Source organism: Parashewanella sp. 2210YD4-3 (assembly GCF_056591735.1).
The window spans coordinates 57,672-104,362 of the sequence record NZ_JBWQOG010000014.1; the positions used below are offsets into that span (position 1 = coordinate 57,672).

At 42.8% G+C, this 46,691-nt stretch carries 59 protein-coding genes (1 of these 59 only partly in view); 45 read left to right on the top strand and 14 right to left on the bottom strand.

Annotated features, from left to right (window positions below):
* Positions 1 to 989 carry the 5' portion of a M14 family metallopeptidase gene (locus AC1EU0_RS17460; protein ID WP_480303849.1) on the bottom strand. It extends 829 nt beyond the left edge of the window, so only the first 989 of its 1,818 coding nucleotides appear in the window; its start codon is at positions 987 to 989; the stop codon falls past the left edge of the window.
* A gap of 110 nt (positions 990 to 1,099) precedes the next feature.
* Here AC1EU0_RS17460 and AC1EU0_RS17465 point away from each other — a divergent pair, with 110 nt between their 5' ends.
* Genes AC1EU0_RS17465 through AC1EU0_RS17475 form a run of 3 tightly spaced genes read left to right on the top strand, consistent with a single transcriptional unit; the run spans position 1,100 to position 2,760 of the window.
* Positions 1,100 to 1,690 carry a tRNA-uridine aminocarboxypropyltransferase gene (locus tag AC1EU0_RS17465; protein WP_480303851.1) on the top strand — a complete coding sequence of 197 codons (591 nt, stop codon included), beginning with the start codon at positions 1,100 to 1,102 and terminating at the stop codon, positions 1,688 to 1,690.
* A 12-nt stretch (positions 1,691 to 1,702) separates the two neighbouring features.
* Positions 1,703 to 2,095: a hypothetical protein gene (locus tag AC1EU0_RS17470; RefSeq protein ID WP_480303852.1), complete on the top strand. Its 393-nt coding sequence runs from the start codon at positions 1,703 to 1,705 to the stop codon at positions 2,093 to 2,095.
* Between the two features lie 29 nt (positions 2,096 to 2,124).
* Positions 2,125 to 2,760 (top strand): class I SAM-dependent methyltransferase, encoded by a 636-nt coding sequence (locus AC1EU0_RS17475; protein ID WP_480303854.1) that lies wholly within the window; start codon positions 2,125 to 2,127, stop codon positions 2,758 to 2,760.
* 246 nt (positions 2,761 to 3,006) lie between these two features.
* On the opposite strand, the gene AC1EU0_RS17480 is transcribed toward AC1EU0_RS17475, so the two are convergent.
* A complete protein-coding gene (locus AC1EU0_RS17480; protein ID WP_480303856.1) occupies positions 3,007 to 4,947 on the bottom strand; it encodes a hypothetical protein in 1,941 nt (646 codons plus the stop codon).
* Positions 4,948 to 5,166: 219 nt separating this feature from the next.
* On the opposite strand from AC1EU0_RS17480, the gene AC1EU0_RS17485 reads away from it, so the two are divergent.
* From AC1EU0_RS17485 to AC1EU0_RS17500, 4 genes are all read left to right on the top strand, one after another.
* Positions 5,167 to 6,474 carry an amidohydrolase gene (locus tag AC1EU0_RS17485; protein WP_480303857.1) on the top strand — a complete coding sequence of 436 codons (1,308 nt, stop codon included), beginning with the start codon at positions 5,167 to 5,169 and terminating at the stop codon, positions 6,472 to 6,474.
* An 11-nt stretch (positions 6,475 to 6,485) separates the two neighbouring features.
* Positions 6,486 to 7,817, top strand: coding sequence for a M16 family metallopeptidase (locus tag AC1EU0_RS17490; RefSeq protein ID WP_480303858.1), 1,332 nt, complete (start codon positions 6,486 to 6,488; stop codon positions 7,815 to 7,817).
* Positions 7,814 to 9,265 carry a M16 family metallopeptidase gene (locus tag AC1EU0_RS17495; protein WP_480303860.1) on the top strand — a complete coding sequence of 484 codons (1,452 nt, stop codon included), beginning with the start codon at positions 7,814 to 7,816 and terminating at the stop codon, positions 9,263 to 9,265. Before AC1EU0_RS17490 ends, AC1EU0_RS17495 begins: the two co-directional genes overlap by 4 nt.
* 241 nt (positions 9,266 to 9,506) lie before the next feature.
* Entirely contained in the window at positions 9,507 to 9,965 is a 459-nt protein-coding gene (locus AC1EU0_RS17500; protein WP_480303861.1) for a hypothetical protein, read from the top strand.
* Between the two features lie 9 nt (positions 9,966 to 9,974).
* Here the strand turns inward: AC1EU0_RS17500 and trmL are convergent, their stop codons facing one another.
* The gene (gene trmL / locus AC1EU0_RS17505; protein WP_480303862.1) at positions 9,975 to 10,439 is read right to left on the bottom strand and encodes a tRNA (uridine(34)/cytosine(34)/5-carboxymethylaminomethyluridine(34)-2'-O)-methyltransferase TrmL; all 465 of its coding nucleotides are present in this window, start codon (positions 10,437 to 10,439) and stop codon (positions 9,975 to 9,977) included.
* Between the two features lie 238 nt (positions 10,440 to 10,677).
* Here trmL and AC1EU0_RS17510 point away from each other — a divergent pair, with 238 nt between their 5' ends.
* Complete coding sequence (locus AC1EU0_RS17510) at positions 10,678 to 11,745, top strand: hypothetical protein (RefSeq protein ID WP_480303864.1); 1,068 nt, start codon at positions 10,678 to 10,680, stop codon at positions 11,743 to 11,745.
* Positions 11,746 to 11,784: 39 nt separating this feature from the next.
* Here AC1EU0_RS17510 and AC1EU0_RS17515 read toward each other — a convergent pair whose 3' ends face one another.
* A complete protein-coding gene (locus tag AC1EU0_RS17515) occupies positions 11,785 to 12,777 on the bottom strand; it encodes an alpha/beta fold hydrolase (RefSeq protein WP_480303866.1) in 993 nt (330 codons plus the stop codon).
* A gap of 7 nt (positions 12,778 to 12,784) precedes the next feature.
* On the bottom strand, positions 12,785 to 14,611 hold the full coding sequence (locus AC1EU0_RS17520) for a DUF885 domain-containing protein (protein ID WP_480303868.1): 1,827 nt from the start codon (positions 14,609 to 14,611) through the stop codon (positions 12,785 to 12,787).
* Between the two features lie 259 nt (positions 14,612 to 14,870).
* On the opposite strand from AC1EU0_RS17520, the gene add reads away from it, so the two are divergent.
* The 4 genes from add (at position 14,871) to AC1EU0_RS17540 (ending at position 18,846) form a co-directional block, all read left to right on the top strand.
* Positions 14,871 to 15,866, top strand: a complete 996-nt coding sequence (gene add / locus AC1EU0_RS17525) for an adenosine deaminase (protein WP_480303869.1) — start codon at positions 14,871 to 14,873, stop codon at positions 15,864 to 15,866.
* Between the two features lie 69 nt (positions 15,867 to 15,935).
* Positions 15,936 to 16,442: a hypothetical protein gene (locus tag AC1EU0_RS17530; RefSeq protein WP_480303871.1), complete on the top strand. Its 507-nt coding sequence runs from the start codon at positions 15,936 to 15,938 to the stop codon at positions 16,440 to 16,442.
* A 102-nt stretch (positions 16,443 to 16,544) separates the two neighbouring features.
* Positions 16,545 to 17,057: a hypothetical protein gene (locus AC1EU0_RS17535; RefSeq protein WP_480303872.1), complete on the top strand. Its 513-nt coding sequence runs from the start codon at positions 16,545 to 16,547 to the stop codon at positions 17,055 to 17,057.
* Positions 17,058 to 17,277: 220 nt separating this feature from the next.
* Complete coding sequence (locus tag AC1EU0_RS17540) at positions 17,278 to 18,846, top strand: methyl-accepting chemotaxis protein (RefSeq protein ID WP_480303873.1); 1,569 nt, start codon at positions 17,278 to 17,280, stop codon at positions 18,844 to 18,846.
* Between the two features lie 42 nt (positions 18,847 to 18,888).
* On the opposite strand, the gene AC1EU0_RS17545 is transcribed toward AC1EU0_RS17540, so the two are convergent.
* Both AC1EU0_RS17545 and AC1EU0_RS17550 read right to left on the bottom strand, forming a co-directional pair.
* The gene (locus tag AC1EU0_RS17545; RefSeq protein ID WP_480303875.1) at positions 18,889 to 19,314 is read right to left on the bottom strand and encodes a hypothetical protein; all 426 of its coding nucleotides are present in this window, start codon (positions 19,312 to 19,314) and stop codon (positions 18,889 to 18,891) included.
* Between the two features lie 44 nt (positions 19,315 to 19,358).
* The gene (locus AC1EU0_RS17550) at positions 19,359 to 20,585 is read right to left on the bottom strand and encodes a hypothetical protein (RefSeq protein WP_480303877.1); all 1,227 of its coding nucleotides are present in this window, start codon (positions 20,583 to 20,585) and stop codon (positions 19,359 to 19,361) included.
* Positions 20,586 to 20,981: 396 nt separating this feature from the next.
* On the opposite strand from AC1EU0_RS17550, the gene rpsJ reads away from it, so the two are divergent.
* The 28 genes from rpsJ (at position 20,982) to rplQ (ending at position 34,600) form a co-directional block, all read left to right on the top strand.
* On the top strand, positions 20,982 to 21,293 hold the full coding sequence (rpsJ, locus tag AC1EU0_RS17555; protein WP_011070616.1) for a 30S ribosomal protein S10: 312 nt from the start codon (positions 20,982 to 20,984) through the stop codon (positions 21,291 to 21,293).
* A gap of 27 nt (positions 21,294 to 21,320) precedes the next feature.
* Positions 21,321 to 21,959: a 50S ribosomal protein L3 gene (gene rplC, locus AC1EU0_RS17560; RefSeq protein ID WP_480303879.1), complete on the top strand. Its 639-nt coding sequence runs from the start codon at positions 21,321 to 21,323 to the stop codon at positions 21,957 to 21,959.
* Positions 21,960 to 21,976: 17 nt separating this feature from the next.
* Positions 21,977 to 22,582, top strand: coding sequence for a 50S ribosomal protein L4 (gene rplD, locus AC1EU0_RS17565; RefSeq protein WP_480303880.1), 606 nt, complete (start codon positions 21,977 to 21,979; stop codon positions 22,580 to 22,582).
* Positions 22,579 to 22,881 carry a 50S ribosomal protein L23 gene (gene rplW, locus AC1EU0_RS17570; protein WP_480303882.1) on the top strand — a complete coding sequence of 101 codons (303 nt, stop codon included), beginning with the start codon at positions 22,579 to 22,581 and terminating at the stop codon, positions 22,879 to 22,881. Before rplD ends, rplW begins: the two co-directional genes overlap by 4 nt.
* 17 nt (positions 22,882 to 22,898) lie before the next feature.
* Positions 22,899 to 23,723, top strand: a complete 825-nt coding sequence (rplB, locus tag AC1EU0_RS17575) for a 50S ribosomal protein L2 (RefSeq protein ID WP_121837979.1) — start codon at positions 22,899 to 22,901, stop codon at positions 23,721 to 23,723.
* 14 nt (positions 23,724 to 23,737) lie between these two features.
* Positions 23,738 to 24,016, top strand: coding sequence for a 30S ribosomal protein S19 (rpsS, locus tag AC1EU0_RS17580; RefSeq protein ID WP_480303883.1), 279 nt, complete (start codon positions 23,738 to 23,740; stop codon positions 24,014 to 24,016).
* A gap of 15 nt (positions 24,017 to 24,031) precedes the next feature.
* A complete protein-coding gene (gene rplV, locus AC1EU0_RS17585; RefSeq protein ID WP_121837978.1) occupies positions 24,032 to 24,364 on the top strand; it encodes a 50S ribosomal protein L22 in 333 nt (110 codons plus the stop codon).
* A gap of 9 nt (positions 24,365 to 24,373) precedes the next feature.
* Positions 24,374 to 25,060 carry a 30S ribosomal protein S3 gene (gene rpsC / locus AC1EU0_RS17590; RefSeq protein WP_480303885.1) on the top strand — a complete coding sequence of 229 codons (687 nt, stop codon included), beginning with the start codon at positions 24,374 to 24,376 and terminating at the stop codon, positions 25,058 to 25,060.
* A gap of 11 nt (positions 25,061 to 25,071) precedes the next feature.
* Entirely contained in the window at positions 25,072 to 25,482 is a 411-nt protein-coding gene (gene rplP, locus AC1EU0_RS17595) for a 50S ribosomal protein L16 (RefSeq protein WP_480303887.1), read from the top strand.
* Positions 25,482 to 25,673, top strand: a complete 192-nt coding sequence (gene rpmC, locus AC1EU0_RS17600; protein WP_480303889.1) for a 50S ribosomal protein L29 — start codon at positions 25,482 to 25,484, stop codon at positions 25,671 to 25,673. Before rplP ends, rpmC begins: the two co-directional genes overlap by 1 nt.
* A complete protein-coding gene (gene rpsQ, locus AC1EU0_RS17605) occupies positions 25,673 to 25,921 on the top strand; it encodes a 30S ribosomal protein S17 (RefSeq protein ID WP_480303890.1) in 249 nt (82 codons plus the stop codon). Before rpmC ends, rpsQ begins: the two co-directional genes overlap by 1 nt.
* 178 nt (positions 25,922 to 26,099) lie before the next feature.
* On the top strand, positions 26,100 to 26,468 hold the full coding sequence (rplN, locus tag AC1EU0_RS17610; RefSeq protein ID WP_121853345.1) for a 50S ribosomal protein L14: 369 nt from the start codon (positions 26,100 to 26,102) through the stop codon (positions 26,466 to 26,468).
* Positions 26,469 to 26,479: 11 nt separating this feature from the next.
* Positions 26,480 to 26,791, top strand: a complete 312-nt coding sequence (gene rplX / locus AC1EU0_RS17615; protein ID WP_480303892.1) for a 50S ribosomal protein L24 — start codon at positions 26,480 to 26,482, stop codon at positions 26,789 to 26,791.
* Positions 26,792 to 26,806: 15 nt separating this feature from the next.
* Positions 26,807 to 27,346 carry a 50S ribosomal protein L5 gene (rplE, locus tag AC1EU0_RS17620; RefSeq protein WP_480303894.1) on the top strand — a complete coding sequence of 180 codons (540 nt, stop codon included), beginning with the start codon at positions 26,807 to 26,809 and terminating at the stop codon, positions 27,344 to 27,346.
* Between the two features lie 10 nt (positions 27,347 to 27,356).
* Positions 27,357 to 27,662 (top strand): 30S ribosomal protein S14, encoded by a 306-nt coding sequence (gene rpsN, locus AC1EU0_RS17625; RefSeq protein ID WP_480303896.1) that lies wholly within the window; start codon positions 27,357 to 27,359, stop codon positions 27,660 to 27,662.
* Positions 27,663 to 27,686: 24 nt separating this feature from the next.
* A complete protein-coding gene (gene rpsH, locus AC1EU0_RS17630) occupies positions 27,687 to 28,079 on the top strand; it encodes a 30S ribosomal protein S8 (RefSeq protein WP_480303898.1) in 393 nt (130 codons plus the stop codon).
* A gap of 10 nt (positions 28,080 to 28,089) precedes the next feature.
* The gene (gene rplF, locus AC1EU0_RS17635; protein ID WP_480303899.1) at positions 28,090 to 28,623 is read left to right on the top strand and encodes a 50S ribosomal protein L6; all 534 of its coding nucleotides are present in this window, start codon (positions 28,090 to 28,092) and stop codon (positions 28,621 to 28,623) included.
* Positions 28,624 to 28,634: 11 nt separating this feature from the next.
* The gene (gene rplR / locus AC1EU0_RS17640; protein ID WP_480303900.1) at positions 28,635 to 28,985 is read left to right on the top strand and encodes a 50S ribosomal protein L18; all 351 of its coding nucleotides are present in this window, start codon (positions 28,635 to 28,637) and stop codon (positions 28,983 to 28,985) included.
* A gap of 16 nt (positions 28,986 to 29,001) precedes the next feature.
* Positions 29,002 to 29,505: a 30S ribosomal protein S5 gene (rpsE, locus tag AC1EU0_RS17645; RefSeq protein WP_121837966.1), complete on the top strand. Its 504-nt coding sequence runs from the start codon at positions 29,002 to 29,004 to the stop codon at positions 29,503 to 29,505.
* A gap of 6 nt (positions 29,506 to 29,511) precedes the next feature.
* Complete coding sequence (gene rpmD, locus AC1EU0_RS17650; RefSeq protein WP_121837965.1) at positions 29,512 to 29,694, top strand: 50S ribosomal protein L30; 183 nt, start codon at positions 29,512 to 29,514, stop codon at positions 29,692 to 29,694.
* A gap of 1 nt (position 29,695) precedes the next feature.
* Complete coding sequence (gene rplO / locus AC1EU0_RS17655; RefSeq protein WP_480303903.1) at positions 29,696 to 30,130, top strand: 50S ribosomal protein L15; 435 nt, start codon at positions 29,696 to 29,698, stop codon at positions 30,128 to 30,130.
* Positions 30,131 to 30,136: 6 nt separating this feature from the next.
* On the top strand, positions 30,137 to 31,480 hold the full coding sequence (secY, locus tag AC1EU0_RS17660) for a preprotein translocase subunit SecY (RefSeq protein ID WP_480303905.1): 1,344 nt from the start codon (positions 30,137 to 30,139) through the stop codon (positions 31,478 to 31,480).
* An 18-nt stretch (positions 31,481 to 31,498) separates the two neighbouring features.
* Positions 31,499 to 31,612 carry a 50S ribosomal protein L36 gene (rpmJ, locus tag AC1EU0_RS17665; RefSeq protein WP_006083579.1) on the top strand — a complete coding sequence of 38 codons (114 nt, stop codon included), beginning with the start codon at positions 31,499 to 31,501 and terminating at the stop codon, positions 31,610 to 31,612.
* A gap of 126 nt (positions 31,613 to 31,738) precedes the next feature.
* Positions 31,739 to 32,095 carry a 30S ribosomal protein S13 gene (gene rpsM / locus AC1EU0_RS17670; RefSeq protein ID WP_480303906.1) on the top strand — a complete coding sequence of 119 codons (357 nt, stop codon included), beginning with the start codon at positions 31,739 to 31,741 and terminating at the stop codon, positions 32,093 to 32,095.
* Positions 32,096 to 32,112: 17 nt separating this feature from the next.
* Positions 32,113 to 32,505, top strand: coding sequence for a 30S ribosomal protein S11 (gene rpsK / locus AC1EU0_RS17675; protein WP_121837961.1), 393 nt, complete (start codon positions 32,113 to 32,115; stop codon positions 32,503 to 32,505).
* A gap of 26 nt (positions 32,506 to 32,531) precedes the next feature.
* Entirely contained in the window at positions 32,532 to 33,152 is a 621-nt protein-coding gene (gene rpsD / locus AC1EU0_RS17680; RefSeq protein WP_480303908.1) for a 30S ribosomal protein S4, read from the top strand.
* Between the two features lie 24 nt (positions 33,153 to 33,176).
* Positions 33,177 to 34,166: a DNA-directed RNA polymerase subunit alpha gene (locus tag AC1EU0_RS17685; protein WP_480303910.1), complete on the top strand. Its 990-nt coding sequence runs from the start codon at positions 33,177 to 33,179 to the stop codon at positions 34,164 to 34,166.
* A gap of 41 nt (positions 34,167 to 34,207) precedes the next feature.
* Positions 34,208 to 34,600 carry a 50S ribosomal protein L17 gene (rplQ, locus tag AC1EU0_RS17690; RefSeq protein WP_121837958.1) on the top strand — a complete coding sequence of 131 codons (393 nt, stop codon included), beginning with the start codon at positions 34,208 to 34,210 and terminating at the stop codon, positions 34,598 to 34,600.
* A gap of 238 nt (positions 34,601 to 34,838) precedes the next feature.
* On the opposite strand, the gene AC1EU0_RS17695 is transcribed toward rplQ, so the two are convergent.
* On the bottom strand, positions 34,839 to 37,247 hold the full coding sequence (locus AC1EU0_RS17695) for a penicillin acylase family protein (protein ID WP_480303912.1): 2,409 nt from the start codon (positions 37,245 to 37,247) through the stop codon (positions 34,839 to 34,841).
* A gap of 344 nt (positions 37,248 to 37,591) precedes the next feature.
* Between AC1EU0_RS17695 and AC1EU0_RS17700 the strand changes: the two genes are divergently transcribed.
* Positions 37,592 to 38,536 carry a hypothetical protein gene (locus AC1EU0_RS17700; protein ID WP_480303913.1) on the top strand — a complete coding sequence of 315 codons (945 nt, stop codon included), beginning with the start codon at positions 37,592 to 37,594 and terminating at the stop codon, positions 38,534 to 38,536.
* 59 nt (positions 38,537 to 38,595) lie between these two features.
* On the opposite strand, the gene ccmE is transcribed toward AC1EU0_RS17700, so the two are convergent.
* Genes ccmE through ccmA form a run of 5 tightly spaced genes read right to left on the bottom strand, consistent with a single transcriptional unit; the run spans position 38,596 to position 41,360 of the window.
* The gene (gene ccmE / locus AC1EU0_RS17705) at positions 38,596 to 39,072 is read right to left on the bottom strand and encodes a cytochrome c maturation protein CcmE (protein WP_480303915.1); all 477 of its coding nucleotides are present in this window, start codon (positions 39,070 to 39,072) and stop codon (positions 38,596 to 38,598) included.
* Positions 39,056 to 39,268, bottom strand: a complete 213-nt coding sequence (gene ccmD / locus AC1EU0_RS17710; protein ID WP_480303916.1) for a heme exporter protein CcmD — start codon at positions 39,266 to 39,268, stop codon at positions 39,056 to 39,058. The genes ccmE and ccmD overlap by 17 nt, the downstream gene beginning before the upstream one ends.
* The gene (locus AC1EU0_RS17715; RefSeq protein WP_480303917.1) at positions 39,268 to 40,014 is read right to left on the bottom strand and encodes a heme ABC transporter permease; all 747 of its coding nucleotides are present in this window, start codon (positions 40,012 to 40,014) and stop codon (positions 39,268 to 39,270) included. Before AC1EU0_RS17715 ends, ccmD begins: the two co-directional genes overlap by 1 nt.
* Complete coding sequence (gene ccmB / locus AC1EU0_RS17720; RefSeq protein ID WP_480303919.1) at positions 40,015 to 40,707, bottom strand: heme exporter protein CcmB; 693 nt, start codon at positions 40,705 to 40,707, stop codon at positions 40,015 to 40,017.
* Between the two features lie 2 nt (positions 40,708 to 40,709).
* Positions 40,710 to 41,360, bottom strand: a complete 651-nt coding sequence (ccmA, locus tag AC1EU0_RS17725; protein ID WP_480303920.1) for a cytochrome c biogenesis heme-transporting ATPase CcmA — start codon at positions 41,358 to 41,360, stop codon at positions 40,710 to 40,712.
* 403 nt (positions 41,361 to 41,763) lie between these two features.
* Here ccmA and AC1EU0_RS17730 point away from each other — a divergent pair, with 403 nt between their 5' ends.
* Positions 41,764 to 42,066: a c-type cytochrome gene (locus tag AC1EU0_RS17730; RefSeq protein WP_480303921.1), complete on the top strand. Its 303-nt coding sequence runs from the start codon at positions 41,764 to 41,766 to the stop codon at positions 42,064 to 42,066.
* A gap of 63 nt (positions 42,067 to 42,129) precedes the next feature.
* On the opposite strand, the gene ccmI is transcribed toward AC1EU0_RS17730, so the two are convergent.
* Positions 42,130 to 43,347: a c-type cytochrome biogenesis protein CcmI gene (gene ccmI / locus AC1EU0_RS17735; protein ID WP_480303923.1), complete on the bottom strand. Its 1,218-nt coding sequence runs from the start codon at positions 43,345 to 43,347 to the stop codon at positions 42,130 to 42,132.
* Between the two features lie 217 nt (positions 43,348 to 43,564).
* Here ccmI and AC1EU0_RS17740 point away from each other — a divergent pair, with 217 nt between their 5' ends.
* From AC1EU0_RS17740 to nrfF, 3 genes are read left to right on the top strand one after another with little or no spacing between them, the layout of a single operon-like run.
* Positions 43,565 to 45,553: a heme lyase CcmF/NrfE family subunit gene (locus tag AC1EU0_RS17740; protein WP_480303925.1), complete on the top strand. Its 1,989-nt coding sequence runs from the start codon at positions 43,565 to 43,567 to the stop codon at positions 45,551 to 45,553.
* 15 nt (positions 45,554 to 45,568) lie between these two features.
* The gene (locus tag AC1EU0_RS17745; RefSeq protein ID WP_480303927.1) at positions 45,569 to 46,123 is read left to right on the top strand and encodes a DsbE family thiol:disulfide interchange protein; all 555 of its coding nucleotides are present in this window, start codon (positions 45,569 to 45,571) and stop codon (positions 46,121 to 46,123) included.
* Positions 46,123 to 46,602, top strand: a complete 480-nt coding sequence (gene nrfF / locus AC1EU0_RS17750; RefSeq protein WP_480303929.1) for a heme lyase NrfEFG subunit NrfF — start codon at positions 46,123 to 46,125, stop codon at positions 46,600 to 46,602. The genes AC1EU0_RS17745 and nrfF overlap by 1 nt, the downstream gene beginning before the upstream one ends.
* Positions 46,603 to 46,691: the final 89 nt, after the last annotated feature.

The window sequence follows — 46,691 nt, forward strand, 5'->3', positions numbered from 1 at the left end:
TTAAACGGCTTTAAACTATGATTTTCCACTAAAATCGTGGGTAAATGGCGAGCATGGCCATATCCATCAGAATAGCGTTGTGATGCTATCCAGTGATATAACCCTTTTGAAAGGTCGGTTTTATCCATGGCAAACACCAAAGGCCCTGGAATATGCCCTGCTTGGCTAAGAGCATCGTCAACGGCAGGGCGATAGATGCTATCTAACCATTGATAGCTGGCCTGACTCAATCCTCGGGGTATGTTATAGCCATAAGTGATGTCGTACTGGTAATCAATACCGTCAGTGACGTGAATATCGATGTATAAATCAGGTTGCCAGTGATTGATTGCATTCAGCATATGCTGCATTTCTACAGTGTCGGCTTTGGCGTAATCTCGATTAAGATTTAAATTGGTAGCATTGGTGCGCCAGCCCATAGTGACAGGCCCGCGTTGATTGACGCGGTTATGGGTATCGGAACGCTCATGGCCATCAACATTAAAAATCGGCACAAACAACAGGTTAACTCTGTCTAACAAAGCGGCTTTATCGCCTTTAACCATGTCTCTTAACAGCATCATACCAGCATCTTTACCGTCGATTTCACCGGCATGAATTCCGGCTTGTACCAGTACCTTAGGTTTCCCTTGTTCTGCGAGAGCTTGCGCTGTAGTTAACCCCTCTTTAGAGGCTACAATCATCCAAATATCGCGACCTTGAGGGCTTTTACCTAAGCTGACTTTATGAAGCATATTGGTTTCAGCTACGAGTTTATCAAGCCACTTGAACGTATCGGCATAACTTGGGCTTTCCATGCCATTTGTGCGTTCAAATGGCGTACTCCATGTTTGTGAAGCCTCTTGCATGAGCGCAGTGCTTTGGCCTTGCCATTCTGGGACAGGCGGTAAAATGCTATCGTTAACAAATTGGGTTTCAGCTTGAGCCGAATAAGTTACTGTTGCAGATAATATGGCGGTGAAAAACCAGTTAACATGTCGAGTTGGCATCGAAAGCTTCCTTAATTCCTTGCAAATGACGCTATCTTTTCTGAATTTGCCACAAACAACAACCGAACTTGGTATAATTTTTTCAAATTTCCGTTTTTTGTGAGAATGTTGTGCCGCGTCCCGTATGTCCGCAATGTCAGTTCCTAGTCAAGCAGTGTCTGTGTGATCAGTTGACGCTGATGAACAATGATATTGAACTGGTGATCATGCAACACCCAAGTGAAGTTGGACATGCAAAAAATAGCGTAAGGTTATTGCCACACCTTTTGACTAAGGTTCGGGTTGTGGTTGGAGAAACTGAGCAAGACTTTACTGATCTGAGAGCTGAGCTCATGGCGGAGCAACGCCCTGTCTTCTTACTATATCCATCAGACAACAGCATTGAGGCCGAGAACATTGAGCACAAGTCGCAAGGAGTGTTAATTGTCCTTGATGGAACGTGGCGTAAGGCTTTAAAAATATTGAAATTAAATCCGTGGTTGTTATCATTTCAAGCGCTGCATTTTTCGTCATCGACTCCAAGCCGATATCGAATACGCAAAGCTCATCGTGCTGACAGTTTATCGAGTTTAGAAGCCGCCGCTTATGGGCTACAGGCGTTACAGCCAACAATGGACATTACGCCAATATTAACGGCATTTGATGCCATGATCGAACAACAACTTGCCCACATGCCTAAGCATGTACAAGCGCGTTATTAAAAGGATTTTGTTATGACTAAGGAATGGTCAATAATTGCTTGCGGTTTACTCATCAGTATTTCGTTTTCCTCGTTTTGTCACGAAAGCGAGAAAAAACGCCTAAAGTGGTCACCTAAGGTTAAAGAACAGGCCCAAGCGTCGACAAAGTTAACTTCTCATAAAGACTCGCAAGTGACACAACAACTCGAAAAAGCCAAAAGTGCCAATCAAAAAAATGCTCAGCGTGCAGAGCGCTATAAGCATGAACAAAAGCCGGATTGGAGAAGTAGACTGCATAAAGAAGCGAATCAAGAGTTTAAACAAGCTAAGCAACGAACTGAAAAACAGTTACAACGAGCTAAAGCGGCTGCGAAAAAGTCTAAAAAAATGTCATCATCGGCATCAAAAAGTGGAGTGATAGAGTAGCATACGCTTTTTTATGATTGGTTTTGTTTATGAGTTCATTTTCTTGTCGTTTATGTCATAGTCCAGAGATAGATTTCTATTTTGAGGATAAGCGTCGTGAATATTGGCGGTGTCCACAATGCCAACTTGTTCAAGTGCCAGATGTGTTTTTATTGAGTGTTGAGCAAGAAAAAGCTGAATACGACAAGCATGATAATTCCAATGATGATGCGGGTTATCGTGGCTTTTTATCTCGCTGTTTACAGCCCACATTAGCGCGAGTCGATGCCAACGCTCAAGGGCTAGACTTTGGTTGTGGCGAAGGCAAGGTGTTGTCCACCATGGCAAAAGAGCAAGGTGTGAGTGTTGTTAACTACGATTTGTTTTATGCTAATGATAAATCACTACTAAATGAACAATATGATTTCATCACTTGCACCGAAGTGATTGAACATATTGCAGATGCTAAATCCACCTTTGAATTGTTCCAGTCCATACTTAACGCTAATGGCTTGCTAGCATTAATGACCAAACGCGTTCAAGATGTGAATGCCTTTAGCCGTTGGCATTATAAAAACGATCTTACCCATATTTGCTTTTATTCGATAGATACATTTGAATGGATTGCCAAGCAATACAGGTGGAAACTTGAAGTGATTAGTGACGATGTGGTTATATACTCGTGATACTTGAAGATGCAACTTTCAGGGCTAATTCAGCGTTGCATTATTCGAGGCTTGAAAGTGTAGAACTAGCGGGCTCATTTAAACTTTCGCAACAAAGAAGAATCAACGCTGAAAAGCCCACGCAGTGCGAGTTTAATTGCCATCTACGCTGCGTTACTTACCCTTGCAATAGGGCAACTATTACTGCGGGTAAGTGCCTTACCTAAATGGCAATTAATTCTCGCTGAAATCCTGCATATTCAGGTATCACGAGTATATATTCTCTGGCATAGAGGATGCGCGTAATGCATCTGGGTGCTGCTTTGATCTCATTTGTTCTACGCAATTACTGCAGAGCGTGATTTGACGTGCAGCACAATAGAAAACAGGGTTTTTATTAACAGTACTATTTTGATGGTTATCATAATCAATCTGGAATAATAAGCTATTACAGTGTTGGCAGTGACAAGACTGAGGGTACTCACTTTTCATAGCCTTAAAAATATTTGCTGCGACTAAACCTGCTCCAGTTATTTCAAAAACGCCCTCTTTTGGATGTTCATAATGAGTGTTATCTGGGGTTGGGTTCTTTTGAGGCAGACATAAATCGATGAGTGCTCGATACATAATTTGTTGATGAGTCATTATGGTTAGCCACTGTAAGCTCAGAGAAAATGTGTCTCGAATTAACTCTGGTGCTGTAACCAACAGCCATGCTTTAAGGTATTCACGAGTGACGCCATTTTCATCCAAGGCCTGTAAGTGTTGTTTAGCAGAGTAAAGATTTAAAAAGTACTCATTACTCCATGGGAATTCCTTAGCAAGCTGCTCAAAGCTTTGGGTAGCAATGCTATTCATAGCATCGTCAAAAGGAAAGGGCTCTTGAACTAAATGTATTAGGATCCCTTGTAATATATGTTGTTCATGATCTTTGAGAATTGTCGAGAGTGCTAAAAATTCAAACGCATAAATAGGTTTATCTTGGTGCTGTTTAATAATAAATTGAACCAGTTCAATATTACCAGCGAGCGTCGTAAGCCGCTTATTATTCAGTGTCACTTGTGCCGCTTTTTTTAGAGAAAATTCTGATTTTTGTTGAATGTTCAACAGTGCAAAACTTTTTGTTAATCCACTTTCATCTGTATTGAACACTCCTTGAAAAGATGGTGGTTGTTCTAGCCATCGACAAAATAACAAATACACTTCAAGCGCTGACTGCATTAAGTGCCCAATAACAAAACGACTGAGATGGTTTAACTTTGTATTTGGGTAAACTAATTGTCCTTCCTGTTTAAATGGCTTTGATTTTACCCCTTGAGTCAGTCTGAAATAAAACTGGAGGAAGTAAGTACACTCTGCATTTAATTGAATTACTTGCTGTTCATCGCTCATGCCATTAGTCATAAGCTGAAATACCTGTATTAGCTTTACAAAGTTCTCTAATAGCAATTCCCACTTGGCAAGAGGAGAAGAGCAAAAGCAGTGCTCGGGTATGAGTTCGATACGCTGATGCGGATAGCCATTGAGCCTTCCATTTTGTACAAGCAAACCCTGAGGTTCACAGAGAATAAAATGAGCAATCAAATAGTATTGGTTGCTACTCGATGATGGCATCATTTCATTTAAGCAGTAGCCTAAAATGTGCTTCTGGTGCTCAACTGGGTAATTGGTGAGCCTTGAATGTAACGAAGAAGAATTGGTTACCTTGCAATAATCGTACAGTTCTGAACTATGGCCAATATTTAGAGCGTCATAGACACTTGCTGCTTGGTATCGAATCTGAGAGTGATTTAAAAAGAAAGAGACCAGTTCAATCGGTTGCATGCTCTCAATCGAGCCGATATTGAGTGTTAATTGATGCTTGTCGCTAGAAAATTTCAAACCGCTTTGTGGTGATCGACGCCACATATTTATGATTTGCCTAAGCGTGGTTAAGAGTTTTTGTTCATCTGAGGGGATGTCAAAAGCCTGTATGTTGGTCGCGGGGCAGGGCAACAAATGAATATTACCAGAATGGAATTGTGAAGTATGGCAATGAGGATCTTCTACAACCCTTACAGAAAATGATTTTTCTTGCCTGTTTTTCATGCCTGGTGGCAAGCGAATTTGTTGGTTTATTAATTGTAACTCTTGGGTTATTCCACCGTGAGTTTCAGAAGGCATGTTATAAGGAGGAGACTCTTGCTTTGATATTGCACTTTCAGCCATAAATATCAAAAAAATCAATTGTTTTATGAACAGTAAATGATATGTTTTTGTACGGCAATGATTTTTGTTATGGATGAAAAAAGGTTAATTTCAATATTATATTGTGGAAATATTCCACCACTCATTGTTGTTAACAATTAGTTTCAATATTGTTTCTTTTAAAGCATTAACAATTATGATAAAGCTCTGTAGTATATGGCAAAAAAAGAGAATCTGCCTATGACTACCCGATTCAAATCTACATTATTCTTAACCGTATTATCTACCTTTGGTATTCTTGTTAGCCCTAGTGTTAATGCAAACACGGCTAAGCAATTAACTCAACAAATCGAACTAAAAGTAATCGAGTTACGTCGCCAGCTTCACCAACACCCTGAGCTTTCCAATCGCGAATTTAATACCAGTAAGCTGGTGGCAAAAGAACTTAAAGCGTTGGGGCTAGACGTGCAAACTAACATTGCTCATACCGGAGTAGTGGCAATGCTTAAAGGTGGAAAGTCAGGGCCACTGATTGCACTTCGTGCCGATATGGATGCCTTGCCAGTGACTGAACAAGTCGATATTCCATTTGCATCGAAGGCAACAGCTGAATATCGTGGCCAAAAAGTGGGAGTGATGCACGCTTGTGGTCACGACACTCATGTGGCCATGCTGCTGGGAGTGGCGCACAACTTGGTGAAGATAAAAGACCAATTAGCCGGTGATGTGATGTTTATCTTCCAGCCTGCCGAAGAAGGTGCCCCCGAAGGTGAAGAGGGGGGGGCTGAATTGATGCTCAAAGAGGGGCTCTTTGCTGAGCGCAAGCCTGAAAAAGTATTAGGGCTTCATGTTACCTCAAGCATGCATACAGGTACCATTGCATTAAGAAGTGGCCCTGCTATGGCCAGTGAAGATTCATTTACGATTAAGGTCAAAGGCAAGCAAACTCATGGTTCTCGCCCGTGGCAAGGAGTCGACCCGATTGTGGCTTCAGCGCAAGTGATCAACAGCGTTCAAACCATTATTAGCCGTCAGGTCGATGTGACCAAAGCGCCAGCAGTAGTGAGCTTTGGTGCCATTAATGGTGGTATTCGTAGCAATATTATTCCTGATGAAGTTGAGCTCATTGGTACTATTCGTACTTTTGACCAAGATATGAGAGCGGACATAAAGAAACGTTTGCCTGAAATCGCCAATCTGTCAGCACAGACACTTGGCGCGAAAGCGGAGACTAAAATCCAACACGGATACCCAGTGACAGTCAATAACCCTGAATTTGTAAAGCAAATGCGTCCAGTATTGGAAAATGTGGTCGGTAAAGGGAATCTAATAGAACCAAGTCTTATTACCGGTGCTGAAGATTTCTCATATTATGCGCTAGAGACGCCTGGGCTGTTTTTCTTTTTAGGCGTGACTCCCAAAGATCAAGACTTATCAAAAGTGGCGGCAAACCATTCGCCCAATTTTTATGTAGATGAATCAGCACTGAAATTAGGTGTTGAAGCCATGACCAGCTTGGCTATCGTAAATTTAACTAGTAAAGAGTAATAGGTATCAAGATGAAACGACAATTGAGTGCGCTCGCATTATCGCTCAGCATGCTGTTTGCCTCGACTACGGCATCAGCAACGACGGCTGATGATGTAAAGAGCTTCACCCTAGATAACGGCATGAAGATCATGGTGCTTGAGGATGATTCTATCCCAAATGCCAATATGTACTTGTTCTGGAAAGTAGGCTCTCGAAATGAAGTACCTGGTATCACTGGGATCTCACACTTCTTTGAACACATGATGTTCAACGGGGCTAAAAAGTACGGCCCTAAGATGTTCGACCGCACCATGGAAGCTAATGGTGGTGCAAACAATGCTTACACCACAGAGGATCTTACGGTTTATACCGATTGGTTTCCTGCAAGTTCTATCGAAACTATTTTTGATTTAGAAGCGGATCGTATTGCTCATCTCGATATCAATCCCAAAATGGTAGAAAGTGAGCGAAACGTAGTGGCATCTGAGCGCAGAACCGGTTTGGAAAACTCCAACTGGCGTGCGCTTCAAGGTCCACTGAAAAGTGTTGCCTTTAGTGCTCACCCTTATTCTTGGCCAGTGATCGGCTGGGAGTCTGATATTCATGCATGGACACTTGAAGATTTAGTTAAGTATCACAAAACTTACTATGCTCCGAACAATGCGGTTGTGGTTATCGCAGGTGACGTAAAGTTAGATAATGTGAAGCGTCTTGCAAACAAATACTTTGCCCCAATCCCAGCACAAACTCCGCCAGCAAAAGTGCGTACGGTTGAACCGAAACAAACAGGCGAGCGTCGTCTGTTTGTGAAAAAGGCCTCTGTAAGTACGCCAAATGTGATGCTGGCATACCATACGCCAAATGCGAAATCTGAAGATCATTACGCGCTGGACATTTTATCTTCAATTTTAAGTGAGGGTAAAAGTTCACGTCTTTATAAGGGCTTAGTAGACAAGCAAATTGCACTCGGTGCCGATACTTATTTGCCAACGTCTTTCGATCCTAACCTTTTCTATGTCTATGGTATCGCTAGTCCAGGGGTATCTGAGCACAAATTAGAACGTGCATTGATTGCTCAAATTGATGACATTGCTAAAAATGGCGTGACTCAAAAAGAGCTAGAAAAAGTGAAGAACATGAAATTAATGGAGTTTTATCAAACATTAGAAACCATTAATGGTAAGGCCAATACCATTGGCACTTATGAGGTGTATTTTGGCAGTTATAAAAAACTGTTTGATGCGCCCAAACTGTATAGCCAAGTAACGCCTGCTGACATTCAGCGAGTGGCGAAAACCTATTTGATCAAGTCGAATCGCACGGTTGGTGTATTAGCGGCGAAAGAGGAGAGCAACAAATGAAATATTCGCCATTAACAAAAGCCTGTGTGATGGCTTTAACCGTGGGCAGTTTAGCGCTAACGGGCTGTAAATCTACCTCGGCTACTCATTCACAAGCGCAAGTTGTCGCAGAGGCGAGTAGTAGCTTCTCAATGCCAAAGTACGAAACATACCAAATGGCTAACGGCTTAACTGTGTATTTGATGCCGCGTAAAGAAGTGCCATTGATCACCCTTAATGCGGTAGTTCGTGCTGGTAGTGTTAACGATGTCATTTCCGGTGAAGCCGGAATGACAGCAGAAGCTCTAGTACTCGGAGCAGGCAATAAAACCAAAGCACAAATCGAAAATGCTGTTGATTTCTTAGGGGCAAATTTGGGCACTGGTGCAGGAAAAGAGGGCAGCTCTATCAATAGTAGCTTCATGACCAAAGATTTAGCTACTATGTTACCTATCTTTACTTCAGTGCTTACTCAGCCAAAGTTTGATAGTGCCGAATTTGCTAAGTTAAAGAAGCAGCAAATTGCTGGGCTTGCTCAAGCCAAAGAAAGCCCACGTAATGTGATTGGTAGCTACTTTAATAAATTTATGTTCGGTAACCAAGCTTACGGTAATCCAACTTCTGGAGATCGTAATAGCTTGAAAAACATCAATGTTGCCACACTAAAGCAGTTTTATAAGCAATATTACCAACCAAGTAATACTGCGATTACGGTTGTGGGAGACTTTGATGTTGCGAATATGAAAGCTCAGCTTAACCAAGCCTTGGGTGCATGGAAAAATGTCAACAAAGTAACTCAGCCCGATCTCAGCGCTAACCTTCCAAGCTATGACTCAAGCCGCGTTTTGTTAGTGAATAAAGGTGACGCCATTGAAACTCGTTTTTTGATTGGCGGAAAAGGGGTTAAATTTGATAACCCTGATTCTGTTGCCATTAGCGTGGTGAACACCATCCTTGGTGGTCGTTTTACTTCATGGCTCAATGATGAGTTAAGAGTTAACGCTGGTTTAACCTACGGTGCAGGTTCAGGTTTTAGTGAATATTCCAAAGCTGGTTTATTCCGTATCAGTTCATTCACCAAAACCGCTACTACAGAGCAAGCAATTGATCTCGCATTAAAAACCTATGATCGCCTATGGTCGCAAGGCATTGACGAAGCAACCTTGAAATCAGCCAAAGCTTATGTAAAAGGGCAGTTTCCACCAGATTTTGAAACCAACGGTCAGTTAGCGGGATTACTTGGAAATATGTATTTGTACGGCTTTAGTGACAGTTACATCAATGACTTTGAAAACAAGGTAGATAGTCTGACCGTCGCTGACACTAAGCGGATCATTGACACCTACTTCCCACGTGAACACCTGCAATATGTATTAGTAGGCAATGCTGCTAAAATTGCGCCGATTGCGGCTAAATACGGTAACGTTACCCAAGTTGACATTAAAGCCGTGGGTTTTGATAGTAAATAACTCTATATTGACATAAAAATAAAAAGCTTAAATCACTGGGTTTAAGCTTTTTTATTGCCAAAAATCTGCAGAAACGTAATCTAGATATTTCCATTAGATTACCTTTACTTAATCTTATGGAATTTATCAGCAAAAAGCCTAATCTATATGGTGTAAGAGACTAATTTATAGACGGATTTATAACACTTCCTATTCATTATCTGCCCGTAAGTAGCCTCTCCTAATTGTTAGGAGGTTTTCCATGAGTTTAGGTTTAATCAAAGCCAGAAATTTAAAAGCAAATACATTGGAATTTTCAGGTTTTTCAAGTCAGCAAGTTGGTGATTTGAATGGCTCGTTAAAAGTTAAATGTGAAAATTCAGGTGAAATTAAGCATTATCAAGTCAAAGCTCGAAAAGGTAGAATCTTAGTAAGGCAAGGCGGATGGAAAGGGTTTTTTAGCTATTATCTATCATTAGGTTGTTACCGTTCTGATAGTGCTAGACAGCTATCGAAAGCGTTAATTGCATATCGACGTGATCCCATGGGGTTAAAGGCTCCTGCTCTAAAAATTCCAGCAATGATCCAAGCAAGAGATCCTGATAGTTTGAGAGCTGTTGGCTATCAAAAACTGGTTGATCGCACCGGTCTTACAATTGCAGGTGTTAATAAATCACCAGCAAGCTCTCTTTCGTTTGTTCGTGAACCTAAATCAGCTTAGGCTTAAACCCTAAACCGCCCCTTCATACCCTAATTGCCGCCATGCTTCATAGCAGATCACAGCCACTGAATTCGATAAATTTAGGCTGCGGCTGCTCGGCACCATGGGAATACGCAAGCGTTGCTCCATCGGTGTTGCTTCAATGATATCCGCAGGCAATCCTCGCGTTTCTGGGCCAAACAACAACACATCCTTTTTTGCAAACGTTAGCTCTGAATGAGGGCGACTGCCTTTGGTGGTACAAGCCATAATGCGCTTACCTTTTACAGCTTCTAAAAATGCGTCAAAGTTTTTATGACGGGTCACGTTAGTGAGATCTTTATAATCTAACCCTGCTCGGCGCAGTTTCTTTTCTTCAAAATCAAAACCCAGTGGTTCAATCAAATGCAGGTGAGTACCCGTATTGGCACATAAACGAATGATATTTCCAGTGTTGGGGGCGATTTCTGGTTCATATAAGGCGATATGAAACATACAACTTCCTAAAGTTTTGAAGAAAAGGGCATTTTACAACATTGTGGAATGCCTGGCATCTTTGTAGTGCCGTAAACCTCATGTGTTGATTCTTGACTATGGCAGAAGTCAGCTCTGAAGCCATTACTTAATCGACTTTCAGGTTACTGACCGTGTTATCTATCTCTTCCATATTAAGTTTCTATACAGTGTGTTAGCGAGAGTATAGCCAAAAGATAATCGCTGCTAAGGTGAGATCATGGGTATTTCTACTACTGATATAGGCGGTGCTGTTGCACTTCCAGATGGATGGGCTTTTTCTGATGAAACTCCACTTGTCATTTGGGATCACGACAATAAAAGAATACATAAAATTGAAGGGAAATTACAAATTGTAAATGGTCAAGTTGTCGTGCGAAGTCAGCGTTTAGGGGAAAGCACATGGCGTTTAAAAGTGTACGATGTACAAAGTGATGGTGTAATAACCTATGTTACTCAAAGTGGTCTACATAGAGAAAGAGACAAAATACGGCTTGTTCGAAGTGATTCTACTTGGAGAGGAATAATTACGTATTTCTTTGGTGTTCAGGGGATTGTAACCAAACACTTGCCTATACAAGGTGGTTTTGGGGGACATTTGTCTAAAGATCTTGCTGATAGATTTAACAATGAAGGGCAGCGTTTCTTTACTGTTGTGGTTGATGAAACGAATAAAACCATAGCTAGGCTTGAAGAGCTTGATTGCCTGAGAGGCATTGGAAAACTGCAAAAAGATGAAACCAAAGAAATTCAGATTAAGTTATTTTACAAAAACTCAAAAAGTACTGACTATCATACTTATAAAGTGTCACCTAAAGTATCGGACGGAAAAATAGTTGGGTTTACATTTGATGATACGGAAACGCATAGTGATAACTTTCGTCGGAGTTTGGGACGATCGAATCCACTGATTGATAGACTGGAAAAATATACTGAATTAAGATTTGTGCCGCAAGAAGATCCGCATACAAGATTTCTTACCATTGGATATAGTAAACGCCGAGGAGGGTTAGGGGTCGACAACCGTGTTCCTGAATTTAATATACATGCTCGAATTTTTCCAATCTGCATAGAGGATGTGGACACAGAAGTTAGAACTGTAAGAATGGTCCAAGTTGAGGTTTTTCCACATAAAACAAAAGCAGGGCTAGACGTAAGAGTCAAAGATGTAACCGATTATGTTTCTACTGCAGAGGAACTGGATACTGTTTCTGTTTCTGAGCAATTGTTGGAGGAATATATCAGAGATAAATATCGAGCTTTACTAAAGCGAGTTCCAAATCAGTAAGCGAACAATCCTATCAAAAAAGAAATGAAACCCTAATCGTTAAAACACGGATTTATGTAGTGAAGGTAAGGGGCGGTGTTGGTGCTTGTCGAAAAAGTCTAAAGTGGCATCGAGGACTTGAGTACGAATGCTATCAGTTTCAACAAAAAGTTCGTGTTTAGCATCACTAAAGCTTTGCATTTCACCTAACCCAATATGTTTCATGGATTTGTAGTATTTATCAATCTTATGGTTATCGACAATGGTATCTGCTTCGGCTTTTAGTAATAAAATGGGAACTCGCATTCCGGCTATCGCTGGCCAGCATCGATCCGCCGCATGTAGGGCTTCTAATAACCAACGATTGGTTGGATCACCCAGTTGAACCGTTGGTCGTTGTCGATATAAATCGTGAAAGGCTTGATAACGAGATTGACTAGAGGTTAGCTTGTTGGTGTGGAAAGGCTTATACCGAAAATCACGCCCACCTATAATATAGCGAGGACACTTAGGCGAATCCAAACAACCGGCTAACCAATCAACGACTCTTCTTGGCAAAGGTAAGTTTATGCCGAACATAGGGGTTGAAAATACCGCTGCGGTAAAGGTTTGAGTATGAAACTGCATATACAAAGCGGCAATGGCGCACCCCATTGAGTGTGCTATGCAAAATAGCTTTGAGTGCTGTTTGGGCTTAACAACTTGCTCAATGAAAGCATCAAAGTCATCGATGTAATCATTGAACTTGTCTACATGACCCATGTGTGGGTTTTTAGTTAAGCGTGATGATAAGCCTTGACCGCGATGATCAAGGCAATAAACGGAGTACCCTTGTTGGTATAAGTCGAAGATAAGCTCACGGTATTTCTCATAACACTCAATGCGGCCACTACTGATCACAATCGCAGGACTAGGCTGTGGTTGTAGTAATTGGCAATAGGCCAGCTCAATTTTATCGTTGATTGCTAACAAACCATGTTCAACGTGCTCCCACAGCGCTTGTTGCTGTGAAGTGTTGATGGCGAGTTCGCTTGAGTAGTGCCGCATCGTCATGATTTGATCAGTTATCCTTATACTTCGCTTGCTGGTGGGCAATAAAGTCATCAATTTGTTGCTCTAAAATCGGTAAGGTTACCGAACCTTGAGCTAATATCGCATCGTGGAAAGCTCGAATATCAAAGTGTTGACCGAGGGCTTGTTCAGCTTTTGCGCGTAAACGCTTAATGGTCAACTCTCCAATTTTATAAGATAACGCTTGTCCCGGCCATGAAATATAGCGATCCACCTCAGTGGTAATGTTATGCAAAGATAACGCTGAGTTGTTGGCCATGTAATCAATAGCTTGTTGACGAGTCCAGCCCATGGAATGAAGACCAGTATCGACGACTAGGCGAGTGGCGCGCCACATTTCATAGGTCAAGCGGCCAAAGTTATCATAAGGATTGGTATACATACCCGCTTCTAAGCCAAGGTATTCAGAGTAAAGTCCCCAGCCTTCACCAAAGGCTGAGATATAACTGTAACGGCGAAAACTGGGTAAATTAGTTAACTCTTGGTTAAGTGAAATTTGTAAGTGATGACCAGGAACTGCTTCATGCAAGGTCAAGGCAGTGAGTTCATATAATGGACGTTTATTTAACGCGTAGGTATTGACCCAATAATAACCCGGCTCGTCATCACGGTTTGAACCTGAATAGCGGCCAGTGGTGTATTTGGGCGCGATTTCAGCCGGAACGGGCTCGATACCATAAGGTTTAGTTGGCAGCTTTTTAAAATATTTTGGCAATATCGCATCGGCTTTTTTAGCAATGTAACTGGCGTCCTTTAACAGCTCTTCAGCTGTCTTTGGGTAAAACTTAGGGTCGGTACGAAGATAATGTAAAAACTCAGCAAAAATTCCTTTGAATCTGGTTTGCTTAATGACTTGTTGCATTTCACCGCGAATGCGAGCCACTTCTTTCAAGCCGAGTTGATGAACTTGGGATGATGTCATTGGCAGGGTGGTGTAATAACGCACTCTATTTTCGTAAAAGGCTTTGCCATTTGGTAAATCATTGGCGGCGATACTGGTGCGACTATTTGGAATATAAGTCTTGGTCATGAAGTCATAAAACTTTTGATAACTTGGGAGTACCTTTTGTTTTACGGCTTTCAACCCTTGTTGTTTAAGTTCATTTTTTAATGCTTTAGAAAAATGCTCAGGGAACTGGTTAAAGGGTGTAAAGTAACCGCTCTTTTTTGCCGGAACAATAAATGCCGAAATACTGTCTTCAAATCCAGTTAAGGTGACTTTGGGAGGAGTAATCCCCGACTTTAGCCCCTGCTTAAGCCAGTGTGTTTGTTGGGCAAAATAGTTAGGAAGCGAACGTAACTGTGACAAGTAATTCCGGTAATCTTGTTCTGTTTTAAAACGTCCCTTGCTGATGCTGGCGATATAGGCATGAAAGCCACTTTCTGCGGTGATGGGAACGTATTGAGCATGGAAACGATACATATCCACGCTGTTTTGTAATTGGTATTGAAGCAGCTGAGCATTGATTTTTTGCTGCTTATTCAAAGAAGCGAAGTCTAATGCCTTAAGTTGCGTTAACAGTCTTTCACGACGCTGATTGATCTGTGCAAGGTGACTTGGTGACAAATCATCAAGTTTACCTTGCTGGCTTTTGTCTCCCATAGAAGCCGCAAGCTGAGCACTGGCATCCAGTTTGATTTGCCAATCCTGATCGATATACGTTTGTAATTTAGATTTGTACTTGGATTGTTGAATTTCTGATGCGTTTTTTTCATTGGGTTGATGTCTTTTTACATAGGCATCTGAGAATGTGGAATTGAGAGTACAACCACTGAGTAATACACTGAGCGCAACCGTGGCGAAAATATGTCGCATAAGGTGATCCAAGTTTTTTATGATTTGTTGGCGATTATGCCATTAACTCATTTATACTCAAGTCTAACTGCTTTACATAGAATGCGTTTTTGCTTCTGACGTTGTGAGCTTATTTCTATCGATGGTTAACTAATTTCTTTCTTGTCCTCAGTTATCTAATCTAGCTCACACATTTGCTCAAAAGTGCATGCCAATCATGGCTCAGTTGGTAGACTCCGCAGCCAATTAAGGGCAATTGGGGCGCACATAGGGAGACATTATGATAAATAACACCATTCCATTAGTTGATTTACATCGCCACCTAGATGGTAATGTACGAGTAAATACAATTTGGGAATTGGGACACCAGCATGGCATCACCTTGCCAGCTGACAGTCTAGAATCACTCGCGCCCTTTGTTCAAATTCAAGGCAAAGAAAGTGATTTACTGGGCTTCTTAAAAAAATTGGATTGGATGGTCGCAGTCTTAGCCGATTTAGATGCGGTTAAACGTGTGGCGTATGAAAATGTCGCTGATGCTGCAGAATCGGGTTTAGATTATGCAGAACTAAGATTCAGCCCATATTATATGGCCATGAACCACAAGCTACCAATCGAAGGCGTTGTAGAAGCCGTCATTGATGGTGTTAAGGCTGGACTGAAAGACTTTAATACTCGAATTAATCTGATTGGCATCATGTCTCGCTCATTTGGTATCGAAGCTTGTCAGCAAGAACTTGATGCATTGCTGGCTCATAAGCAACATCTTGTGGGTATGGACTTAGCGGGTGATGAATTGGGTTTCCCGGGTGAATTATTTAATGACCATTTTAAGCAAGTGCGCGATGCGGGATTAAATATTACCGTCCATGCTGGTGAAGCCGCGGGCAGTGAAAGTATGTGGCAAGCGATTACTGAACTTGGCGCTACTCGAATCGGTCATGGTGTCAAAGCGATTCAAGATCCAAAGCTTATGGATTTTTTAGCCAAACATCGAATTGGTATAGAGTCGTGCCCAACCAGTAATTTACATACCTCTACCGTGTCTAATTATTCTGAGCACCCGTTTATTCAGTTCTTAGAGCGCAATATTTGTATTGGACTTAATACTGATGATCCTGGTGTCAGTAATATAGATATTAAGCACGAATATCATGTAGCGGAGCAAGAGCTTGGGTTAACCGTTGCCCAACTGGAACAAGCTCAACGAAATGGTGTCGAAATGGCTTTCTTGTCTGATTCTGAACGTAAAGCATTATATCAAGCCAAACAATAATATTCTGAACTCCTCCAGCAAAACGGCTGAATGTTTTCTACAATAGTTAGCATCAGCCAAGGAGGGGTTATGAATCATCATCGAGGTATGTCCAATACCAAAATCTTAGTACTTGTTGCAGGTATTGTGTTGATCCTGTTGATTTTAATGGTAGCCGTAAACCAAGAAAAGAAAATGGAAGCATTAAAGGCTAATCATCAACACGCGCTGGCTGATATCGTGGTGGCCATAAAACACGTAAATGATGTGGTGTTAGGGCCAGAGCCTACCGGTAATTTTGGGATCCACCATGATTATTTTGGTGATGTGTCATTAGATTTGGTGAATGGCAAGCTTCGAGCCACCACTTCTTCACTTGAAAACGGGTTAGACATTGCTCGAAAGATCTTAGCCCTACCTCACATCCAAAAAATCGATTGGCAGATGATACCTTCAAAGACTGCATCATTCGGCGCACATCAAATTAAGCTCATTCCAAGAGGGGCTGGAGATAATTGCTATTTGCTCTATACCGAAGCAGGGACCAGTAGCCAGCCGCAATCGCCTCAATATCATATCGTCAATCAAGGTTGCTGAACCTTAGCTGACAAGCTTTAGCGTTGACCTTTCCTGTTGATAAAGAGTTAGGTAAAACAACCCTGACTCTATTGTTACACTGATCAAAAGTAAGGGTGCGCTATGAAAAATAAGTATGGATCAGGACAGTCCAAGGTCACAGGATTAGTACTCGCTTTGGGTATTGTCGTTGTGGCGGGAGTGATCATTAGCCAGAAATCAACCAATGAACAAGTTGCGGCGGAATCACACGCCAAAGCTATAGCTTCATTAGAAGTTGCCTTAGAGCACGCTAATAATATCATTCATAAAAACGCGGAAGAAAATCAAGTGACCACAGGAAAAGCGGATATCACGATCAGCTCAATTCCTGTGTCTTTGGTAAATGGCTTTTTACAGGCCAGTCGCTCCTCATTAGAGAATGGGCTTAATATTGCCTATAACGCACAGCAAAGCTTATACAGTGCTGCTTCTAATTGGAGTATGGATGTACTGGATGTGCAAGGCAATGTACCTGGGCAAGTGAAAATTTATGCGTCAAATGCACCAAAAAATTGTTATTTAGTTTATACCGAAGCTGGCACAGTTGGCTCACCCAAACGACCAAGTGAATCTATTGTCAATTCGGGGTGTTAAATTCTACTGGCAAATCCCAAAAGTTGATGATTTTGATAACGCTGTTGTTTAATTGACAGCGATTTCACTGTTCTATTTTTTGGGTAAATACACTGTTGATTTAAATCAAATTAATGGTGGTTTTTGCTTATTTAACAGCACTATTTTTTGTAAGGTTTTACTTGTTGTAAGTGCAATGTTTTCTTTACTTGCACTGAATGGAATCAAAAACAGGTAAAAGGTGCTTCATTTGAACAGCTCAGCGATCACTCACTCTCAAGAAGTTGAATACCCTTCTCATTATAAGTTGCTCTCAACAACGGATCTAAATAGCCGAATTACCTACGCGAATAAAGATTTTGTGGACGTGAGTGGTTTCAGTTTCGAGGAATTAATCGACCAGCCTCATAACTTGGTGCGGCATTCGGATATGCCACAGCAAGCATTCGAAAATATGTGGTTAACCATTAAAGCGGGCCATAACTGGATGGGGATGGTAAAAAATCGCTGTAAAAATGGTGATTATTATTGGGTGAATGCCTTTGTTAGTCCTGTAAAACAAAAGGGTAAAACCATCGAATATCAATCGGTGCGAACCCAGCTAGAACCAGAGTTAAAAAAACGTGCCTCTGAGTGCTATCAAAAAATGCAAAAAGGGCGAAAATCATTGCCTATATTGAAACCAACATTAGCCCAAAAAGTCGGATTAAGTTGGCTAGTAAGCGTGTCATTTGTTGTGATTGGATTATCGAGCGATACAGGTTTATTACAATGGGGGGGAACCAGCCTAGGGCTGATTTGCGGTTGTTATGGTTTGTGGTGGTTAAATTCAAGGCTAAAGAACTTAATGAAACTTAGCCTAGAAGTTCATAATAATAAAATCGGTCAATATGTATATAGTGGCACAATAGATGAGCTGTCTCACCTCGAATTAAGTTTAAGAATGCGAAAAGCGGAGACGTTGGCGATTGTTGGGCGAATTCAGGACAGTGGTGAGAAGCTTCAACAATCTATCATTGTACAAGATGATCAAAACCAGCAAAACTTAGCCAATTTAGCTGAGCAAAATGATAATTTATCACAAGTAGCATTATCGGTTTGTCAAATGAGCGAAGCCATCAGTGAAGTGGCGGAAAATACGGTTGATACCGCTATGCATATTGAAGAAAGCATAGGTAAATTGATGGATACTCAAACCGCATTATCTATCTCTCAAGAATCTAGCAACAAGATCACCCAATTATTGGAGCGTTCTCAGTCATCTATTGCTAACTTAGATGAACTCTGTGGCAAAATTGACTCCGTATTGAATGTCATAGATAACCTAGCTGAACAAACGAATTTACTGGCTTTAAACGCCGCAATCGAAGCTGCGCGAGCCGGAGAAGCCGGCCGAGGTTTTGCGGTTGTAGCAGATGAGGTAAGAATGCTCGCCAATCGCTCGCAGACTTCAGCCAAAGAAATCCAAGAAATCATCAACGGGCTAAAACAAACGACAGCCGTCGCGGTTGAGCAAATGCAGCACAGCCAAAGCATGATTTCTGATAGCACGCAATCTGAAAAGGCGTTGAAAGATACGCTAGTGAACATGAATGCTGCCCTAAAACAAGTACACAATATGGGGCAGCAAACGGCGGTTGCCGCAGAGGAACAATCACAAGCCATGTTGCAGGTACAAGAAAACATGGATGCGATAAAACTTAATACAGAAGCACTGTTAGATAATATCGATAGTTCGGTAGAACTCAGCCAAGGCCTTACGATGCAAAATGAACAGCAACAAGATCTCGTTGCCCAGTTTGATAGGTAACCTACCTTGAGTATAAATCGCCCGTCAAAAAGGTGAGGGCGATTAACTGCGATATAACTTGGTTAAATGGGTATTTGAGTAGTTGGATGGTCTAGGCTTGTAATCTTGTTTATCTTTGGGTTTGGAGATTGAAAAATGACGAACCAAAAGCTTATCTGGATTATTCTTGTTCTCACTAAACAATACCAAACACGAAATTCCAGCGTCTTTATCTGGCGCAATACCGTAATGTTGGGTTTTGATAATAAAACCAGGCCCACCTTGGTGAAATCCCTTTAGGTAGCGATTAAGTTCATTAACCACATCTCGAGTTCTTGCCAATGATTTGCATTTAGCTAATTGGCCAAATACCACTTCAAAGGCACCTTGGTTCCTTTGAGTGACAAAGGGACTGGCTTGACCATAAATATATCCATGAAATATATTTGGACATAAATTATGAGCATGTGAAGGAGTATTGATTGCCATAATTTTCTCTCCATTTCGTAGATATTGAAAATAGCTCGCATGGTTTATTGCTCAGATTTAGCCGAAAGAATACGGGATGAACGACTTTTGGAATGACGAAATGCAGGCTTCGAATCCGACTGCTCTGCAGCCAGTTTGAGTTCAGATAACGCATTAGCGCTTCGTGTTCGCTCAGGTTTTGAGGACGTGGGCAGCTCTTTCTCATTTTTTTGGCGAGTATCTGGAGGTGGAAGTTTGTTCTCAGCGTCCTCAGGCGGTGTTGGTTGCTCTATATTTAAACGCACTTGTGGCATAGGTTTTGGTGCTGCTTTACCCTGTGCTTGACTTGTATTGAGTTTTGACAGAGTGCGACTTCTCTGGCTGGCTTGATTATTACGCTTAACCATGACGTTGCGTTGGCTGGGTAGCCCAGAATGAGCTTTAGCTTCTTTTTTGTGACGAATTCGGCGTTTGGTCTGAGTTTTACTAAATGGTTGAACTAAGCTACTAGCGTTGCTTTCGTCGACCAGTGCAGAAGACGGTTCAGAGTCATTTTTGGCCAGCGATGGTAGTCGGACTTTAGAAACAACACGTGAATGAACAGGGGATGGCCTTGGTGTTGGAGCCATCGGTTTATGGTTTGGGCGAGGCCTAAATGTTCCTGCACGAAAAGGTTGTGGATGTACTAGGGGCGCTTTCCTTTCAGGGGTTTCATCTAAGGTAAATAAAAGTGGGGCTCGATTAAAACCTTGAGGTTGCAACTTAAAACGTGCATTGATGGGAGGTAGCGAAGGAAGCCTCGTGTGAGAAGAAGCAGGTTTAGGAATTTGAGCCAGCAACCACTGATGACCATTTCGCTTATTAAGGTGAAAACGATAAATATCTTGAGTTTTTTCTTGCGTCGGCACAATCGAAATCCAAAATGGCTGTTGGAGAACTCGATTCAGTCGAGCGGTATAGTCCATTGCAGTATCGATGTCCTTACAAATTTGTAATCGGGCTAATGTGCCTTCGAAATAGCGTTTAAACTTAGCATCGACTGAGCTGGTGAGTTGGTCAGATACCTGATTGAGAGTGTTAACTCTATAATAAGAACCAGTATAGTGCTGTTTTCTTAGGGCTAAATTGAGGACATCCGGAATTCCTTGGTTTTCATTGCTCAGAGAACCCTTCGCAGACGGCACTCGTTCGGGGCTAGTTGATCTTGGGGAGAGTACTTCATCAGTTAATGCTGCATTAGCTATCAATTCATCTGTCACTGGAAGAACCGTATTTACTGGTTTGACTGCCATCTTAATTTAGCTCAAATAAACCCAAGTCAGCCATCAAAGCTAGCCGAATGAAGCTGACATAAAACTGAATGGCTAAGTGAATTAATAGCTGGAATGACGCAGAAAAATCTGTATACTTACGGCCACAAAAATTTAAGTCGTGTTTTCTGCAAAACGAGTTCAAATTAAATTGCAGATAAAATGCGCAGCTGGGTTGCTTTTAGCGGAAAGCTGAGTATAATGCACCCCTCGCTGAGATATTCAGTGAAAAAATAAGCGTCAGCTCGTTGAAGCTGATGACTAAACAACAGCGATTCCGATTGGGAATCGAACGGTTAAATCATCTCGCTCTGCATTCTATTAATAGAAGTTGCAAGAGGGTGATTTTTTATGTGTTCATTTTAGGAGCTCTGGTCAATGCAGAACCAAAGAATCCGTATCCGCTTGAAAGGATTTGATCATCGCTTAATTGATCAGTCTACTGCGGAAATCGTTGAAACTGCGAAGCGTACAGGCGCTCAGGTTCGTGGTCCAATTCCACTACCAACGCGCAAAGAGCGTTATACCGTTTTGATCTCTCCACACGTTAATAAAGATGCGCGTGATCAATATGAACTGCGCACTCACAAGCGTCTGGTAGACATCGTTGAGCCTACTGAAAAGACTGTAGATGCACTTATGCGTCTAGATCTTGCAGCAGGTGTCGATGTTCAGATTAGCTTGGGTTAATTGAGATCCTAAGAAGAGGTTTGAGAGATGGCTATCGGTCTTATCGGTCGTAAAGTTGGTATGACGCGCATCTTCACTGAAGATGGTGCTTCCATACCTGTATCTGTAATTGAAGTATTAGCAAACCGTGTTTCTCAAGTGAGAACACTTGAAACTGACGGTTACCGCGCACTTCAACTTACAACTGGTACCAAAAAAGCCAACCGCACTAATAAAGCAGCTGCAGGTCACTTTGCAAAGGCTGGCGTAGAAGCTGGTCGTATCATTCGTGAAATGCGTCTTGCTGATGGTGAAGGTGAAGGCATTGAAGTTGGTGCTGAGCTAACAGTTGATATCTTCGCTGACGTAGCGAAAGTTGACGTTACTGGTCAATCTAAAGGTAAAGGCTTCCAAGGTGGTGTTAAGCGTTGGAACTTCCGTACTCAAGATATGACTCACGGTAACTCTTTGGCGCACCGCGCAAACGGTTCTATCGGTCAGAACCAAACGCCTGGTCGCGTATTCAAAGGTAAAAAAATGTCAGGTCACATGGGTGATGAGCGCACAACTACACAAAACCTAGAAGTGGTTCGTGTAGACGCTGAGCGCAACCTAATATTGGTAAAAGGTGCTGTACCAGGCGCTACCAATGGTGATTTGATCATTAAGCCAGCCGTTAAAGCTTAAGGTCTGAGGAGATAGTAATGGAATTAGTATTGAAAGACGCGCAAGGCGCTCTTGAAGTTTCCGAAACTACCTTTGGCCAGGAGTTTAACGAAGCACTGGTTCATCAGGTAGTAGTGGCTTACGCAGCTAACGCTCGTCAAGGCACTCGCGCGCAGAAAACTCGCGCAGAAGTAAAAGGCTCTGGCAAAAAGCCATGGCGTCAAAAGGGTACTGGTCGCGCTCGTGCGGGTTCGGTAAAAAGCCCAATCTGGCGTTCTGGTGGTGTGTCGTTCGCGGCTAAGCCACAAGATCACAGCCAAAAAGTAAACAAGAAAATGTACCGCGGTGCGATCAAAAGCATCCTTTCTGAATTGGTACGTCAAGACCGTTTACTGGTTGTTGAAAACTTTGGTGTTGAAGCACCAAAGACTAAAGAGCTTAAAAACAAGCTGAACGCAATGAATCTGGAAGACGTGTTAATCGTTACTCCAGAAGTAGATGAGAACTTGTTCTTAGCTGCTCGCAACCTGTACAAGGTTGACGTTCGTGATGTTGCTGGTATTGATCCAGTAAGCCTTATCGCGTTCAACACTGTGTTGGTAACTGCTGATGCAGTGAAGCAAATCGAGGAGATGCTAGCATGATCCGCGAAGAACGTTTGCTAAAAGTTATTCTAGCACCACACATCTCTGAAAAGAGCACCATCAACGCTGAGCAAAGCAACACTGTTGTTTTCCGTGTAGCGGTTGATGCGACTAAAGCTGAGATTAAAGCTGCAGTAGCTCAATTGTTTGAAGTTGAAGTTAAGTCTGTTCGCACTCTAGTTGCAAAAGGCAAAACCAAGCGTCATGGTGCCCGTATGGGTCGTCGTAGCGATTGGAAAAAAGCTTATGTAACTCTAGCTGAAGGTGCTGACCTTGACTTCGTCGGCGGCGCTGAATAAGCAAAGGAGATTGAATCATGGCAGTTATTAAGTGTAAGCCAACCTCTGCTGGTCGTCGTCACGTAGTTAAAGTGGTGAACAGCGACTTGCATAAGGGTAAACCTTTTGCTGGCCTGTTGGCGAAAAAATCAAAGTCTGGTGGTCGTAATAACACTGGTCGTATCACTGTTCGCCACGTGGGCGGTGGTCACAAGCAGCATTATCGTATTGTTGACTTTAAGCGTAACAAAGACGGTATTCCTGCGAAAATCGAACGTCTTGAGTACGATCCGAACCGTACTGCACACATTGCACTTGTGCTTTATGCAGATGGTGAGCGTCGCTACATTCTTGCTGCTAAAGGCATGCAAGCTGGTGACAAGATCATGTCAGGCGTTGAAGCGGAAATCAAACCAGGTAATGCTTTGCCACTGCGCAACATTCCAGTAGGTTCGGTTGTTCACGCGGTAGAAATGAAGCCTGGCAAAGGTGCACAAATTGCACGTTCAGCTGGTGCTTATGTTCAAGTTGTTGCTCGTGATGGCGCTTATGCAACTCTACGTCTTCGCTCTGGCGAAATGCGTAAAGTTCCAGTAGATTGCCGCGCAACTCTTGGTGAAGTTGGTAACTCTGAGCACATGCTACGCCAATTAGGTAAAGCGGGTGCTAAACGCTGGAGAGGCGTACGTCCAACGGTTCGTGGTGTAGCTATGAACCCGGTTGATCACCCACATGGTGGTGGTGAAGGTCGTACATCAGGTGGTCGTCATCCTGTATCTCCTTGGGGTGTACCTACCAAGGGTTACAAGACTCGTACCAACAAACGCACTGACAAGTACATTGTACGTCGTCGTAATAAATAGTAAGAGGATTCGCCATGCCACGTTCTCTCAAGAAAGGTCCATTCATTGACCTGCACTTGCTGAAGAAGGTAGAGAAAGCGGTGGAAAACGGTGAGAAAAAGCCAATTAAAACTTGGTCTCGTCGTTCAATGATCATTCCAAACATGATTGGTTTGACCATCGCTGTCCATAATGGACGTCAGCACGTACCTGTGTTCGTAACTGACGAGATGATCGGTCACAAGCTTGGTGAGTTTTCACCAACGCGTACTTATCGCGGCCATGCTGCAGATAAGAAAGCGAAAAAGCGTTAATACGGGAGAATATAGATGGAAGTTTTAGCTAAACATCGCTACGCCCGTACGTCGCCACAAAAAGCTCGCTTAGTTGCTGATCAAATTCGTGGATTACCTGTTGCTAAAGCGCTGGAAATCCTAACATTCAGCCCTAAGAAAGCGGCCGTACTGGTTAAGAAAGTACTGGATTCAGCAATTGCTAATGCTGAACACAACGAAGGCGCAGACATTGATGAGCTAGTTGTTGGTAAGGTATTCGTTGACGAAGCACCTACCATGAAGCGCATCATGCCACGTGCTAAAGGCCGTGCTGACCGTATCATCAAGCGTACCAGCCACATCACTGTGGTTGTATCAGATCGCTAGGAGAGAGTAATGGGACAGAAAGTACATCCAAATGGTATCCGTCTGGGTATCACCAAGCCTTGGATCTCTACCTGGTACGCTGATAAGGGTGAGTATGCTGCTAACCTTGATAGCGACTGGGAAGTACGTCAGTTTCTATTTAAGAAACTAAAAGCGGCGTCTGTATCCAAGATTGTTATCGAGCGTCCAGCGAAAAGTGTTCGCGTAACTATCCACACAGCCCGTCCAGGTGTTGTGATTGGTAAGAAAGGTGAAGACGTTGAAGTATTGCGTAAAACAGTATCTAAAATTACTGGTACTACTGCGCAGATCAACATCGCTGAGATCCGTAAGCCAGAACTAGACGCTAAGCTAGTTGCTGACTCTATCGCACAGCAATTAGAGCGTCGTGTTATGTTCCGTCGCGCTATGAAGCGTGCGGTACAAAACGCAATGCGCATTGGTGCTCAAGGTATCAAAGTTCAAGTAGGTGGTCGTCTTGGCGGCGCTGAAATCGCACGTAGTGAATGGTATCGTGAAGGTCGTGTACCTCTACATACTTTACGTGCTGACATTGACTACGCAACTGCAGAAGCTCACACCCAATACGGTGTGATCGGTATCAAAGTTTGGATCTTCAAAGGTGAAGTTCTAGACGGTGTTATGCCGAAGCTTGAAGAGCCGAAGCAGCCTAAGCGCAAGTCTCGTGGTAAATAGGAGAGCCTTCAATGCTGCAACCTAAACGAATGAAGTTTCGCAAGATGCACAAAGGCCGTAACCGCGGTCTTGGTAAAGGCGCTGAAGTAAGCTTCGGTGAATTTGGTCTGAAAGCAGTTGGCCGCGGCCGTTTAACTGCACGTCAGATTGAATCTGCGCGTCGTGCGATGACACGTCACATTAAGCGTCAAGGTAAAATTTGGATTCGAGTTTTCCCTGACAAGCCAATTACCTCTAAGCCTCTTGAAGTGCGTATGGGTAAAGGTAAAGGTAACGTTGAATACTGGGTATGTCAGATTCAACCTGGTAAGGTACTTTACGAGATGGAAGGTGTACCAGAAGATCTAGCGCGTGAAGCGTTCGAACTTGCTGCTGCCAAGCTTCCAATCAAGACTACCTTCGTAACTAAGACGGTGATGTAATGAAAGCGAGCGAACTAAGAGAAAAAAGCGTTGAAGAACTAAACGCTGAACTACTTGGTCTGCTGCGTGAGCAGTTTAACCTGCGTATGCAACACGCTACTGGTCAATTAACTCAAACAAGTCAATTGAAAACAGTACGCCGTAACATTGCGCGTGTTAAGACCATTATTACTTCTAAGGCGGGTGCATAATGTCTGATAAAATCCGTACATTAAAAGGTCGCGTACTTAGCAACAAAATGGACAAGTCTATTACTGTTGCAGTAGAGCGCCAAGTAAAACACCCAATCTACGGGAAGTACATTAAGCGTACTACTAAGCTTCATGCACATGATGAAGCAAACGTATGTAACGAAGGCGATTTGGTAACAATTCGCGAATGTCGTCCTTTGTCTAAGACCAAATCTTGGACTCTGGAAGAAGTAGTAACGAAAGCCTAATTTTTAGACTTTTAGTGAAACGGCTCCAGAAAATGGAGCCGTTTGTTTTTTAACACTACCTATTCCAAAAATTAGGTGTTATACTTGCGCGCCATTTTTGACTCAAATTGAGTCGGAAATTGGTGTTTTTATGTCCTAATTTTGGGATTTGTGTAGTAACGATAGCGGAGCACTTGAAATGATCCAAATGCAATCGCAGCTTGAAGTGGCCGACAACAGCGGTGCACGTAGAGTTCAATGTATTAAGGTCTTGGGTGGCTCTCATCGTCGTTATGCCGGGATCGGCGACATCATCAAAGTTTCTGTAAAAGAAGCAATTCCTCGCGCTAAAGCGAAGAAAGGTGATGTATATAACGCGGTGGTAGTCCGTACTAAGAAAGGCGTTCGTCGTCCAGACGGTTCTGTCATTCGCTTCGATCGGAACGCAGCGGTATTGCTAAATGCAAACCTTGCACCGATTGGTACTCGTATCTTTGGCCCTGTGACACGTGAATTGCGTAATGACCAATTCATGAAAATTGTGTCGCTAGCCCCAGAAGTACTGTAAGGAGCTTCAAAATGGCAGCAAAAATCCGTCGCGAAGACGAAGTAATAGTAATTGCTGGTAAAGACAAAGGTAAATCTGGAAAGGTTACTCAAGTTTTTACAAACGGCAAAGTACTTGTTGAAGGCGTTAACCTTGTTAAGAAACACCAAAAGCCAAACCCACAATTGGGCGTAACTGGCGGCGTGATTGACAAAGAAGCACCGATTCAAGCATCAAATGTAGCGATCAAGAACCCTACCTCTGGTAAGGCGGATCGTGTTGGTTTCCGATTCGAAGATGGCAAGAAAGTGCGCTTCTTCAAATCGAACAGTGAACTCGTATAAGTATTGGAGTAAACGATGGCGAAACTGCATGATAAATATAAAGAGACTGTAATCGCTGAACTTTCTAAGAAGTTTGGTTATACCAGTGTCATGCAAGTCCCTCGGATTGAGAAAATCACCCTTAACATGGGTGTTGGCGAGGCAGTAGCAGATAAGAAAGTTATGGAGCACGCGCTTCGTGACATGACTGCTATCGCAGGTCAAAAGCCAGTTGTAACTGTTGCTCGTAAATCAGTTGCTGGTTTTAAAATCCGTGATGGCTACCCTATTGGTTGTAAAGTTACCCTACGCGGTGAGCGTATGTGGGAATTCTTCGAGCGTTTAGTTGATATCGCGATCCCTCGTATCCGTGACTTCCGTGGTCTAAGTGCGAAGTCTTTCGATGGTCGTGGCAACTATGCGATGGGCGTGCGTGAGCAAATCATCTTCCCAGAAATCGATTATGATAAAATCGATAAAATTCGTGGTATGGATATTGTTATCACTACTACTGCGAAAGATGACGAAGAAGGTCGTGCTCTTTTAGACGCATTCAACTTCCCATTCAAGAAATAAGGGTAGCGCAATGGCAAAAAGTTCAATGAAAGCACGTGAAGCAAAGCGTGCCAAGCTCGTAGCACAGTACGCTGAAAAGCGTGCAGCTCTAAAAGCTATCATTGCAAGTCCTGATACTTCTGAAGAAGATCGTTGGGACGCAGTATTGAAGCTTCAAGCTCTTCCGCGTGATTCAAGCAGTGCGCGTCAGCGCAACCGCTGTAATCAAACTGGTCGCCCACATGGTTTCTTACGTAAATTCGGCCTTAGCCGTATCAAATTACGTGAAGCAACTATGCGCGGTGAAGTTCCTGGCCTGCGTAAGGCCAGCTGGTAAGCACTTGTTACGGAGTAAGCTAATATGAGCATGCAAGATCCTATTGCGGATATGTTAACCCGTATTCGTAACGGCCAAGCTGCTAACAAAGTATCTGTGAAAATGCCTTCAGCTAAGCTGAAAGTTGCATTGGCCAAAGTCCTAAAGGACGAAGGTTATATCACTGACTACGCCGTAGCAGATGAAGCCAAGCCTGAATTAGAAGTTGAATTAAAATACTTCCAAGGCAAACCAGTCGTTGAGACTATCCAACGTGTATCACGTCCAGGTCTTCGTATTTACAAAGGTAAAGACGAACTTCCTAAAGTGATGGGCGGATTGGGTGTCGCAATCGTATCCACTTCAAAAGGCTTGATGACCGACCGCGCTGCCCGCCAAGCAGGCATGGGTGGTGAAGTTATCTGCTACGTAGCGTAAGGAGCTAGCAATGTCTCGTGTAGCAAAAGCACCAGTCGCTATTCCAGCTGGCGTAGAAGTGACTTTAAACGGCCAAAACATCACAGTTAAAGGTACTAAAGGTACGCTTTCTCGTGAATTGAACACTGCTGTAACTGCAGTTGTTGATGGTACTGACGTTAAAGTAGCACCTGTTGAAGGTGTGGTTAACGCATGGGCACAAGCAGGTACTGCTCGCGCTCTTATCAACAATATGGTTATCGGTGTTTCTCAAGGTTTTGAGAAGAAACTACAACTTATCGGTGTTGGTTACCGCGCGAAAATCGCAGGTAAAGGCGTTGATTTGACTCTAGGTTTCTCACATCCTTTAGTTCACGAACTACCAGCAGGAATCAAAGCTGAATGTCCAAGCCAAACTGAAATTGTTATCAGCGGTGTTGATAAACAATTGGTTGGTCAAGTTGCGGCCGAAATTCGTGGCTACCGTCCACCAGAGCCTTATAAAGGTAAAGGTGTTCGTTACGCTGACGAAAATGTTCGCCGTAAAGAAGCTAAGAAGAAGTAAGGTAACGCGATATGGATAAGAAAACATCTCGCTTACGTCGCGCCACTCGCGCTCGTAAGAAGATCCTTGAACTGGGCGTTAACCGTCTGGTCGTACATCGCACTCCGCGTCACATTTACGCTCAGGTTATCGGTCCTGACGCAAACGTAATCGTTGCAGCTTCTACTGCTGAAAAAGCAGTAAATGAAAGCTTAAAAGCAACGGGTAACGTTGATGCGGCGAAAGCAGTAGGTAAAGCTATTGCTGAGCGTGCGGTAGAGAAGGGCGTAGCTAACGTTGCGTTCGACCGTTCTGGTTTCAAGTATCATGGTCGTGTAGCAGCACTCGCTGATGCCGCTCGTGAAGCTGGCCTGAAGTTCTAAGGAGTTATACAAAATTATGGCTAAATTAGAAACTCAGCAAAAAGACGATTTACAAGAAAAGCTTGTAGCCGTAAATCGTGTTTCTAAAGTGGTAAAAGGTGGTCGTATCTTTAGCTTTACTGCACTAACTGTTGTTGGTGATGGTAATGGTAAAGTTGGCTACGGCTATGGTAAAGCACGTGAAGTACCTGCTGCGATCCAAAAAGCGATGGAAAAAGCTCGTCGTAATATCGTGACCGTTCAGCTTAAAGACGGTACTTTGCATCACCCTATTAAGGGGCGTCACTCTGGTTCTAAAGTTTACATGCAACCAGCAAGTGAAGGTACTGGTGTTATCGCCGGTGGTGCAATGCGTGCGGTTCTGGAAGTGGCTGGCGTACATAACGTACTGTCAAAAGCTTACGGTTCTACTAACCCGATCAACATCGTTCGCGCAACTGTAGACGCTCTAGTGCACATGAAGTCACCTGAGCAAATCGCAGCTAAGCGTGGTCTGAACGTTGAAGACATTCAGGGGTAATGCACCATGGCTAAGAAAACTATTAAAGTAACTCAGACTAAAAGTGCTATTGGTCGTTTACCAAAGCACCGCGCAACCCTAACTGGTTTAGGTCTACGTCGCATTGGCCACACTGTTGAACTAGAAGATACTCCTTCTGTTCGCGGTATGGTTAACAAAGTCTACTACATGGTATCGGTGGAGGAATAAGATGCAATTAAACACTTTATCTCCAGCACCTGGTTCTAAGTCAGCTAAGAAGCGCGTTGGTCGTGGTATTGGTTCTGGTTTAGGTAAGACTGGTGGTCGCGGCCACAAAGGTCAGAAGTCACGTAGTGGCGGCGGTGTACGCATAGGATTTGAAGGTGGTCAAATGCCACTTAAAATCCGTTTGCCTAAGTTTGGTTTTACTTCTCGCGTGTCTCTTGTGACTGCAGAAGTACGCCTAGGTGAACTAGCTAAAGTTAACGGTGATGTTATTGACTTGCATTCGCTAAAAGCAGCGAACGTAATTACTCGCAATATCCAGTTTGCGAAAATCGTTCTTTCAGGTACCATTGATCGCCCAGTGACCGTAAAAGGTCTTAAGGTAACCAAAGGTGCACGTGCAGCTATTGAAGCTGCCGGCGGTAAGATCGAGGAATAATCGTCAATGGCAAAACCAGGACTTGATTTAAAAAGCGCGAAAGGCGGTCTATCTGAATTGAAGACGCGTCTCCTGTTCGTGATTGGTGCAATTATCGTCTTTAGAGCGGGTTCATTTGTACCAATTCCTGGTATTGACGCAGCTGTACTAGCAGAGCTGTTTGCTCAACAAAAGGGAACCATCCTAGGCATGTTTAACATGTTCTCTGGTGGTGCCCTTGAGCGTGCCTCTATCTTTGCATTGGGGATCATGCCGTACATTTCGGCGTCGATCATCATGCAATTATTGACTGTTGTGCATCCTGCACTGGCTGAACTGAAAAAGGAAGGCGAGTCGGGACGTAAGAAAATCAGTCAATACACACGATATGGAACGTTCGTGTTGGCAACCTTTCAGGCAATCGGTATTGCGACAGGTTTACCAAACTTAGTACCAGGTCTAGTTGTTAACTTAGGCTTTGGCTTTTACTTTGTTGCGGTTGTGAGCTTAGTGACAGGAACCATGTTCCTAATGTGGCTAGGTGAGCAAATTACCGAACGCGGCATTGGTAATGGTATCTCGATATTAATTTTCGCAGGTATTGTTGCTGGGTTGCCATCTGCTATCGGCCAAACGGCTGAGCAGGCGCGTCAAGGTGACTTGAATGTATTAGTGTTGTTACTGCTTGCTGTGATTGTATTTGCAGTCACATATTTCGTGGTATTCGTCGAGCGTGGTCAACGTCGTATCGTTGTTAACTATGCTAAGCGTCAGCAAGGCCGTAAGGTGTTTGCTGCCCAAAGTACCCACTTGCCATTAAAAATTAATATGGCGGGTGTGATACCACCGATTTTTGCATCCAGTATCATTTTGTTCCCAGGCACACTGGCTCAGTGGTTTGGTCAAAATGAATCTATGGCGTGGTTAAGTGATATTTCACTTGCTGTATCGCCTGGACAACCGCTGTATTCTTTATTGTATGCAGCTGCTATTATCTTCTTCTGTTTCTTCTACACGGCGTTGGTATTCAACCCTCGTGAAACAGCGGACAACTTGAAGAAGAGTGGCGCATTCATTCCTGGGATACGTCCTGGAGAACAGACTTCGCGTTACATTGATAAAGTAATGACCCGTCTTACATTGGCTGGTGCGTTATACATTACCTTTATCTGTTTAATTCCAGAGTTCATGCTTATCGCTTGGAAAGTACAATTTTACTTCGGCGGTACTTCACTACTGATTATGGTAGTGGTTATCATGGACTTTATGGCTCAGGTTCAGACCCATATGATGTCTCATCAATATGAGTCTGTGATGAAGAAAGCAAATCTAGTGAACAAAGCGAATTTAGACCGCTTTGGTCGCGGATAAGCATAACGGAGTGATGAAATGAAAGTTCGAGCTTCCGTGAAGAAGATCTGCCGTAACTGCAAGATCGTCAAGCGTAGTGGCGTTGTACGCGTTATCTGTGTTGAACCAAAACACAAACAGCGTCAAGGCTAAAAAGAAGAAGTTTTGACCGGTTTACGTGAAAGGTTGTGAATCGGTCAAATAATGATTGCAAAACTGTCGTCTGTCGAGTATCCTTTCGGGCTTTTCGCAGATGACCATTAACTTGAGGAGTGCATAGTGGCCCGTATCGCTGGCATTAACATTCCTGATCAGAAGCATACAGTCATTGCATTGACTGCAATCTTCGGCATCGGCAAAACAACTGCTAAGGCAATTTGTTCTGCTGCATCTATTGCTGAAGACGCTAAGATCAAGGAATTGAGCGAAGCTCAAATAGATACTCTACGCGAAGAAGTTGCTAACTACACTGTAGAAGGTGACTTACGTCGTGAGATTTCAATGAACATCAAGCGTCTTATGGACCTTGGTTGTTATCGTGGTCTCCGCCATCGTCGTAGCCTGCCTCTCCGTGGGCAACGTACAAAGACCAATGCGCGTACGCGTAAAGGTCCACGTAAGCCAATTAAAAAGTAACGGGAAGGGGTTAAGCAATGGCTAAAAGTCCATCACGTTCACCGCGCAAGCGTGTACGTAAACAGATTGCAGACGGCATGGCTCACATCCACGCGTCTTTCAACAACACAATTGTTACAATTACAGACCGTCAAGGTAATGCATTAGCTTGGGCTACTGCAGGTGGTAGTGGTTTCCGTGGTTCACGTAAATCAACTCCATTTGCTGCACAGGTTGCTGCAGAGCGTGCAGGTAATGCAGCTCAAGACTACGGTCTTAAAAACCTTGAAGTGTTCGTAAAGGGTCCTGGTCCAGGTCGTGAATCAGCCATTCGTGCGCTGAACGCAGTTGGTTATAAAATTACCAACATCACAGACGTGACGCCAATCCCTCATAACGGTTGTCGTCCTCCTAAAAAGCGTCGCGTATAACGCCTTAGGATAGTTGGAGAAAGATCATGGCAAGATACTTGGGTCCCAAGCTCAAGCTCAGCCGCCGAGAAGGTACTGACCTTTTCTTAAAGAGCGGTGTGAGAGCAATTGATTCGAAATGTAAATTAGAAACTGCACCAGGTCAGCACGGCGCTCGTAAGCCTCGTCTATCTGAGTACGGTCTTCAGTTACGTGAGAAGCAAAAAGTTCGTCGTATTTACGGTGTGTTAGAAAAGCAATTCCGTAACTACTATAAAGAAGCTGCACGCGTTAAAGGCAACACTGGTGAAAACTTGTTGCAATTATTAGAAACTCGTTTAGATAATGTAGTTTATCGTATGGGTTTCGGTTCGACACGCGCAGAAGCACGTCAGCTGGTTGGCCATAAGTCAATTATGGTAAATGGTCGTGTTGTAAACATTCCATCATTCAAAGTGTCTGCGAATGATGTAGTAAGCATTCGCGAGAAGTCACGTAAGCAAGCTCGTATTCAAGCTGCTTTAGAAGTGGCTGGTCAACGTGAAAAGCCTACATGGGTTGAAGTAGACAACGCTAAGATGGAAGGTGCTTTCAAGCGTCTACCTGAGCGTAGCGACCTGTCTGCGGACATAAACGAACAGCTGATCGTCGAGCTTTACTCTAAGTAAGGCTAACAAACAAGAGAGGACACAATGCAGGGTTCTGTTAAAGAATTTCTTAGACCGCGTCTCGTAGATATCGAGCAGGTTAACCCAACACGTGCCAAAGTAACCCTAGAGCCACTAGAGCGTGGTTTTGGTCACACCTTAGGTAACGCGTTGCGTCGCATCCTATTGTCGTCTATGCCAGGCTGCGCAGTCACCGAAGTTGAAATTGACGGTGTGTTGCACGAGTACAGCAGCAAGGAAGGCGTACAAGAAGATATCCTTGAAATATTGCTTAATCTAAAAGGCTTAGCAGTACATCTCGAGGGTAAAGATGAAGCCATGCTTACCTTGAGTAAGTCAGGCGCAGGCCCTGTCACCGCAGCAGATATCACTCATGATGGCGATGTTGCTATCATGAATCCAGATCACGTTATTTGTCATTTGACAGGTAACAATGACATCAGCATGCGTATTCGTGTAGAACGTGGCCGTGGTTATGTACCAGCATCTGCTCGTGCACAAACTGAAGACGATGACCGCCCAATTGGCCGTTTATTAGTCGATGCTTCTTTCTCACCTGTTGCTCGTATCGCTTACAATGTTGAAGCGGCTCGTGTTGAGCAACGTACTGACTTAGACAAGCTTATCATCGATATGACCACTAACGGTACTATCGACCCTGAAGAAGCGATCCGTCGCTCAGCAACTATTCTAGCTGAACAGCTTGATGCGTTTGTTGAACTTCGTGATGTGTCTGAGCCAGAGCTGAAAGAAGAGAAGCCAGAGTTCGATCCGATATTATTGCGTCCTGTCGACGATCTAGAGTTAACTGTACGTTCGGCTAACTGTTTGAAAGCCGAAGCGATTCATTACATCGGTGATCTGGTACAGCGCACTGAAGTTGAGCTGCTTAAAACTCCTAACCTTGGTAAGAAGTCTCTTACTGAAATTAAGGACGTTTTGGCATCTCGCGGACTGTCGTTAGGTATGCGTCTTGAAAACTGGCCTCCAGCTAGTTTGGCAGACGACCTATAAGTCCCAGGTCTGTACAGATTTTAGGTTATAAGGATTAAGTCATGCGCCATCGTAAGAGTGGACGTCAACTTAACCGCAACAGCAGTCATCGTAAGGCCATGTTCTCAAACATGGCTGCATCGCTAGTTCGTCATGAGATCATCAAGACGACTACCGTTAAAGCGAAAGAACTGCGCCGCGTAGTTGAGCCATTGATCACACTTGCTAAAAGTGACAGTGTTGCAAATCGTCGTTTAGCGTTTGCTCGCACTCGCGACGCCGAAGTTGTCGGTAAGTTATTTACTGAATTGGGTCCACGCTATCAGGAACGTCCTGGTGGTTACACCCGTATCCTGAAGTGCGGTCTACGTACTGGTGATAAAGCGCCTATGGCGTATATTGAGCTAGTTGATCGTCCAGAAACTACTGAAGTTGTTGAAGAAGCAGCTGAGTAAGTTTTCAGGAAATAAAAAAAAGCCGAGCTAATAGCTCGGTTTTTTTATGCCTAGAGTTAATACCATTCGTACCAATTAACTATGTTTTAGATAAAGGTTTAGCTTTGTAACTACATCGTTGTAACTCCTCACCATAGCTAAGGCTATGATTCGTCATTACGCCTTGTATTTACTTTGCTAATCCTCCCCTTTAACCACAATTAATTGATGTGAATGGTATAATTCATGTTCTCTAAATTCATTTCTGTGGAATAAATTTCAGTACATATTTTGCTTTACCAGGCAGTAATGGACTTGGGTTGGCTTCGGCCCAATCATTAAATCCACTCCTATAGTAGGGTGACAGTGGATGGCCGCTTTGGCCACCGGGCATATGAAATATTCCTTTATCTTCATGTCCAGGTGCAACAATCATTCTTTCTGATACACCAGCATTTGGTCTTTGGGCATTCGGCATCCAATTATCACCGAATAGTTCAACGGCCGGCATGTTCAGATATTTTCCAATAATTGGAATGGCACTGCTTAATGGGTGATTGATAGCCGCTGTGTTCCTCTGTCCCCAAGTCGCTGCTTTTAATGCCGTCATCGCGTCAGTGTGATTCTGTTTAGCTAACTTGGTTATTACTGAATCAATCGTCTGTAAAAACAATTGATCCCAATCTTTATATTGTGGGCTTAACCAGTTCATTGGCTTGTGCTCATATAGGGTTAATAGCATTTCTCGTTCATGGTTTACGCCTTGCAGCCAAGTATCATCAATTTCTTTGTGTGGAATATGCGTTGTGGACAGTAAATAACGACCGATGCTTTGTAACACAGTCTTATTAAGTTGGTCATGAAACTCTCGAACAAGGCGGTACCCGTGATCATGTGGTTGAGCACGACCACTCCATTGCAGTATTTGTTCTCGTATATAAGTGCGTTCTGGATGTCCTTCTAGTTCAGTTGGCGTTAACGCCTCTAGCATGAGCTTTCTCCAGTGAGATAAGTACAAAGCGCGGCTATCGGTCGCTACACTGAGAAGCTTTTGTTCATCAACCTGTTTTAACGTCATCAAATGATCTCTGATCTGTTGTTGACGTGCTCCTAGGGCGTAGCCACCATCTCCAATTTTTTGAAGATCCTTACCACTTGCAATACGCGCATTGGCGGTCCATATCCGCTTTGCTGTAGGGTTTATCACTTTAGGGTAGGCACTGGGTGATATCCAACCTTGCCATTGGGTATCGGCCATTCTCCAATCAATGGGAAGTTTGGTGTCTATGTGATTTCGTTTAGGGATTTTGCCTGCAATGCTCCACCCTATATTGCCTTGGCTGTCGGCAATAGTGATATTTTGTGGAGGTAGGCCCGATTGGTTAGCGATATCTATGGCTTCATTCACTGTGTTTGCCGTTTCCAATTCCATTAATTTAACGTTGGTAGCACTGGGTTTATGGGCTGTCCACATTAAGGCATATTTTCGACTGGTATAAGGTGATTCAATGACAGGTCCCCAGCGAGTGCTGTTGAACTTCATTTCTATCGAACTATGTCCTTTTATATTGATAGTGTCATACCAAGTATGGAATTTATCTTTGCCTTCTTTAGTAAAGTATTCATCGCCATCAACCTTAAGCTTGATCAAATCTACCCAGTCGCCATAACTATTGGTAAAGGCCCATGCAACTTGGCCATTACTGCCGACAATCATGCTTGGAACGCCAGGTAGGGTAACGCCTGTCACGGTAACCATCTGTTGCTTGTTAGGGGATGGATATCGTAACTGAGCACGATACCAAGTCGTGGGAACTCGTAAGCCAAGATGCATGTCATCTTCTACCATGGCACTGTTATAAGGTGTTAATTCGCCAGCAACAGCAAAATTGTTACTACCAATCATGGTTTCGGGTTTGATGTTACCTGTCATTGAGGCATAGACCTTAGGTGCAAGACTTCTTAAATTGATCTCATCTTTATTTGGTATGCTAATGTGATATTTATGGTCATTGAGAAGCGGAGAATCCCAACGTGTGTAGGGTGGTGATAAGAATGCCAGTACTTTTGGTGAGACTATTTTAGTTAAAAATCCTTTCGTTGCATCGAGATGACCGCTTGGATCATTAAGATCTAAATACATACTGTAGATGACCAAAAAGCTGTCTTCTGGTTTCCATGGTTTAGGTGCTACGTTCAATAGCCAATATTCAAAGGGTTTACTGGTTAAATCCTTTAACCCTTGATTGACCCCGAGGGTATAGGCGTTAAGGACTTGTTTTTGTGCCTTTGGCAATTGTTTAATGGATTGACTAGCCACCAGTCTAAAGCGATGGATCCGTTGCTTTTTATCGTAATTGATAGCACGTTCACCAAATAGTTCTGATAGTTCACCAGCCGAGTTGCGTCTTGCTAAATCCATTTGAAAAAAACGCTCTTGGGCATGTAAGTAACCAGTAGTAAAAGCAACGTCGGTTCTTGACTGCCCTTCAATCGTTGGAACTCCTTCAGCGTCTCTCGTTACTTTAACGGTAGCCTTAATTTTTTGCGTTGATATTGTGCCATTTAGTTGGGGTAAGCTGAGCCTGAATAGCATAAAAGCGATTATTACAAGCACGACTGTAATTAACACTAGTAATTTCAACACCCTCGAGAACCAAAGTTTCATCCTTCTTTCCTTGCTGGTTTTTTATTTACTTTAATCTGTAATTTGGTTGCTATCAAATTGAGCGCTGAGATTAAAATTCTATATTTTATTGAGAAAAATTCTCTTCTTATGCTGTTGAAAAAGTTGATGTTTTTTTTTGTTCACTTTTTTGTCTTATAGCATGAAATTTTTATGCGTAACTAACTGTTTTATAAATAATTAATTTTGTGAAAAACGTTAACTAACATATCCATAAAATTAATGATAATTCATACCAATTCGGTTTTAGAACTTTTAGGTTTAAAATCCAACTAAAGAATATAGAAGTAACTGTCAGTTGGCTTCAATGACTGAGAGAGGTGAGTATGTCTACGGCTAGAATTAATATGCGTCAACGTATTTTTTTACAGCAGTCCAAAGTTACTTGTGATAAAGAAATGCTGAATAAAATTCGTTGCGCTAATAAAAATGAATCTTCACTACAGTTTATTTTTAATTTGTTCGAGCGCCTTAAGTTTTGGTTTTTAGGGGTAAATACTCAAGAGTATACAATGCCAATTAAAGTTTTGACTTCTAGAGAACCAGATCCTATGCCTAGTTTGTCAGCATGCTATTCGGCTATGAGTGCTTTTAACTCTCTTCCTTTGAAACAGGCATATGGTTGTTACCCTCCTGAGGTAATACATGATTCGAGGAAGGTTAGAAATAATTTCAAAGAATCAGAAGAACATACTTTTTCACTCAGATTTCATTTCTCTAATAATCAAATTGAAGACATTCCTTTGTGCAAAGTTGATGGTGCAAAAAATCTGAAGCGAGCCCAATCTCTTCAAAATACATTATCTGATCGCTGTTCGAATGCAGTATCGTCAACGCCTTCTGATATCGGTGTAATCGTTCACCAGATAGGTGGTGAAGATTGTTTTAAAGATAGCTCAGCGGCCTATCGTGACCTTGAACTACTCACGAGTACCGATGATGATTATCTAGCAGATGAAGCCATCAGACGTTTACAACTCAATTGTCTTGATTCAAGAGTCAGGTTTAAGGTTCGGATTCATCGAACTGAATCATGGAATTTGCAAAGAAAAAAAATTTATTGGGTTGTGTTTCCTAACGATAGTACTATTTGTTTAAGGAAGGGCATTAACACTGAAGAGTCTGAAGTATCTTCATACTACAGAGATTTGGAAGAAGATTTTTTAATCAGGATTAAAGGAACAGCTGCTTCAGTTAAATCTTCAAAAAACGAAGCTGAAAGGTCGCCTTACAGAAGTTGGTTTCTGACTTCGTTGCATGAATTGTCTTAGAGTGGATTAGCTATTCGCAGCTTTAGGATAAAGCTAAAGCTGCGAATCAACGTTATTACCTAGTTTTTGTCTTGCCCATATTCAAGCTTTTTATGTTCTTTCCCCATAGCTTCTGCTACTTCGGGCGGCATATAATTTTCATCATGCTTGGCTAATACTTCTGAGGCTTGTAGACGGTTAGGTGCGATTAGCACGCCCTGCGCCACAATACCTTGACCTTCTCGGAACAGATCTGGCAGCAAGTTATCGTACACTACCGTAATTTGATGGCCACCGGCATCATGAACGGCAAATTCTACGTGTAAACTTTTCGGATCACGTTTAAGTGAACCAACCGTAACCATACCCCCGATACGAATGCGTTGTCCGATAGTCGGTTTTACGCCACTGTCTTTTTTACCATTGACGATTTCAGATGGTGTATAAAACAAGTTCAGATTTGAGTTGAGAGCGTATAGCATTAGCGACACAGCTGCTGCGACACCAAGGATCAAAGTGCTGGCTAAGATCAATCGTTTTTTACGCCTTAGATTCATGTTTATTTCTCCGAATTGCTTTTAATCGCTCATCACGTTTGAGTTTATCTGCGATACGTTTGAGATTACGTTTCTCTTGAGTCGCACTTAAATATATGAGTATGCCAATACTGCCAAAGGTGATGCCATAGGAACACCAGACAAAAAACGCATAGCCACCCATGTTAAGAAAGGCTTGCAATGAATCAAATTGCATTATTTGTTCTCCCCTTCAAGTGCCATGGTTTTTACCCACGAACGCATACTGCTTCGGGCGATGATCTCAGCCTTAAAGCGCATGATCACAATAGCGCCGATCAGTAAACCAAAACCAAAAATATTCATTAACAGCGGATACAGCATATCGTTAGTGATCGCTGACTTTTCAGTGATTTTAATGGTAGAGCCTTGATGAAGTGAGTTCCACCAATCCACAGAGTATTTGATGATCGGAATGTTAATGACGCCGACGATGGCTAAAATGCCCGCAGCACGTGCGGCAACGACTTTATCTTCAAAGGATGCATAAAGCGCGATTACACCTAAATAAAGGAAGAGTAAGATAAGCTCTGAAGTTAATCGAGCATCCCAAACCCACCAAGCGCCCCACATGGGTTTTCCCCAAAATGAGCCCGTGATCAAGGCTATAAAGGTCATGACTGCGCCTACGGGAGCCATGGCAGCGGCACTCCAATCCGCGAGTTTTAACTGCCACACCATGCCGATAAACGAAGCGATGGCCATGCCCACATAAACTGACATGGACATAGACGCCGCAGGAACATGAATAAAGATGATTCGATAGCTATCACCTTGCTGATAATCAGTAGGCGCAAACATTAATCCCCAAACTGTGCCAATGAGGGTTAACGAGAACCCTAACACGGCAAACCATGGGAATAGGGTTGTAGACAGTTGATACGCTTTTTCAGGTGAAGCGTAGGGATGTAACCATTTCCACATCTAATTCGTACTCACTTTTAATGCAGCGCCAATGGCAAATGGCGCCATGGTTAATGAACCTGCCAACATGGCGGCGATAATTGCCAGTTGGCCATCATACGGTAAATTCATTCCAGCGGCATCAATGGCACTGGTGGCAAAAATCAATATTGGAATATACAAGGGTAATATCAATAAACTCAATAACACACCGCCTTTATTTAGTCCTACGGTTAATGCTACGCCAATTGCACCTAATAAGCTCAATACTGGTGTGCCTAATAATAAGGTCAGGACCAACGCAAGGTAAGCTTGATGATCGAGATTTAATAAAAGTGCTAATAATGGTGAGATCAGCACTAAAGGTAATCCGGTTAAAATCCAATGCGCTAATACCTTTGCCAGTACCAATATGGTAAGCGGCTGTGGGCTTAACAGCATTTGTTCAAGCGTTCCGTCGTTAAAATCGGCTTTAAACAAGCGCTCTAGTGATAACATGGCAGAGAGCAATGCGGCCACCCAAATGATCCCCGGTGCGATACGTGCCAAAGTATTTGGTTCAGGGCCAATGCCCAATGGGAATAGGGTGATCACCATAATAAAGAACAATAATGGATTAAAAATATCACCGCGTTGTCGTAAAGCGATAGCCACGTCCCGCTTTAATACTGTAAAGAATCCTCGACAATAACTAAGCTGATTTGACTTATCCATGATTAATCCTCCTGCGCGTCTAAGCGAATGGTTTTAAGACGCTCAGCTGGTATCACAGAGAGATCTTGATGACTGGTCAAGATCACACACCCTCCTTGATCAGCATGTTCGAGGAATTTATTTTCCAAATGTTCAACGCCATGTTTATCAATGGCGGTAAAGGGTTCATCTAAAATCCAAATTTTGGCATTGGTGTGCCATAGCCTTGCTAACGAGGTGCGTCGATGTTGGCCTGCGGATAGATGTCCTGCAAGGCTGTCTTCAAAACCTGATAGGTTCACTTCTGACAAAATCGCGTGCAGATCGGCATCTTCATACCCATTAAGGGTTAGATGCACTTCAAGATTTTTTTTAGCGGTAAGTTCTGGCTTCACGCCCGCTTTGTGTCCTAGATACAACAAGGCTTGGCGGAATTCATCAGAGACTTGATCTATAGGTTGGTTTTGGAAGCAAACTCGACCATCATAAGGGCGAGACAAGCCGGTCAATATTCGCAGTAGGCTGGTTTTTCCAGCGCCGTTCGGCCCTTCTATTTGAATGATATCTCCCGCGTTTACCGAAAAACTCAGCTCATCAAACAACACGCGTTCTTCACGAATGCAAGTCAGATTGTCAGCGGTCAATAAGACATTAGTTGAAACTGGTTGCGACACGGAGCCCTCTTTCATGGGTCTTGGTTTGCGATACACACAAACGATGATTTTTGGGTTGGCGCAATAGTAGCACAAAGCATTGCAATGGTTTACTTTCCGTTATGTTTAAGTAACAAGAAATTGATTTACTGCAAAACTCCATTAAATTCCATCACAAGGATGATCACTGTTTATCGCACTGAAAAACATGTCCTTTTGACAGCATTTATACAGGCGTATTGACGATTAACCATAAAATCTTCATGGAGGTAGGGTGAGTTTTGTCACAATTTATTGTATTCTAATGTCTTAATACCGAGCTATATTAAATAGGTATTACTACAATAATATTTGATTGTCTGGCAATTTAGCATTCAGGCAACACTTTCAAGCAATGTTTGTAACGGCATTAGGAACATTAAATATGAAAAAACTGTTAGTGATGTCAGCGGTAGCTGCGCTGACTCTATCTGCCAATGTAATGGCGCAAGATGGTAAAGCGGTTTATGACAAAGCGTGCCACATCTGTCACTCTATGGGTGTAGCGGGCGCTCCTAAAGTACACAATGAAGCAGATTGGGCACCTCGTTTAAAACTGGGTACTGATCAGCTAGTTAAAGTTGTGAAAAAAGGAATGGGTGCAATGCCTCCAGGTGGTATGTGTACTGATTGTACTGATGCAGACTATCAAGCTGCGATTAAGTACATGTCTTCTGCGAAAAAATAATTCGTGTGAAGTCAAGAAACCGGCACCTGAGGGGGAGCCGGTTTTTTTATATCTGTTAACCGATCATTTGATCAGTTCATTCAATGTCAAAGTGATACTACTTCCTACTTTCACATTTGATAATCGACCTTGTAAATCACCTTTTTCCGCTTTTAATTTGCCTGACTTTGTCAGTAGAGCAATGACATCGACGGTTTTCACTTGGCTGAAGTCTGTGCCAGTCCCTAAAGTATTCGATTGATCTAATTTCACCTCAATAGGCAAGGCTTCTGCGGTGATTTTTGTAGCAGCAATCGGCACAATTTTATCGCCAGAGGTGCGAGCAAATAAGTAAATCGTATCTTTGGCTGATACATGCTTAGCTAGCTCAGGTGTTACCTTTAAGGTAATGTTTACACCTAATTTAGCGCTATCTACTGGTGGTGCTAGGCGTTTTTTCGCCTCAGATATCGCATTCGTTACCGCATTGCGATCAATATCATTGCGCTCACTGTCCAGTATTTTCTGCCAAGCATCAATTGCTTTTTGATAGTGACTTTCGAAGAAGGCATTCATCCCTACCAATAATAGAGTAGAAGGTTCAGTAGGATCGAGTTCCAATGCTTTATCGATTAGGTTTTGAACTTGAGGAGTAATCACTTGCCCGGCTTGGTAATACATTGCAGTGGCTTTTGGCCCTAATAATTCTGCGGTCTCACCATCAATGTTAATGGCGTTATCAAAGGCGCTGATGGCATCTGGATAACGGCCTAAAGACATGTAGGCATGGCCTAAACTAAACCAGGTTTCACTGTCTTTTGGGTTCTTTTTAACTTGCTGCTCCATCATAGCGAGTTGCTGACGCATGATCTGCTCAGGTGACATCTTAGTATGGTTTTGAGCTAATTGAGGAACGTCACTTAAGATTTGGTAAGCGTCAAGCTTATGGTAGAAATAACCACAAACAGAAAGCATCACAATCGACATTATCGCTGGCCATAAGGGTGATTTGTGACTTGGCGTTTCTGTATGACGGTCCTCTTCATTACCTTGCTTGGTATCTTGCAATAAGGTGATTTCGAGTTCGTGCTTTAAGGTTTCAAACTCTTTGGGATCAATTTGGTTTTCTGTGAGTTCTTGCTCTAGAGCTGCAATTTTTTCTTTATAAAGCGCAATGTTAGCACTTTGACGTACGTCAGTATTGATTTGATTGGTTTTTCGCTGGCGGAAAAAGGGCAGCCAGATCATCAGCAAACTGACTAAGATAAACAGAACAATAAAAATCCAAAATGTCGTCATCATGTTAATGCTTTATAAATTATCGGCCTACGGCTTAGCCGTACAAGTCCGCAGATTATACGTCAATAAAGCTACGGTAACTAGATATAGATCAAGCAGTAGCTGAATATAAGCCTGTGGAAATCATAAAATAAAGAGACATCTAATAGGTTTCACTCTAAAATAAGCCAAGTTTTGCACAGTAACTACTGTGTGTACTCTTTTGTAGTAGGAACGTTTCATGATCCCTGAACTCGGACACTTTGCACTGGTACTCGGGCTAGCCTTTGCATTACTGTTAACTGTCATTCCTTTGGTTGGTGTTGCACAGCGTAATGATCATTTGATCCGCTATGCATGGCCGCTTTCCTATGGCATGTTTACTTTCATTTTTATTGCCATCTTGATACTAGGGTACAGCTTTGGTACTGATGACTTTTCAGTAAAGTATGTTGCTCAGCATTCTAATTCCCAACTGCCTGAATTTTTCAAAATAGCCGCCGTGTGGGGTGGGCATGAAGGTTCACTGCTGTTTTGGGTGTTCACCTTATCGATATGGACGGCGGCCGTCGCTAAGTTCAGCAAGAGTATTGATATTCGATACACGGCAAGGGTGCTTGCTATCCTTGGTTTGATCGTGACCGGTTTTACCGCCTTTATGTTATTGACATCAAATCCGTTTGAGCGCTTATTCCCAATGCCGTTAGAAGGGCGAGATCTGAACCCAATGCTTCAAGATGTGGGTTTGATTTTCCATCCTCCAATGCTTTATATCGGTTATGTTGGCTTCTCGGTAAGTTTTGCGTTCGCGATTGCGGCGTTAATGAGTGGCCGTTTGGATTCAGCTTGGGCACGCTGGAGTCGTCCTTGGACACTAGCGGCATGGATATTCCTAACAGGGGGAATCGCGCTTGGCTCTTGGTGGGCTTATTATGAGCTTGGCTGGGGCGGATGGTGGTTCTGGGATCCCGTTGAGAATGCGTCCTTTATGCCATGGTTAGTCGGTACAGCATTAGTTCATTCATTAATTGTTACCGAAAAACGCGGTACTTTTAGAAACTGGACAGTGCTTCTCGCTATCTTTGCCTTTAGCTTAAGTTTATTAGGTACCTTTATTGTTCGTTCTGGAGTGTTAACGTCAGTTCACTCATTTGCAGCCGATCCAAGCCGTGGTTCGTTCATATTGATACTACTGGCCATTACTATTGGTGGCTCGTTAACCTTGTTTGGTTTCAAAGCCAACCAGATGGCCAGTCCATCGCGTTTTCAACTGTGGTCAAAAGAGACGTTAATTTTAGTTTGTAACTTATTACTCACGGTAGCCTGTGCCACTGTATTACTTGGAACTCTATATCCATTACTGATTGAAGCTTTGGGTATGGGTAAAATATCAGTAGGTCCTCCATACTTTAATGCGGTATTTGTTCCAATTGCATTAGCCACGTTATGCTTTATGGGTATCGGACCTGTGATCCGCTGGAAAAAAGCCAAACAAGGCGAAGTCAAAAAGACCCTTTGGCTCCCAGCCGTAGTCGCTGTGTTGCTAGGCTTCTTGGTACCATTATTTGTTGGCACAGAGTATAAGATTTGGGTCGCTATGGGCTCAGCAGCAGCAATATGGGTGACCTTAGCTACGGTGGCAGTCATGTATAAAAATGCTACAGCAGCAACAGGAAGATTCGACATTAAACGCATCGGCCGCAGCCAATGGGGCATGGCGTTTGCTCATGTTGGTATTGCAGTGACCGTTGTTGGCGCGACATTTGTTTCCAACTATGACATTGAACGCAGTGTGAGAATGGGACCGGGGATCACTCAGCATGTTGCAGGTTATGATTTTACTTTTGTAAAAGAAATACCAGTAAAAGGCCCCAACTATTCGGCTAGCCGTATCTATATGGATATCTATAAAGACGGGAATAAAGTAAACACCATTCATCCTGAAAAACGCGAATATAATATTCAAGTAATGAGTATGACTGAAGTGGGGATTGATTGGGGCGTATTACGCGATCTGTACGTTACCGTTGGCGATCCAATTTCGAAAACCGACTACGCTGTACGTATTACTTACAAACCCTTTGTTCGCTGGTTATGGTTTGGTGCCATATTTATGATGATAGGTGGCCTACTATCCGCCTCTGATAAACGATATCGTAAAAAAGTAGCAGCGAAATTCACAAAGCCTGCTCAAGATATTGAACCAACTGGTCAACTTGTGACGGAATAAGGAAAACCATCAACGATGAAAAAAGTCATCTTATTTTTACCTTTAGTAACCTTTGCGGTATTAGGGTTCTTTCTCTATAAAGGGCTATTTTTGAATCCACAAAAGTTAGATTCAGCTCTTATTGGAAAACCCATTCCAGCTTTTGAATTACAAAAGCTGGAAGATGAGAGCTTAACCATCACCAACAAAGATCTGATCGGTAAAGTTTCGATGATCAACGTCTGGGGAACTTGGTGTCCTTCTTGTAAGTTTGAACATCCATATTTAATGAAATTGAAAGGGAAAAATATTTTGCCTATCTATGGCATTAATTATCGTGATGAACGTAAAGCCGCTTTACATGAGTTAGACGTTGTGGGCGATCCTTATGCGCTTAACATTTTTGACCCTATGGGGAAATTAGGGGTAGATCTTGGTGTATACGGTGCGCCTGAGAGTTTCATTATCGATCATAATGGTATTATTCAATACCGTTATGCTGGTCCAATAGGAGAAGAGGTATGGAACAATACCTTGCTGCCTATAATTGAAAAATTACAACAACAAGCTCAAGCGCAAGGAGCATCATAATGAAACCGTGGATAATGGCTTTATTAATTTGTGTAGGAAGCTTTGTTACAGGTCAGGCAGTAGCTACCCCAGTCGATACCTACCAATTTAAAAACCAAGCTAACCAAGAGCGGGGACTTAAGCTTGCTCGTTCTATGCGTTGTCCGCAATGTCAGAATCAAGATTTGGTTGATTCAAATTCTCCCGTTGCCCACGACTTGCGTATTCAAGTCTATAAAATGGTAGAAGAAGGCAAGAGCGATGAGCAAATTGTTCAATATATGACGCAGCGTTATGGTGACTTTGTATTATATAAGCCAAGAATGGATTCCAAGACCTACATACTTTGGTGGGGACCACTAGGTTTACTTGTTTGTGGTGTTATCGTTATTGGATTGCTTGTTCGCAAACAAAGAGCGAATAAGAATACTTCAGAAGCATTCACTGAAAGCGATGAAGAAGTGCTTAAAGCCATACTTAAAACAGATGACAATAAATAAGTCATAAGCAAACACTCTAGAAAAGGGCGATTTCGTTAGATTTCGCCCTTTTTTTATTCATGTTGATGGATATCTAGACGCTTAATGAA

Coding starts and splice junctions, on each gene's coding strand:
- nrfF (WP_480303929.1), top strand. CDS start 46,123: ATGAAACCGTGGATAATGGCTTTATTAATTTGTGTAGGAAGCTTTGTT.
- rpsK (WP_121837961.1), top strand. CDS start 32,113: ATGGCTAAAAGTCCATCACGTTCACCGCGCAAGCGTGTACGTAAACAG.
- AC1EU0_RS17530 (WP_480303871.1), top strand. CDS start 15,936: ATGAATCATCATCGAGGTATGTCCAATACCAAAATCTTAGTACTTGTT.
- rplQ (WP_121837958.1), top strand. CDS start 34,208: ATGCGCCATCGTAAGAGTGGACGTCAACTTAACCGCAACAGCAGTCAT.
- AC1EU0_RS17715 (WP_480303917.1), bottom strand. CDS start 40,014: ATGTGGAAATGGTTACATCCCTACGCTTCACCTGAAAAAGCGTATCAA.
- AC1EU0_RS17485 (WP_480303857.1), top strand. CDS start 5,167: ATGACTACCCGATTCAAATCTACATTATTCTTAACCGTATTATCTACC.
- AC1EU0_RS17500 (WP_480303861.1), top strand. CDS start 9,507: ATGAGTTTAGGTTTAATCAAAGCCAGAAATTTAAAAGCAAATACATTG.
- AC1EU0_RS17470 (WP_480303852.1), top strand. CDS start 1,703: ATGACTAAGGAATGGTCAATAATTGCTTGCGGTTTACTCATCAGTATT.
- ccmD (WP_480303916.1), bottom strand. CDS start 39,268: ATGCAATTTGATTCATTGCAAGCCTTTCTTAACATGGGTGGCTATGCG.
- rpsE (WP_121837966.1), top strand. CDS start 29,002: ATGGCTAAATTAGAAACTCAGCAAAAAGACGATTTACAAGAAAAGCTT.
- AC1EU0_RS17535 (WP_480303872.1), top strand. CDS start 16,545: ATGAAAAATAAGTATGGATCAGGACAGTCCAAGGTCACAGGATTAGTA.
- AC1EU0_RS17730 (WP_480303921.1), top strand. CDS start 41,764: ATGAAAAAACTGTTAGTGATGTCAGCGGTAGCTGCGCTGACTCTATCT.
- rpsC (WP_480303885.1), top strand. CDS start 24,374: ATGGGACAGAAAGTACATCCAAATGGTATCCGTCTGGGTATCACCAAG.
- rplO (WP_480303903.1), top strand. CDS start 29,696: ATGCAATTAAACACTTTATCTCCAGCACCTGGTTCTAAGTCAGCTAAG.
- AC1EU0_RS17510 (WP_480303864.1), top strand. CDS start 10,678: ATGGGTATTTCTACTACTGATATAGGCGGTGCTGTTGCACTTCCAGAT.
- AC1EU0_RS17700 (WP_480303913.1), top strand. CDS start 37,592: ATGTCTACGGCTAGAATTAATATGCGTCAACGTATTTTTTTACAGCAG.
- rplX (WP_480303892.1), top strand. CDS start 26,480: ATGGCAGCAAAAATCCGTCGCGAAGACGAAGTAATAGTAATTGCTGGT.
- rplE (WP_480303894.1), top strand. CDS start 26,807: ATGGCGAAACTGCATGATAAATATAAAGAGACTGTAATCGCTGAACTT.
- rpmC (WP_480303889.1), top strand. CDS start 25,482: ATGAAAGCGAGCGAACTAAGAGAAAAAAGCGTTGAAGAACTAAACGCT.
- AC1EU0_RS17685 (WP_480303910.1), top strand. CDS start 33,177: ATGCAGGGTTCTGTTAAAGAATTTCTTAGACCGCGTCTCGTAGATATC.
- add (WP_480303869.1), top strand. CDS start 14,871: ATGATAAATAACACCATTCCATTAGTTGATTTACATCGCCACCTAGAT.
- AC1EU0_RS17520 (WP_480303868.1), bottom strand. CDS start 14,611: ATGCGACATATTTTCGCCACGGTTGCGCTCAGTGTATTACTCAGTGGT.
- ccmB (WP_480303919.1), bottom strand. CDS start 40,707: ATGGATAAGTCAAATCAGCTTAGTTATTGTCGAGGATTCTTTACAGTA.
- AC1EU0_RS17545 (WP_480303875.1), bottom strand. CDS start 19,314: ATGGCAATCAATACTCCTTCACATGCTCATAATTTATGTCCAAATATA.
- ccmI (WP_480303923.1), bottom strand. CDS start 43,347: ATGATGACGACATTTTGGATTTTTATTGTTCTGTTTATCTTAGTCAGT.
- rplF (WP_480303899.1), top strand. CDS start 28,090: ATGTCTCGTGTAGCAAAAGCACCAGTCGCTATTCCAGCTGGCGTAGAA.
- rplD (WP_480303880.1), top strand. CDS start 21,977: ATGGAATTAGTATTGAAAGACGCGCAAGGCGCTCTTGAAGTTTCCGAA.
- AC1EU0_RS17480 (WP_480303856.1), bottom strand. CDS start 4,947: ATGGCTGAAAGTGCAATATCAAAGCAAGAGTCTCCTCCTTATAACATG.
- trmL (WP_480303862.1), bottom strand. CDS start 10,439: ATGTTTCATATCGCCTTATATGAACCAGAAATCGCCCCCAACACTGGA.
- rplV (WP_121837978.1), top strand. CDS start 24,032: ATGGAAGTTTTAGCTAAACATCGCTACGCCCGTACGTCGCCACAAAAA.
- rpsJ (WP_011070616.1), top strand. CDS start 20,982: ATGCAGAACCAAAGAATCCGTATCCGCTTGAAAGGATTTGATCATCGC.
- rpsN (WP_480303896.1), top strand. CDS start 27,357: ATGGCAAAAAGTTCAATGAAAGCACGTGAAGCAAAGCGTGCCAAGCTC.
- AC1EU0_RS17495 (WP_480303860.1), top strand. CDS start 7,814: ATGAAATATTCGCCATTAACAAAAGCCTGTGTGATGGCTTTAACCGTG.
- AC1EU0_RS17490 (WP_480303858.1), top strand. CDS start 6,486: ATGAAACGACAATTGAGTGCGCTCGCATTATCGCTCAGCATGCTGTTT.
- rplP (WP_480303887.1), top strand. CDS start 25,072: ATGCTGCAACCTAAACGAATGAAGTTTCGCAAGATGCACAAAGGCCGT.
- rpsD (WP_480303908.1), top strand. CDS start 32,532: ATGGCAAGATACTTGGGTCCCAAGCTCAAGCTCAGCCGCCGAGAAGGT.
- rplN (WP_121853345.1), top strand. CDS start 26,100: ATGATCCAAATGCAATCGCAGCTTGAAGTGGCCGACAACAGCGGTGCA.
- rplB (WP_121837979.1), top strand. CDS start 22,899: ATGGCAGTTATTAAGTGTAAGCCAACCTCTGCTGGTCGTCGTCACGTA.
- AC1EU0_RS17475 (WP_480303854.1), top strand. CDS start 2,125: ATGAGTTCATTTTCTTGTCGTTTATGTCATAGTCCAGAGATAGATTTC.
- rplW (WP_480303882.1), top strand. CDS start 22,579: ATGATCCGCGAAGAACGTTTGCTAAAAGTTATTCTAGCACCACACATC.
- ccmE (WP_480303915.1), bottom strand. CDS start 39,072: ATGAATCTAAGGCGTAAAAAACGATTGATCTTAGCCAGCACTTTGATC.
- rpsQ (WP_480303890.1), top strand. CDS start 25,673: ATGTCTGATAAAATCCGTACATTAAAAGGTCGCGTACTTAGCAACAAA.
- rpmD (WP_121837965.1), top strand. CDS start 29,512: ATGGCTAAGAAAACTATTAAAGTAACTCAGACTAAAAGTGCTATTGGT.
- AC1EU0_RS17515 (WP_480303866.1), bottom strand. CDS start 12,777: ATGACGATGCGGCACTACTCAAGCGAACTCGCCATCAACACTTCACAG.
- rpsS (WP_480303883.1), top strand. CDS start 23,738: ATGCCACGTTCTCTCAAGAAAGGTCCATTCATTGACCTGCACTTGCTG.
- rpsH (WP_480303898.1), top strand. CDS start 27,687: ATGAGCATGCAAGATCCTATTGCGGATATGTTAACCCGTATTCGTAAC.
- AC1EU0_RS17695 (WP_480303912.1), bottom strand. CDS start 37,247: ATGAAACTTTGGTTCTCGAGGGTGTTGAAATTACTAGTGTTAATTACA.
- rplC (WP_480303879.1), top strand. CDS start 21,321: ATGGCTATCGGTCTTATCGGTCGTAAAGTTGGTATGACGCGCATCTTC.
- secY (WP_480303905.1), top strand. CDS start 30,137: ATGGCAAAACCAGGACTTGATTTAAAAAGCGCGAAAGGCGGTCTATCT.
- rplR (WP_480303900.1), top strand. CDS start 28,635: ATGGATAAGAAAACATCTCGCTTACGTCGCGCCACTCGCGCTCGTAAG.
- AC1EU0_RS17745 (WP_480303927.1), top strand. CDS start 45,569: ATGAAAAAAGTCATCTTATTTTTACCTTTAGTAACCTTTGCGGTATTA.
- rpmJ (WP_006083579.1), top strand. CDS start 31,499: ATGAAAGTTCGAGCTTCCGTGAAGAAGATCTGCCGTAACTGCAAGATC.
- AC1EU0_RS17550 (WP_480303877.1), bottom strand. CDS start 20,585: ATGGCAGTCAAACCAGTAAATACGGTTCTTCCAGTGACAGATGAATTG.
- AC1EU0_RS17740 (WP_480303925.1), top strand. CDS start 43,565: ATGATCCCTGAACTCGGACACTTTGCACTGGTACTCGGGCTAGCCTTT.